The organism is Lactobacillus panisapium, from assembly GCF_019469265.1.
GTDB lineage: Bacteria > Bacillota > Bacilli > Lactobacillales > Lactobacillaceae > Lactobacillus > Lactobacillus panisapium.
Map to the genome: position 1 here is coordinate 1,334,513 of NZ_CP048268.1, position 57,671 is coordinate 1,392,183.

63 protein-coding genes (2 of these 63 running past the window's edge) are annotated in these 57,671 nt (G+C 37.3%); 9 read left to right on the forward strand and 54 right to left on the reverse strand.

Annotated elements, in window-relative coordinates; all coding sequences use genetic code 11:
- The 41 genes from GYM71_RS06320 to GYM71_RS06520 all read right to left on the reverse strand — a co-directional run.
- On the reverse strand, window positions 1-2,560 hold the 5' portion of the coding sequence (locus GYM71_RS06320) for a phage tail spike protein (RefSeq protein ID WP_220219853.1). The gene continues 719 nt to the left of window position 1, outside the view; 2,560 of the gene's 3,279 nt are visible here — the first part of the coding sequence; it begins with the start codon at window positions 2,558-2,560; its stop codon lies beyond the left edge, outside the window.
- Entirely contained in the window at window positions 2,560-3,330 is a 771-nt protein-coding gene (locus GYM71_RS06325; protein ID WP_220219854.1) for a phage tail protein, read from the reverse strand. The genes GYM71_RS06320 and GYM71_RS06325 overlap by 1 nt, the downstream gene beginning before the upstream one ends.
- Window positions 3,320-9,709 (reverse strand): phage tail tape measure protein, encoded by a 6,390-nt coding sequence (locus tag GYM71_RS06330; RefSeq protein ID WP_220219855.1) that lies wholly within the window; start codon window positions 9,707-9,709, stop codon window positions 3,320-3,322. The genes GYM71_RS06325 and GYM71_RS06330 overlap by 11 nt, the downstream gene beginning before the upstream one ends.
- Window positions 9,710-9,892: a hypothetical protein gene (locus GYM71_RS06335; protein ID WP_220219856.1), complete on the reverse strand. Its 183-nt coding sequence runs from the start codon at window positions 9,890-9,892 to the stop codon at window positions 9,710-9,712.
- Between the two features lie 28 nt (window positions 9,893-9,920).
- Complete coding sequence (locus GYM71_RS06340) at window positions 9,921-10,274, reverse strand: phage tail assembly chaperone (protein WP_220219857.1); 354 nt, start codon at window positions 10,272-10,274, stop codon at window positions 9,921-9,923.
- 84 nt (window positions 10,275-10,358) lie between these two features.
- A complete protein-coding gene (locus GYM71_RS06345) occupies window positions 10,359-11,066 on the reverse strand; it encodes a phage tail protein (RefSeq protein WP_220219858.1) in 708 nt (235 codons plus the stop codon).
- A complete protein-coding gene (locus tag GYM71_RS06350) occupies window positions 11,067-11,429 on the reverse strand; it encodes a DUF806 family protein (protein ID WP_220219859.1) in 363 nt (120 codons plus the stop codon).
- A complete protein-coding gene (locus tag GYM71_RS06355) occupies window positions 11,426-11,890 on the reverse strand; it encodes an HK97-gp10 family putative phage morphogenesis protein (RefSeq protein ID WP_220219860.1) in 465 nt (154 codons plus the stop codon). The genes GYM71_RS06350 and GYM71_RS06355 overlap by 4 nt, the downstream gene beginning before the upstream one ends.
- Window positions 11,883-12,233, reverse strand: coding sequence for a head-tail adaptor protein (locus tag GYM71_RS06360; RefSeq protein ID WP_220219861.1), 351 nt, complete (start codon window positions 12,231-12,233; stop codon window positions 11,883-11,885). The genes GYM71_RS06355 and GYM71_RS06360 overlap by 8 nt, the downstream gene beginning before the upstream one ends.
- The gene (locus GYM71_RS06365; protein ID WP_220219862.1) at window positions 12,190-12,552 is read right to left on the reverse strand and encodes a head-tail connector protein; all 363 of its coding nucleotides are present in this window, start codon (window positions 12,550-12,552) and stop codon (window positions 12,190-12,192) included. The genes GYM71_RS06360 and GYM71_RS06365 overlap by 44 nt, the downstream gene beginning before the upstream one ends.
- Window positions 12,553-12,554: 2 nt before the next feature.
- Window positions 12,555-13,805 carry a phage major capsid protein gene (locus GYM71_RS06370; protein WP_220219863.1) on the reverse strand — a complete coding sequence of 417 codons (1,251 nt, stop codon included), beginning with the start codon at window positions 13,803-13,805 and terminating at the stop codon, window positions 12,555-12,557.
- A gap of 4 nt (window positions 13,806-13,809) precedes the next feature.
- A complete protein-coding gene (locus GYM71_RS06375) occupies window positions 13,810-14,550 on the reverse strand; it encodes a head maturation protease, ClpP-related (protein ID WP_220219864.1) in 741 nt (246 codons plus the stop codon).
- Window positions 14,516-15,688: a phage portal protein gene (locus GYM71_RS06380; protein ID WP_244986806.1), complete on the reverse strand. Its 1,173-nt coding sequence runs from the start codon at window positions 15,686-15,688 to the stop codon at window positions 14,516-14,518. The genes GYM71_RS06375 and GYM71_RS06380 overlap by 35 nt, the downstream gene beginning before the upstream one ends.
- The gene (locus GYM71_RS06385; protein ID WP_220219865.1) at window positions 15,688-15,879 is read right to left on the reverse strand and encodes a DUF1056 family protein; all 192 of its coding nucleotides are present in this window, start codon (window positions 15,877-15,879) and stop codon (window positions 15,688-15,690) included. The genes GYM71_RS06380 and GYM71_RS06385 overlap by 1 nt, the downstream gene beginning before the upstream one ends.
- Window positions 15,866-17,773 (reverse strand): terminase large subunit, encoded by a 1,908-nt coding sequence (locus tag GYM71_RS06390; protein WP_220219866.1) that lies wholly within the window; start codon window positions 17,771-17,773, stop codon window positions 15,866-15,868. The genes GYM71_RS06385 and GYM71_RS06390 overlap by 14 nt, the downstream gene beginning before the upstream one ends.
- Entirely contained in the window at window positions 17,773-18,225 is a 453-nt protein-coding gene (locus GYM71_RS06395) for a phage terminase small subunit P27 family (protein WP_220221191.1), read from the reverse strand. Before GYM71_RS06395 ends, GYM71_RS06390 begins: the two co-directional genes overlap by 1 nt.
- A gap of 103 nt (window positions 18,226-18,328) precedes the next feature.
- Window positions 18,329-18,865 carry an HNH endonuclease gene (locus GYM71_RS06400; protein WP_220219867.1) on the reverse strand — a complete coding sequence of 179 codons (537 nt, stop codon included), beginning with the start codon at window positions 18,863-18,865 and terminating at the stop codon, window positions 18,329-18,331.
- Between the two features lie 92 nt (window positions 18,866-18,957).
- Window positions 18,958-19,098 carry a hypothetical protein gene (locus GYM71_RS06405; protein WP_220219868.1) on the reverse strand — a complete coding sequence of 47 codons (141 nt, stop codon included), beginning with the start codon at window positions 19,096-19,098 and terminating at the stop codon, window positions 18,958-18,960.
- A 282-nt stretch (window positions 19,099-19,380) separates the two neighbouring features.
- On the reverse strand, window positions 19,381-19,875 hold the full coding sequence (locus tag GYM71_RS06410) for an ArpU family phage packaging/lysis transcriptional regulator (RefSeq protein WP_220219869.1): 495 nt from the start codon (window positions 19,873-19,875) through the stop codon (window positions 19,381-19,383).
- 15 nt (window positions 19,876-19,890) lie between these two features.
- On the reverse strand, window positions 19,891-20,391 hold the full coding sequence (locus tag GYM71_RS06415) for a hypothetical protein (protein ID WP_220219870.1): 501 nt from the start codon (window positions 20,389-20,391) through the stop codon (window positions 19,891-19,893).
- Window positions 20,375-20,716 carry a VRR-NUC domain-containing protein gene (locus GYM71_RS06420; RefSeq protein WP_220219871.1) on the reverse strand — a complete coding sequence of 114 codons (342 nt, stop codon included), beginning with the start codon at window positions 20,714-20,716 and terminating at the stop codon, window positions 20,375-20,377. Before GYM71_RS06420 ends, GYM71_RS06415 begins: the two co-directional genes overlap by 17 nt.
- On the reverse strand, window positions 20,709-20,972 hold the full coding sequence (locus GYM71_RS06425; protein WP_220219872.1) for a hypothetical protein: 264 nt from the start codon (window positions 20,970-20,972) through the stop codon (window positions 20,709-20,711). Before GYM71_RS06425 ends, GYM71_RS06420 begins: the two co-directional genes overlap by 8 nt.
- Window positions 20,973-20,975: 3 nt before the next feature.
- Window positions 20,976-21,176 carry a hypothetical protein gene (locus GYM71_RS06430; protein ID WP_220219873.1) on the reverse strand — a complete coding sequence of 67 codons (201 nt, stop codon included), beginning with the start codon at window positions 21,174-21,176 and terminating at the stop codon, window positions 20,976-20,978.
- Window position 21,177: 1 nt separating this feature from the next.
- Window positions 21,178-21,453, reverse strand: coding sequence for a hypothetical protein (locus GYM71_RS06435; RefSeq protein WP_220219874.1), 276 nt, complete (start codon window positions 21,451-21,453; stop codon window positions 21,178-21,180).
- Window positions 21,454-22,015: 562 nt separating this feature from the next.
- The gene (locus GYM71_RS06440; protein WP_220219875.1) at window positions 22,016-22,264 is read right to left on the reverse strand and encodes a hypothetical protein; all 249 of its coding nucleotides are present in this window, start codon (window positions 22,262-22,264) and stop codon (window positions 22,016-22,018) included.
- A gap of 249 nt (window positions 22,265-22,513) precedes the next feature.
- Window positions 22,514-23,806, reverse strand: a complete 1,293-nt coding sequence (locus GYM71_RS06445; protein ID WP_220219876.1) for a virulence-associated E family protein — start codon at window positions 23,804-23,806, stop codon at window positions 22,514-22,516.
- Window positions 23,803-24,594 carry a bifunctional DNA primase/polymerase gene (locus GYM71_RS06450; RefSeq protein ID WP_220219877.1) on the reverse strand — a complete coding sequence of 264 codons (792 nt, stop codon included), beginning with the start codon at window positions 24,592-24,594 and terminating at the stop codon, window positions 23,803-23,805. Before GYM71_RS06450 ends, GYM71_RS06445 begins: the two co-directional genes overlap by 4 nt.
- A 2-nt stretch (window positions 24,595-24,596) precedes the next feature.
- Entirely contained in the window at window positions 24,597-24,974 is a 378-nt protein-coding gene (locus GYM71_RS06455) for a hypothetical protein (RefSeq protein WP_220219878.1), read from the reverse strand.
- A gap of 20 nt (window positions 24,975-24,994) precedes the next feature.
- A complete protein-coding gene (locus GYM71_RS06460) occupies window positions 24,995-25,141 on the reverse strand; it encodes a hypothetical protein (RefSeq protein WP_220219879.1) in 147 nt (48 codons plus the stop codon).
- Between the two features lie 18 nt (window positions 25,142-25,159).
- Window positions 25,160-25,729, reverse strand: a complete 570-nt coding sequence (locus GYM71_RS06465; RefSeq protein WP_220219880.1) for a single-stranded DNA-binding protein — start codon at window positions 25,727-25,729, stop codon at window positions 25,160-25,162.
- Complete coding sequence (locus GYM71_RS06470) at window positions 25,729-25,947, reverse strand: hypothetical protein (RefSeq protein ID WP_220219881.1); 219 nt, start codon at window positions 25,945-25,947, stop codon at window positions 25,729-25,731. The genes GYM71_RS06465 and GYM71_RS06470 overlap by 1 nt, the downstream gene beginning before the upstream one ends.
- Complete coding sequence (locus GYM71_RS06475) at window positions 25,931-26,482, reverse strand: hypothetical protein (RefSeq protein WP_220219882.1); 552 nt, start codon at window positions 26,480-26,482, stop codon at window positions 25,931-25,933. The genes GYM71_RS06470 and GYM71_RS06475 overlap by 17 nt, the downstream gene beginning before the upstream one ends.
- The gene (locus GYM71_RS06480) at window positions 26,479-27,213 is read right to left on the reverse strand and encodes an AAA family ATPase (RefSeq protein WP_220219883.1); all 735 of its coding nucleotides are present in this window, start codon (window positions 27,211-27,213) and stop codon (window positions 26,479-26,481) included. The genes GYM71_RS06475 and GYM71_RS06480 overlap by 4 nt, the downstream gene beginning before the upstream one ends.
- Entirely contained in the window at window positions 27,210-28,598 is a 1,389-nt protein-coding gene (locus tag GYM71_RS06485; RefSeq protein WP_336511382.1) for a DEAD/DEAH box helicase, read from the reverse strand. Before GYM71_RS06485 ends, GYM71_RS06480 begins: the two co-directional genes overlap by 4 nt.
- Window positions 28,595-29,098, reverse strand: a complete 504-nt coding sequence (locus tag GYM71_RS06490) for a helix-turn-helix domain-containing protein (RefSeq protein ID WP_220219884.1) — start codon at window positions 29,096-29,098, stop codon at window positions 28,595-28,597. Before GYM71_RS06490 ends, GYM71_RS06485 begins: the two co-directional genes overlap by 4 nt.
- 13 nt (window positions 29,099-29,111) lie before the next feature.
- Complete coding sequence (locus tag GYM71_RS06495; RefSeq protein WP_220219885.1) at window positions 29,112-29,852, reverse strand: helix-turn-helix domain-containing protein; 741 nt, start codon at window positions 29,850-29,852, stop codon at window positions 29,112-29,114.
- 10 nt (window positions 29,853-29,862) lie between these two features.
- A complete protein-coding gene (locus GYM71_RS06500; RefSeq protein ID WP_220219886.1) occupies window positions 29,863-30,342 on the reverse strand; it encodes a siphovirus Gp157 family protein in 480 nt (159 codons plus the stop codon).
- Window positions 30,329-30,685 carry a hypothetical protein gene (locus tag GYM71_RS06505; protein ID WP_220219887.1) on the reverse strand — a complete coding sequence of 119 codons (357 nt, stop codon included), beginning with the start codon at window positions 30,683-30,685 and terminating at the stop codon, window positions 30,329-30,331. Before GYM71_RS06505 ends, GYM71_RS06500 begins: the two co-directional genes overlap by 14 nt.
- Before the next feature lie 220 nt (window positions 30,686-30,905).
- Window positions 30,906-31,244, reverse strand: coding sequence for a DUF771 domain-containing protein (locus GYM71_RS06510; RefSeq protein ID WP_220219888.1), 339 nt, complete (start codon window positions 31,242-31,244; stop codon window positions 30,906-30,908).
- 21 nt (window positions 31,245-31,265) lie between these two features.
- On the reverse strand, window positions 31,266-31,511 hold the full coding sequence (locus tag GYM71_RS06515) for a hypothetical protein (RefSeq protein ID WP_220219889.1): 246 nt from the start codon (window positions 31,509-31,511) through the stop codon (window positions 31,266-31,268).
- Window positions 31,512-31,616: 105 nt separating this feature from the next.
- A complete protein-coding gene (locus tag GYM71_RS06520; protein ID WP_220219890.1) occupies window positions 31,617-31,826 on the reverse strand; it encodes a transcriptional regulator in 210 nt (69 codons plus the stop codon).
- Between the two features lie 300 nt (window positions 31,827-32,126).
- Between GYM71_RS06520 and GYM71_RS06525 the strand changes: the two genes are divergently transcribed.
- The 3 genes from GYM71_RS06525 (at window position 32,127) to GYM71_RS06535 (ending at window position 34,805) form a co-directional block, all read left to right on the forward strand.
- A complete protein-coding gene (locus GYM71_RS06525; RefSeq protein ID WP_220219891.1) occupies window positions 32,127-32,870 on the forward strand; it encodes a helix-turn-helix domain-containing protein in 744 nt (247 codons plus the stop codon).
- A 63-nt stretch (window positions 32,871-32,933) separates the two neighbouring features.
- On the forward strand, window positions 32,934-33,560 hold the full coding sequence (locus GYM71_RS06530) for an SLAP domain-containing protein (RefSeq protein ID WP_220219892.1): 627 nt from the start codon (window positions 32,934-32,936) through the stop codon (window positions 33,558-33,560).
- Window positions 33,561-33,677: 117 nt separating this feature from the next.
- Complete coding sequence (locus GYM71_RS06535) at window positions 33,678-34,805, forward strand: tyrosine-type recombinase/integrase (RefSeq protein ID WP_220219893.1); 1,128 nt, start codon at window positions 33,678-33,680, stop codon at window positions 34,803-34,805.
- Between the two features lie 244 nt (window positions 34,806-35,049).
- Here GYM71_RS06535 and GYM71_RS06540 read toward each other — a convergent pair whose 3' ends face one another.
- Both GYM71_RS06540 and GYM71_RS06545 read right to left on the reverse strand, forming a co-directional pair.
- The gene (locus tag GYM71_RS06540) at window positions 35,050-35,370 is read right to left on the reverse strand and encodes a hypothetical protein (protein WP_220219894.1); all 321 of its coding nucleotides are present in this window, start codon (window positions 35,368-35,370) and stop codon (window positions 35,050-35,052) included.
- Between the two features lie 429 nt (window positions 35,371-35,799).
- Window positions 35,800-36,300 carry a hypothetical protein gene (locus GYM71_RS06545; RefSeq protein WP_103751828.1) on the reverse strand — a complete coding sequence of 167 codons (501 nt, stop codon included), beginning with the start codon at window positions 36,298-36,300 and terminating at the stop codon, window positions 35,800-35,802.
- A gap of 746 nt (window positions 36,301-37,046) precedes the next feature.
- Here GYM71_RS06545 and GYM71_RS06550 point away from each other — a divergent pair.
- Window positions 37,047-38,084: a PTS sugar transporter subunit IIC gene (locus GYM71_RS06550; protein WP_220219895.1), complete on the forward strand. Its 1,038-nt coding sequence runs from the start codon at window positions 37,047-37,049 to the stop codon at window positions 38,082-38,084.
- A 103-nt stretch (window positions 38,085-38,187) separates the two neighbouring features.
- Here the strand turns inward: GYM71_RS06550 and GYM71_RS06555 are convergent, their stop codons facing one another.
- From GYM71_RS06555 to GYM71_RS06565, 3 genes are all read right to left on the reverse strand, one after another.
- Complete coding sequence (locus GYM71_RS06555) at window positions 38,188-39,810, reverse strand: amidohydrolase (protein WP_220219896.1); 1,623 nt, start codon at window positions 39,808-39,810, stop codon at window positions 38,188-38,190.
- Window positions 39,811-39,825: 15 nt separating this feature from the next.
- A complete protein-coding gene (locus GYM71_RS06560; protein ID WP_103751831.1) occupies window positions 39,826-41,013 on the reverse strand; it encodes an MFS transporter in 1,188 nt (395 codons plus the stop codon).
- Between the two features lie 201 nt (window positions 41,014-41,214).
- Complete coding sequence (locus tag GYM71_RS06565) at window positions 41,215-42,216, reverse strand: response regulator transcription factor (protein ID WP_220219897.1); 1,002 nt, start codon at window positions 42,214-42,216, stop codon at window positions 41,215-41,217.
- A gap of 202 nt (window positions 42,217-42,418) precedes the next feature.
- Here GYM71_RS06565 and GYM71_RS06570 point away from each other — a divergent pair, with 202 nt between their 5' ends.
- From GYM71_RS06570 to GYM71_RS06580, 3 genes are all read left to right on the forward strand, one after another.
- A complete protein-coding gene (locus GYM71_RS06570) occupies window positions 42,419-42,775 on the forward strand; it encodes an arsenate reductase family protein (protein ID WP_103751833.1) in 357 nt (118 codons plus the stop codon).
- Window positions 42,776-42,876: 101 nt separating this feature from the next.
- On the forward strand, window positions 42,877-45,279 hold the full coding sequence (locus tag GYM71_RS06575; RefSeq protein WP_220219898.1) for a Xaa-Pro dipeptidyl-peptidase: 2,403 nt from the start codon (window positions 42,877-42,879) through the stop codon (window positions 45,277-45,279).
- 95 nt (window positions 45,280-45,374) lie between these two features.
- Window positions 45,375-46,757 carry an IS3 family transposase gene (locus GYM71_RS06580; protein ID WP_336511383.1) on the forward strand — a complete coding sequence of 461 codons (1,383 nt, stop codon included), beginning with the start codon at window positions 45,375-45,377 and terminating at the stop codon, window positions 46,755-46,757.
- 88 nt (window positions 46,758-46,845) lie between these two features.
- Here the strand turns inward: GYM71_RS06580 and carB are convergent, their stop codons facing one another.
- The 8 genes from carB to GYM71_RS06620 all read right to left on the reverse strand — a co-directional run bounded on the left by carB (window position 46,846) and on the right by GYM71_RS06620 (window position 56,231).
- On the reverse strand, window positions 46,846-50,028 hold the full coding sequence (gene carB / locus GYM71_RS06585) for a carbamoyl-phosphate synthase large subunit (RefSeq protein WP_220219899.1): 3,183 nt from the start codon (window positions 50,026-50,028) through the stop codon (window positions 46,846-46,848).
- Window positions 50,021-51,106: a glutamine-hydrolyzing carbamoyl-phosphate synthase small subunit gene (carA, locus tag GYM71_RS06590; RefSeq protein WP_220219900.1), complete on the reverse strand. Its 1,086-nt coding sequence runs from the start codon at window positions 51,104-51,106 to the stop codon at window positions 50,021-50,023. Before carA ends, carB begins: the two co-directional genes overlap by 8 nt.
- A complete protein-coding gene (locus GYM71_RS06595; RefSeq protein ID WP_220219901.1) occupies window positions 51,107-52,381 on the reverse strand; it encodes a dihydroorotase in 1,275 nt (424 codons plus the stop codon). It lies immediately after the preceding gene.
- On the reverse strand, window positions 52,381-53,337 hold the full coding sequence (locus GYM71_RS06600) for an aspartate carbamoyltransferase catalytic subunit (protein ID WP_220219902.1): 957 nt from the start codon (window positions 53,335-53,337) through the stop codon (window positions 52,381-52,383). The genes GYM71_RS06595 and GYM71_RS06600 overlap by 1 nt, the downstream gene beginning before the upstream one ends.
- 167 nt (window positions 53,338-53,504) lie before the next feature.
- Window positions 53,505-54,044: a bifunctional pyr operon transcriptional regulator/uracil phosphoribosyltransferase PyrR gene (pyrR, locus tag GYM71_RS06605; protein ID WP_103751839.1), complete on the reverse strand. Its 540-nt coding sequence runs from the start codon at window positions 54,042-54,044 to the stop codon at window positions 53,505-53,507.
- Between the two features lie 294 nt (window positions 54,045-54,338).
- Window positions 54,339-54,695: a hypothetical protein gene (locus GYM71_RS06610; RefSeq protein ID WP_220219903.1), complete on the reverse strand. Its 357-nt coding sequence runs from the start codon at window positions 54,693-54,695 to the stop codon at window positions 54,339-54,341.
- Window positions 54,696-54,785: 90 nt separating this feature from the next.
- The gene (locus tag GYM71_RS06615; protein ID WP_220219904.1) at window positions 54,786-55,154 is read right to left on the reverse strand and encodes a hypothetical protein; all 369 of its coding nucleotides are present in this window, start codon (window positions 55,152-55,154) and stop codon (window positions 54,786-54,788) included.
- A 153-nt stretch (window positions 55,155-55,307) separates the two neighbouring features.
- Entirely contained in the window at window positions 55,308-56,231 is a 924-nt protein-coding gene (locus GYM71_RS06620; protein ID WP_220219905.1) for a dihydroorotate dehydrogenase, read from the reverse strand.
- A 242-nt stretch (window positions 56,232-56,473) separates the two neighbouring features.
- On the opposite strand from GYM71_RS06620, the gene pyrF reads away from it, so the two are divergent.
- The gene (pyrF, locus tag GYM71_RS06625; RefSeq protein ID WP_220219906.1) at window positions 56,474-57,181 is read left to right on the forward strand and encodes an orotidine-5'-phosphate decarboxylase; all 708 of its coding nucleotides are present in this window, start codon (window positions 56,474-56,476) and stop codon (window positions 57,179-57,181) included.
- Window positions 57,182-57,671, forward strand: the 5' portion of a protein-coding gene (gene pyrE, locus GYM71_RS06630; protein ID WP_220219907.1) for an orotate phosphoribosyltransferase. 149 nt of this gene lie beyond the right edge of the window; only the first 490 of its 639 coding nucleotides appear in the window; the start codon lies at window positions 57,182-57,184; the stop codon falls past the right edge of the window.

Sequence of the window (57,671 nt, forward strand, 5' to 3'; positions counted from 1 at the left end):
TTTCGGCTTCTAGCCGTTGTTTGCCTTCTAATTTTAAAGCCTTAGCGACTGAATCGGTTAAACCATAGGCTTTTTTAATCGATTGATTGGTCTTTTTAAAACGCTCATTCGATTTACTATCGATTGCAGTTTCCATTAAATGCTGCCACGTTTCAGGTGGTTGTCCGAGCTGGATCTGTTGATAGTGGTGAGACAAGCAATCAAATACAGTACCAGTAATTTCAGCTATTTCCTGGATATCGTACTGTTTAAAACGAACATAGAGCTTATCGTATAGACTTAACTGCGTCATATCAGCGTTAATGCCAGACATCTCTTTATATGTTAATGTGGTTGATACGTTGATATGGCCGTATTTGTGTTCAATCAGATAGTTCTGCCCCAACTGAGTAAGCTGGTCAATGTCAGCTTGCGTTGCTACAAAAGTACCATCAGGTTGTTGACCAGATAAGTCTTGATCGTCATGCTGGAAATTCCCACTTAAATCAACTGTGTTAACTTTATCAACGTTGATATCAATGCCGAAACCATCTGCATACATTGGGCCAACTTTGACTGTGACCTCTTTTTGTGATTCATCAACATTAGCATCGTAATCATCACTGCCACTGTTTTCGTCATCATCTGGTGAATGTAGAGTGGAATTATCCAAATTGTCTTCTGGAATCCAACCTACATGCCCTTTATAGATAACTTCAATATATGTTTTGCCATCGCCACCTTTTGCTTCATGACCACCAATAGTAAAGTCGCCATTTTCTGAACTAGCTCCCGTTGGAATTGACCAGTTAGATGCATTTCGGCTGTCGGGCGTATCATAGATTTCAACCTTCGAGTGATCTTTCAGTTTCTGCTTTAATATTTCATCCCACGATTTCGGTTTAACCATCCCGTTCTTATGATAGTCAATCGAGCTTGAGCTCACCCAACCATACTTCGTATGGTGGTAGGTTTTACCATTTTGCACAATAGTTTTATCAATTGTAGCTTTGCCGGCATGGGCTTTTACCTTAGTTTTCTTCTCTTTTTCTTTCCAGTAAGATTTGTTGGGTATTTTCTTGCCTTTAACATACCGGTAGGGCTTTTTGCTTTTGCCATGAGTTACAACAGTAGTTTCAGTTGGAACCATTTCATGCTTTTTAGCATCCCAATGATACTTGACAGCACCATCCTTAATCGTACCGTAGCCAGAGTTGTTATATTCTTTATAGGCACCCTCCTGACTCAGTGACAAATGTGGACCATATAGCCATTCATGATCGCGAATTCTGTACCAAATATCACCGTTCTGGTTACGCTCGGCCATATCGTAGTGTACAACTGTACCATTTTTATAAGTTGTTCCTGTACGATAATGACTAGGTCCGATATCTGGTGCGTAGTAGCCGTGGATAATGCCACCTTCTTTGTAGGCAACGACCGCTGTCCCTGACATGCTAATTCTAGTGCCTGCACCAGATTCATCGTTAATATCGTCACCCTTAATAACGGCATCACCGGTTACATTGTTAACCAGGTAATCACCACTCTTATCAAAATTAAGCCAGTTGGCATCAATCCAGCCGCCACCTTTGATTGGGTACCAATCATCACCGTTTACAGTGTTAATTTGATATTTTCCATCTGGTGTAAAATCGCCATCGTGAACAACTGTACCTAGGTTAACCTTGTCATTATTGTTTAACGAGCCAATCAACCTTTGCCCTTCAACTGGTGAGTCATAAATGTTAACTGAACCACCTGCCATATAAACACTGGCCACGCTTGAATAATCAGATTCCCAATTGTTCCAATCAGTATTATCTTCGGTGGCAATCGCTTGACCTGGTGTATAGGTTACGACAAATACGGCACCAGTCCACATGTTTTCGATGTTTCTGTCCTGACTAATAGATTGAATGTTTTTACCATAGTCGACAATAATACCTGTATCGGTACCGGCTTGTTTTGAATGATGAATATCAAAATTGTCAAACTCTAATTCTCCGCCGAATAGCCCTAAAACAGATTGAACAGCTGTATCGCCTTCGGCATCGGGATCTATTAGGATTGAGCCTGCCTGCTGACCTTTCTCAACATTAATATTGCTAACAGTGTTTATATCACTGTCAAAGGTAAAGTCCTTAGCTGGCTGCATTGTGTTAAGTACCTGGTTCATCAAATCTTGCGCAGTTCCTGAAACAATCTGGATTCCATCCGGAACAGTTGCATCATTAAGTGTAGAAGAAATGTGGTTAGCAGTAACTATCATTTGTTTATCTTCAGGTTGTGTATGCACAATTTTAAATATCTGATGAACGAATTTGGCATTAATATCAGCCATAATATAGGTATTTTCTTTCAACTTTTTGGCGTGAATGCCATCACGTGGATAAGTAAGTTGCAGCGTTGGATATTGGTTATCATTCCATGTTGTCAAACAACTAACTGCATCACTTAGTGTTAAGCCGGGCGTAGAAAAATCACTATTAACGCTTTGATACCAGTGAGGATAATCTAAAAAATAATCATAAACACTGTAATCAGTTTCTGGAATCTTACCTACAGTTATTAATGCCATTAGATCAATCGCCTCCATCTTGGCATATATTCAGCTCTCGTAATTACGCCATCATCTGCCGTAATTGAAATTTTATTTTCGCCGCTTGGTAATTCTGGTGGTAATAAATTCGGAAAATGTGTCTGATTGTTGAATAAGTTATTGTCCTTGTCGTAAGTGTCCCCGGTGTCGCCGTTAAGCCAAAATTCACCGCTCATATTGTCAAACTGATAATTTAGGTCATTAACATTCAAAACAAATGAGCCCTTAGCAACAAAATGCCAGTTGGGTACAGCCACGCGTGATTCTGAATTATACACAATGCCATTATCTGGCAGATTAATGTAATTAATCCCGTCAACACGGTACTGAAATGGCTCGCAATAGAACGACAACTGACCAGTTCCATAATTTAATTGGTTAGGGTCCCAATTAATTGTTGGCGGTGTCTGCATGATCGCGTTATAGGCATATTCAGGGTCAATATCGAATTGCAAGAATTCATATTGTCTCCTGCCTTCAAGTACCGGACTAGCTAGCCAATCAATTAATTCTCTTTCCCAATCAAATTGAGAAATATCAATTGGCCGATTAATTATGCAATTAAAAACGCGTGTCACATTCTGATACGCGTCATTATCTTGTAAAAAGTCACCTGAACGTCCAGTAATATGCGTCACCTCTAAATCAGGCACGGGATAGACTGGATCTAACGGATATTGCACTTTAATACCTAAATCTAAAGAAGATTTATTTTGATAAATCAAACCGGAAAAATCACTAGAAGCCACCGCTTAATCCCCTCCTTTGCTTGATTTGATTTGCACGTTCATTCTCTTTATAAAACGGTTCAACAACAGACCACAACGTTCGGCCTTCTGGAGTTGTTAATGTGATATTTGCTGAATTATCTTTATTAACAAGTCTTTCTAATAGCAATAAAACTGCTTGTCTGAAATCTTTTTCCTCCTTCTTTTCTTTAGAATCAACTATTGGCTGATTACCAAAACCACTCTGGGCGGATAAGATGCCAATCGCTTTACCAATGAGCTCCCATGCGCGCGTAGCTTTTGTTGGAACCAATGGTACAGCCATTTCTGCACCCGCATCGCCAAAGATAGAAGGTCTATTAGCAATACCACCATTGCTAAACTTAGGTATCGAAGAAGCTATCTGCTGAGCACCAGCAACGTGCTGCGCTGTATATCCGCCACGTTCCCACATTTGTGAAAATTTGGCCGCTAATGAAGCAACACTACCATTGCCCTCTAAAACAGATTTGAAAATATTACTATCAGAGCCGTCATGCTTGAGTGCGAATAATAGCTGTGTAGCCGGGTCTTTCCATGATTTTCCATGCTTTTTAGCAAACGCCTTTAAGTTGGTTAGACGTCCGCCTAGCCATTGACCTAGACCACTAGCTCCACCACTAGAATTGACGGCACCAGGGTTAAGTGTTGACTCAAACATCCAGTTACCCAGAATAGCAGTAATACCATTTTTAGTTGCTTTTGGATCTAACTGTTTTAATGCTTTCGCTAAAACCCCAGCTCTGGTTCCAATGTCGCCCGAAATCTTAAATGAACTGATTGCTTCACTCAGATTTTTCTTGATCCATTTAATTGCACTAGCGCCCAACTCCTTTTTTGCCAAATTTAATAAACTTTTACTTGGACCATTGTCCTTTTTACTTTTGGCATCATGCAGACCTTTTACTCGATAGAAGCCATAGCCCATTGAAGCCCCATCTGAAATTCGTGAAACACGTGCACTAGGTGGCGTCTCATTAAACATTGTGCCTTTTTGCGGGTTTTTAATAATACCCACGTGACCTGCAGCTCCGGAACCATGACCAAATATTACTAAGTCGCCTGGCTCAGTCTTGGATAATGATTTTCCTAAATACTGAACGCCGCTTGATTCTTGCATTGCTACCGTGGTACGGCCAATATTAACGCCAAAGTGTTTTAATGCCTGTGATACCATCCCAGAACAGTCACTTGCAAGCTTAGATGCGGCGCCCATTACATATTTGACGCCAGTAAAGTTATCTTCAGCATATTTCAGAAATGCTTCACGAGTACCGCCGTGGCCAATACCATCACCGATTGCATTTTCAATAACTGTCCACATGGCCTGTGACCATTTATTACCATACTCCGTTGATGATCGATTGCCTAAATCTGTAAAGCCTTTTTCGACATTCGTACCTTTTGCATCAACATTTTTAGTAAACATTGATTTGAAACTGTTGGCGTAATTTTTCAAACTCCTTTCAGCTAATTTGCGCAAAGCACTGTGGCGCATACCAGAGCCTTTAGCAAAATGAGGTAAACCAAAACTATTCGCTAATTCTTGTGTCTGCAAACCGTTAAGGACTTGGTCACCCTTTTGTAAAGGTATAATTCTATCTTTACCATGTGGGATTAACAGATTATTTCCACGAACGATAGCTTCTTGTCTTGGGCCATACTGATCATCGTTAACCATTGCTAAAGTATCATGAGCTAATGCGCCATTAACTGTACCTTTTGCAAATTTAACTGGTTTAATTACTGAGCTATTTCCACCAAATTGTTCTAGAACTTTATCAATTCCTTTAATACCACGATTTAAAGCATTAATTGTGCCCTTCATGTCACTTTCAGCGTAGCCGATCATTTTATGAAGTGCGTTTTTAAAACCACTAGCAGTAGACTTAGCTAGCTTAGTGACACCAGAATTGATGTTCTTCATGCTGGATTCAATTTTCTTCTGCATAGTAGAAAACTTTTTATCAGTATCTTTTTGAATGCTGGTAGCTTCCTTGTCAATCGATTTACCCATCGACTTAAATTCTTTGACAGATTTATCAGACATGGAGCTAAAAGCTTTAGCAACATTGTTCTTTTTAGCAGTTTTAGTTAGCGTCTTTAATTCTTTATTAACAGTTTTAATTGCTTTAGATAAAGATTTAAGCGATTTTGCCCCACTAACCTTAACAGTTACCTTTTTCTTGGTATTTTTAATCTTTTTAATTGCTTTAGCTAGCGCATTAACAGATTTTGTACCACTGACTTTTGCTGAAATCTTAACCGATTTCGATTTAATACCAGCAGTTGAAATTGAAGAAGAACCACCTCTTAAGCTGGTAGCTGATGATTTTCTTGTACCCGTTCGTCTGGTGGTTACTGTTCGCCGAGTTGCTTTTTTAGTAGCTTTTGGTGCAGTAGTTAATTGCTTGAATAACTTATCGCTAATCCAAACGGAATGACTAATCCGCCTGTCAGCACCAGTTAATAGTCCCTGGTCAACTAATGTCTTTCCCTTATGTGGGTCGGTCTTTTTAGTCGATTTCTTAAGCGCTGAATATTTTTTACTGATTTTATTGAATTCAGCAGTTAGTTCTTTTGAACGTTGTAAATTGCCATCTTTAATTGTCTTAGAAATCTTATCGCCTAGACGATCTAATTCCTTTTTATAATTCTTTTCTTTTTGCTTGATGGTAACAGTTCCATTAGCGAAATGATTGGCTTTACCAAACATTTTCGCCATGTCACTAGCTTTGATAACATCTTGTCCCGGCAATAACCACCGCTTTACGAAACGGCCATTAACGATTTCCACTGAACCATCAGGATTTAAGATTCCTTCACGATTACCAGTTTGAGGACTGTCATTGCCATCATTAAGGACTGCTGGCACACCATAGCGCTTTTTCCAATCAGTCCCGTTGGCAAAATGAAAATCACCAATTTTTATTTTACTGAGCGAGCCAAGGCCTTTACTAATACCATCAAAAAAGCCATTCCAAGTGTTTTGAATATCATCTATAATTCCAGAAAACCAATTAGTAATTGACGCCCATGGCTTTTTAAAGAAACTAACAGTATTTTTACCAATCTTTCCAAAAAAGCTAGTCATGCCTTGCCAAGACTTTTGGACTTTTTTGCCAATGCCATCAAACCAGCTGGATATCCCTTTCCAAGCAGATTTAATTCCATTAGCCATGTTTTTGCCAAGCTTAGTAAACCATGAAGTCATGCCTTTCCAGGATTTCTGAACTTTCTTGCTAATATCAGAAAACCAATTAGACACATTTTTCCAGGAAGACTTTATCCCTTTGGACATGTTCTTTCCCAGTTTCGTAAACCAGGATGTCATACCCTTCCATGATTTTTGAATGCTCTTTCCTAAATTAGAAAACCACTTTTCGGTACCTTTCCAGCCGTTTTTGAAATCTTTAGCTAAACCATTAGCCCATTTTTTGAATTTTGGATCGTGTTTATACAGCGAATTAATACCACCAGCTATTGGACTAATGAAGTAAACGCCAATTTCTTTCCAGTTTTTCTTGAACCAATTAATAGTTTGACCAACACTTTTAGTGAATCCATTCCACATTGAATGAGATGACCAGCCTAAATTTTCTAAGCTCCAAAAATTCTTAGGTGGCTTTTTAGATTGCCAGCCTTTAGTGAACTTATTGACAGCTTGACCACCCCAGCCACCGACAACTTTACCAATCTCTGAACCAACTGCAGCACCTAACGGACCACCAAACCATAGTCCGATACCGCCACCAATACCTGCACCAATTCCTTTGCCAATATCTTGGCTTCTCTTGTCAGCTGAATGTCTGTCTTTATAAGCATTAAAAAAGTTCGATCCTGCATCAATAGCAACGCCTGCACCTGTTGCAGCAGTACCAATTTTTCCAGCAGTGGTTAAATTGCTAAATCCACCTGCTGAATGTGCTGATTGTAATAAACCTGTTAGTCTACCAGCTCCTTCTCCTTTGCCAAAGAGCCCCTTTCCAAAATTAACCGATTTATTAAAGGCGTTAGAAAAAGTCTTGGCTAACTTTTCTCCTAAAGCAGATAATTTGGGACCTAATTCCTTCAGCCCCTCAACAAGTGATTTTGCACTGCTTTTTATTAAAGCACCAGTTTTACTTAGCACTTTAGAAAATGCACTTCCAAACTTAGATCCTAAAGATGCTAATTTTGATCCAGCATTTTTAAAACCAGAAAGTAGAAGCTTACCAACCTTACTTACCCCAGCTTTTGCCAAAGAGCCAACTTTGCTAAAACCTTTACTAATTATGGTGTTATCAAACAGATCTGCTAAAGATCGTTTTACTTTAGCAATACCACTAATTAATTTATAGCTTGCGAAAGCAGCTAACATCACTTTGCCAAAATTAGTTACTTTTTCAAAGTTATTACTTTTTCCCAACCAGCTAATTAGGTCAGCAATTTTATTTGCAATAGTAGCAATTCCTTCGGCAATTTTTTTAATCCCCTTCATTGTTGAAGGACGATTAAACACTTTAACCATTGATGTTGAAGCTTTAGATAAAGCTGGCATCATTGCAGTACCTATGTCAATTCTAACTGCATCAATTGCTTCATGGAATTGTTTCTCTTGGTTTTTGGTAGCTTTCATATTTTTGTTGGCTAGTTTGCCAACGTAATCATTTTGATAAGCACCTGCAACCTGTTTGTTGACGCGCTCTAGTTCTTTTGTGTTGCTTGCCAAAATGGCGGCTGCGTTTTGTCCAGTTGTACCAAATACATTATGGAAAAAGTTAGACCGATCAGCTTTAGGTACATGATCTGATATTTCTTTAAAAATCGCAGAAATTGGTTTCAGTTTTCCAGCTTTATCTTTAAAGTCAGAAACCGACATGCCATACTTCTCTAGCGCGTTAGCACCCGACTTAGACGGTGTTTGCAAACTAATCAAAATTTTTCGCAAACCAGTACCCGCCTGTTGTGCCTCTAATCCAGCGTTAGAAAGAACACCCATTGCACTGGCTGTATCAGTTAGTGACCTACCAGCTGTCTTTGCAGAAGTACCGACATAGTTCATACCAATACCCAGGGATTTGAAATCAGTCGCTGTTGCGTCTGCTGCCATTGCCAATTTATTTGCAACAATCCGTGTGTTACGCAACATACCAGCGGTTGAACTGGTTCTCATACCAAAGGCTTCAAGTACAGAAGTAGTAACTTGCATCGTATCAGCGAAACTGTCTCCTGATGCTTTTGAAGCCTGAAGAATGGACTTCATTGCCCCTAACGATTGCCGACCATCATAACCACGCTTGATTAGCTCTTGATAACCTTCAGCAATGTTCTGCTGAGATTCCGCATACTGAATTGAATATTTACGACCATCTTTTTGCATCTCTGCAACTTCTTTAGTCACATCTTTGGTTTTCTCGCCAGATGTTACTAATAAGTTAGTATTTTCAGTTAATGTTTTCTGTAAAGAGCCAGCTTCTTTTGCACCCTTAATTGCAAATGCACCGACTCCTGCAATACCAGTTGCCAGAGCGGCACTAGCGACTTTGGCTTTTTCAAACGAAGATTTTAATGATTGACCTAATTTACTTGAATTAATCTTAAGCTTACTAATCGCTTTATCAGCAACTGCAATACCAGTTGGATGAAATTTATTGAATTCAGCTCTTACATTTTTTTGCTTATTCTTTAATTCAGCTAGCGACAGTCCGGTTTTGTTTACACGATTTTCTTGCTTCCGATAAGCATCACTAGTTTTACCTGACTCTGCTCCAACTCGTTTTAATTCGGCTTCTTGCTTTTTTAATTGCTCAGTTAAATTGCTAATACCTGAGCGATAAGAATTCATTTTTGCTTGACTAGATTGAAAAAGATTGTGTTCTTCTTTTAATCTAGAAATATATATTCGAGATGATTCTGATGAATTTCTATAATCATTTTGAAGTTTAGCCAATCCTGATTCGTAATACCTTAATGAATCCTTGGCTTTAGTTTGTTGACTAGTTAAAGAAGTTAACCTGGTCTCCGCACGCTTAATTTGACCTTCGCTTTTTGCAATCTGCTCACCATATTTTGCATACTGCTGTTTCCCTGCTTCAGTTGAACGATCAACATTCTTCTGAGCATCAACCAGATTTTTTTGCTCCCTAGTTAAGCCGGAAATGTATTCTTTCTGCTTATCAATCGTGGTCTTTAAGCCTTCAAACTTAGCCTTGGCAGCTTCAGTCGACTTTCCTACAGAACTTAATTCGGCTCTCTGTGCTTTCCAAGCAGATGTAGCATTAGTAACCGCTTGGCGTAACTCCTTAAGAGTCCTAACTGGCTGTGTACCATTAAGAGTAATATCGGTCTCCATACCGCCAACCGGAATATTACCTGCCATCTAATTACCTCCTTTCCTGTCAATTTCTTCAGCAAATTCCCACAGAGTCTTAGGCCGCTTATCACGTGGTTTCGCATTCATAACTTCAATTAGTCGATAATAATCCGTTTCTTCGAATTCCTTGAGCGACATATGAGCAAATACGATCATCTGCTGTTCTGAATAATCGAAGTCTTCAATCATCTGTTCATATGCATGAACCGGATCATCATCACTTAGACTCTGATTCCTTGCTTTTGTCAGAATCGAAACCTAAAACCTTTTCAATTACCTCATTTGCAAAATCTACTACATCTGAAAAATCTGAATCTTCAACTTTCTTAACCTGATCATTAGAAAGCTTAAGAATTGGTTTTAAAAAGTCTGTATAAGTATCAATTAACTTAATCTGAGCGTCCAACGAATTAATGATCGATTCATCATTTTCTAAATCCACGTTGCTAATCGTTTGATTCACTTTCGCGAAGTCGCGTTGAGCAACTAGACACTTTCTAATATTTGCCCCGGTGGTCGGAACTTCAAACGTTGTTAAATGTAATTTTTTACCATTAACTTTTACTGACATTTTATTTTCCTTTCGAAAGAAAAAAGAACGGCTGTCAACCGTTCTTTAATAACAATATTACCTCCTCACCCACCCATCTACTAATTACTTATCGGATAGTGGATTACCTTTAGTATCAGTGGGCGTTTTATTACCAGCTGTACTATCTGTGATTGTCTGATTAGTAAGGTACTTAATCATGTTCGTAAAATTGAAATCTTTTTCATTTGAATAGAACTTTTCATAAAGAAGTAAGTCTGTACCACGGGCTTGTGCATTAAGTGTTAATGCATCGTGTACCACACTTGGATTTTCTGTATCGGTTTGCATGTTTAATTCCCCTGGTACGAAAACGCCCATCGGAAAGCCAAAGTATAGATCAATCTTAGAACGAGTATTCTGGGAGTGAGCAATAACACCGCCGGTAATTGGATTCGACTTACCACTACGCGCGTATCCACCGAACTTGTCTTTTTGTAAACCGGTTAGTAAATCATAAATCTCGTGTGGAATATCGTTTGCTGCTAAAGCAATTGTTGGCTGCTCTGTACCAGTATTAACTTCAGCTACCGCATTTGAGCCATATACACGTGATACTGTTGGGGCTAATCCAGAAATATTAGCTTGCGTTGCACCACGTGAAGAAAGTAAATCAATCTTAAATAATCCCTTTAACTCTTCCCCGGTAACCGGATCAAAAACCTTCCCTTTATCACCATTGTAAGTAAAACCTCCATTGTCTGGGTCCGTCTTTAGTTTTTCGTCAGCATCACACATCCAAACAATGATGTCATCTAAACCTGTAATTTCCATTTAATTTCTCCTTGTAAAAAACAAATCGATCTCTATCCGGCTCTGCTCGTCAAGATAGTGACCGTTATCTGGCTGTCTAAGCCAATCTTTTTGCGTAAAAAAAGACGCGATTGATTTTTCAAAATCCTCTGCATCTATATGACAGTTTTTCGGATAACAGATTTTGACCTGTATCCTAGTTTCTAATTGATTGTAAGTGTTACTACCGTGTTCTGCCGGCAATTGCATAACTTCAGAAACGGCAATTAATGCTTTTGTTTCCGAATTTAATGAACTGGCCGGAATTAAGAATGAATAAGCTTTACCTAAGCCATCAATTCCAGCTGAATTAAGCTCATCAACCACCTGTTTTGCTACGGTCATTTAATCACTTCCTTAAATGCCTTAGCTTCTGCCATTAGAACAGCATTTTTAGATTCTAACTGTGATTTTTCAATGAAGTGCATATTCTTGACTTCTTTAGGACTCATGCCTGCCGTGCCATTGTTAACATACCTAGCCACCATTGCTTGATACTTACTATCAAAACCAACGGTAGTATTGCCTGAGTGAACTTTACCGCTAGTAAAGCCTGGCTTGAAGGTAATTGAATCCCTTAAGTGCTTAGTTTTACGTGGACGCTCATTATGCTTCCAATTTGTGTGACCAACAGATCGTCCCGAGCTGTAATGCTCCGAGCTAACTGGCGTGTTCTTTTTCAGCGCTTCAGCGAATACAGCTGCGCCAGCACCCGTAATCTTGCTTTTCTGTTCAGCAGTTAGATCGTACTTTTTCTCAACTAACTTAAACCAATTATCAAGCTTATCATCAAGGTCATTAGCCATTCGCATCACTCACTTTCGTTAATGTGATTAAATCGTAAGCCGTTGGATTGCGATATGGATCTTGGTTAATATTAGAAACCTGATATAACTCATTGCTGAACTTTGCATGAGTAATACCTGACCAGTTTTCTCTATGATGAACAACAACGATAAAACTTTGAGTTTGATCTAGCCCTGCCATTTGAATTGCTTGATTAGTGGTTAGGCTCCATCGTCCACACAATGTAGGCTTGCCAATCTGCGAAAAATCTCTAGTTGGGACGCCATTAATATCTTCACTATCTTCGATAGTGCCGAATTTAATCGTCTGTGTTAGTCTGTCTGGATTCTGAAGTTGAACCATTTTCTTGCTCCTCTCTAAACACAGCGTAGGCACCACGCATCTGACCAATGATTGCCATAGCGGTAGTGCTTGATGTGGCAGAGCTCGGATGATTAAACAGATTAGCCGCGATTGCAAAACATGCAATCTTATAAAGCGGGGCCACATCCTTTTTCTGATAGAACTTATCACCTTGACCAATTGCATTTTGTACGTAAATTTCTGCCGCAGTTAATGCTGTTTCAATCCTTTTCAGAGATTGCTCATCCAGTAATTCATCATCCGGCAGAAAACCAAGTGTTCTTTTTAGCTCATCATCTACTTTCAAAAAAGTAGTCATGATTACTTACCAGCTGCTGGATTATTAGCAATCACATTTGATGCTTGGTCCTTAATTGTTTTAAACGTACCAATTGCGTAGGCACCATCATCAATTAATTCAACATCAAAACGATCAATTACCCGAATTTTAGTTAAATCACGCTCAAAGGCACCAGCACCTTCTTTAGTTGTCATCAAGGTCATTCTTTGATAATCGAAAAGCGTAATTGCCATCTTAAAATCGCCGTAATAGAGTGGATGAGCACCATTAATATCAGGTAAAAATCTATCAGTAATTACCGTAACGGTATGGCCTTCGATCCTTTTAATATCAGGATTAGTTGGATCTGGTTGGATCAGGTACCGACCTTCAGCATCTTTAACTTTAGATAATACATTAAAGCCAGATTGATTAGTGATAAAGCTTGAAGTTGCTTCAACTAATGGATCAAGTGTATTGTTCTCTAAATCCTTAATGCCATCAAAATCAGTAATTGATACCTTTTTAGGAATCCGCTTAGCAACACCATTATTTAGAACTTCAAGAATCTGACCATTGCGTGTGATTACATCTTTCTTGGCGATCCAGTTTTCGATCCACGCTAAAATATTTTCCGCCGAATCTTTAAGTAAAGTATTAGTAATAGTAGAAATTCCTGCATAGCGGTGAATTACATATTTGACGATAGTCAATTTTGGATCATCATTGTCACCAATTTCAGCTGTTTCGTCGTCCAAATTATCAAATGGTGTGACATCACTTAACTTTTCATAAACACGACTGCCACTTGAAACACTAACGTTTTCAACATTAACCAAACCTTCTAATGAAGTGAACGATCTCTTGAGTGTATTAATTGCAGTTTGAACATCAACAGGAATGGTTAATCCCGCATTTGGACCTTCAGTTTCTGAGCCTTCTGGTAAAACTTTTGAAGTTACCATGTTTTTGAAATCTGAAACAAACTGATTAGTAATTTTCTTAGCTTTTTCAAACGCAACTGCCTTTTCAGATTTTCCAGGATTGTCACCACCTACTGGAGAAGGTGTTTTGAGATTAGTACGTTCTTCATCTAATGCTTTCTGTGCAAAATCTCTAACCTTTATAGCTTGTGTTAATTCGTTTGAAATCTTATTAATCTCTTCATCAGAAAAAGCATCTGGATCTGCCACCATTTTGACAGCCATCTCATTGCGCTTGTTTTGCAATTCTTCAACTTTGCTACCTGCTTCATCTCGAGCGGTAGCTAATGTATTAATATTATTTTCCATTAAATTATTTACCTCCAAACAAAAGACCAAGCTTGTAATTTACAAGTTTGGTCTTATCATCTTTCTTAGTTTCTTCAACTTTTGGTTTTTGATTTTTCCGCTTCTGGCTTTCACCAATAAGCTTTTCAATCTCCAATATTTTTTCTGCCTTAAAATGTGGAATCATCATAGTTGCGTTAAGCATCGGCTTTGCAATGTAGTTTTGCTTAACATTATCATTTTCAAATTCCATAATGCCATCAGCAAAGCCTTCTTGAACCGCTGTTTTGGCATTCATCCAGGTTGTTTTTGCCATTAAATTAAAAATGTCTTGCTCATCTTTGCCCGTTTTGGTTGCATAAGCATTGACAATGTTTTGGTCTAACTCATCAAGTGCCTGCTTACCACTAGCCAAATCATCGGCATTACCAGAAGCATCAGTTGATGCTCGATGAATCATCATCATGGCCATTGGTGACATTAATACATTGTCACCTGCCATCGCAATAATAGATGCAGCTGAATCGGCCTCTCCAACTACATGAACTTCAACGTTACCTTGGTATTGCTTTAAAATCGTATAAATTTCTGCAGCCGAAGAAGTATAACCACCTCTACTATTGATTTCAATAACAACATCATCATTAGTATCATCTAGTTCTTTTTTAATTTTAGCCGGATACACAAAACTAGAATCACCTAGAAAAGATACAAACTCGCCATACATATCATCAATTATTGGCCCTTTGATTTCTATCTTTTTCATTCAATTCACCTCCTTCCTTATCAGCTTTAGGTAGATTGGTTGGTAAATAACCGGTCTGTTTAAGCACAAATGCAGCCTGGTTGCCAGATAATGCATAATTTTTAGATAATCCTGCAATCGTATCAGCAAATGCATCTCCAGTAGCGTCAATAGCTGGTCTAATATCGGCTGTAATAGTAGCGTTCAGCTTCCTGTTTAACTCACTAACTATTGGTTTAACGTAACGATTAAGTGCCTGTGCATATTGACTGCCCATCATTTGGAGGCTTGATTGCTGATCGCCCTGGCCATTCAAATAACTGTCTGGAATACCGTAAACTTTAGCCACCTGCTTGCCGGTCCAATCAACCTGACTCAATAATTGAGCAATATTGGACTTGATTTCCAAAGGCTTGTAATCTTCAAGGTCATCAATAACAATTGGTCCACCATCACTATGATCCAACTGCTTTTTAAATCTTCGGGAACGCGCGGCTCTCATGCGTTCATCAATCTTACCGCCATGTGTAATTGACAAAACGCCATTAGCAGTTACTGACTGCTTTAACGCAGACTTTGTTAAATCGTTAGATGCATCCTTAATGTCCAATTCATTAGCTAATGCTGTAAGTGGCGATACTCCAGTCATACCGCCGTTTTTTGACATCAATCGAATATGAATAACGTCAACTTGCGGTACGTTGCTAAAGGTTCCATAGACCGGTTCATCAAAATTAATGTTGTAGACCAAACCAGAGCCATCTTCTAATAGCATTGGCTGAACTTGTGACGGTCTTAAATATTCCCAGCGCAAATCTACACCATTCTTGTTTCGCCATCGGTAGGCATAAGCATTACCGTCTAAAAGTAACTGTGCAAACATCGATTGCCAAAAAGAAAAACCGTCAGCTGTTTGACTGGGGCTTTTAAGTAATGATTGTGTTCTATCGCTATTAGCATTTAACTGAACAGATGCTAAATCACCTGACAACTGCATAATCAATGAAAAAATATCAGAATTTCTTAACGCTTTATCAGCTGAAACGTAACCATTAGATTTAGCAATTAAAAAATTAACTGCATCCCCGTCTTCACTTAACGAAAATGCTGGTTGTGGAGCAGCTCTCACGTTTTTGGCCGCCCAATTAAAGATTGGCACTAATTATCACTTCCTTTCTTGGGCACAAGCTCGGTCAAATAAGCTGAAATTAATAAGACTAAGCCCAATACAATAAAGCCTGCTATTTGATTAAATAAAAAAGCGCCATACGTAAAGCAGACACACGCAGCCAAATATAAAATGACATCAATTATTTTCCAAATTGATTTAAATAATTTACCAATCATCATCTTCATCTCCTAATAATCCTGAATCAGGATCTTTAAACCACTCTAACACCTGATCTTCAGTCATTCGATCGACTTCAGTAGATTTATCATTAATCAAACCATATTCTTCAAAATGGTTCATCCCTTGATACATCGCATCAATCAGCGCGTCAACCACATCAATTTTAAAAGTAGCCTTATCTTTAACAACTTGAATACCAACTTTATCTTCTTTAATAGAAGCATTGATTAATGCTTTTTCAAGAATTGGATCATTGAAACGAGTTATTTTCCCAGTAATAAAATTTTCTTGTAAAAATTTAGTAGGATTAGTCAATTTAGTTGTAACTTGAGCAACGTCTTGTATTAGCCATCCTGTATTAGAATTTAAACTTTCTATAACGTTTTGTACTTGATAGCTTCCCCAACGATCATATCCCAAAAAAATAACCTTTAAATTATGTTGTTCAACGTAATTTAAAAGCCATCGATAAACTTGTTCGGGATTAATAACCCCCTTTGGATGAGCTGTTATTGAACAATATTCTGGAAACTCACGATAAGCAATGCCGTCTTGCCTTTCTTTAGCTTCAAGTGATCCAGCTTGTTGCCATGGTATAAAACTATGCTGTGCCACATGCCACCGTGGTTGACCTTCGCTGTTTTGATAAGGATAAACAAATCCAATTGCTGTATTATCAGAAAACATCGAATAATCCAATCCGATGTAGACTTGGCGATCGTCAATATTAAAATCATCATCAATGGCGTTTTCGATATCTTTTAAATTTAGAAAGCTGGCAGTTGATTGTTTAGTCCAAACATTCATTGATTTATTTTGATATTTAACCAAGTCGCCCGACATTAAGGCATCATCACGTTCATTTTGCAAATCAAGCCTAAGCTTTTCTCGCTTTTCTGGCATTCCTAATAAGGGATTGCTCTTTTCCCATGTTTCAGGGGAATATATTTCATTCTCATCATCTTGCGACCAATTTAAAACTAAATAAGTATCACCATTTCTTTCAAAATCCTTCTCCATTGCGTGAATGATATTTTTTTCATCTTTTCTAAACGGTACTGTTGGATTTTCATACGCTGTAGAAATTTGGATAAATTGCTTATTGGAAACATCAACTTGCCCAGAGGTAATTCTTGAAATTTTGTCAGTAGTATCAACTTTCGGATCAGCAAACTCATCACCAATAGCTGTCTTATAATGGTTAGTATCATATTGGCCAGATTCATAAGTCACAGCAACAATCTTATTAAAAGTTTTGGGCGAAACCACAATTTCTGATTGAGATGCTAATGATTTTTGATTTATCCCTAAATCTTCAATTAAGCTTTGAAAAGGTGGTTTAGTTGATAAATTGATAAGCATCTGTTTTACATAGCTCATCAATTTACTAGTTTGCTTTGCATTTATTGAACTAACTAAAAAATCCTGGCTTGATTCGCCAAGACTCTCTATTAGATAACTGTAAATTGTAATTATAGACATTAGATAGGTTTTACCATTGTGACGAGCTACCGATACAATAGCTCTAGTAAATCTCTTATCATCAATTTGATTTCTCCACCCTATGAGCATTGATAAAACAAATTTCTGCCACGCCATTAATTTAACAGGCTTCTTTGTTTTAACTTCTGGACAAACAGAAGCAAATTTTAAAATTTTTTGAACTTCTTCAATCGAATAATGATAAGGAAAGTCTTGTTTTTTTTGTCTTTGCAAATCTCTAAGGTGCCTAAAACAAGCTAACTTAATATCATAGCCTGCTTGTATTTTTTTATCTAAAACATCAAAGCAATATTTGGTTCCGGGATCAGTATAATCATTTTTTATCTCTGTCCAGTCAATAGACTGATAAGCCCCATCTACATCATGAGTCTGTGTTAAATCGATTTTCATTACTTAAAAAACTCCTTTAATTGATCGTCGACAGATTCCTCATTCTTATCATTCGGAGAATTAAGTTCCATCATTTGCGACCTGGCCTTAGGGCTTAATCCTAGCTCTCTACCAATTTGATTCATTTTCGAAAGAGAGTCCGACATCATCTGATAAGCCGGATTTTTACGGTAGCCTGAAAAATCTCTGCTGACCACACTACCATCTAATGGACTAACGGCGGTTTTGTAAACCGCTTGTTGAATTCCGTGTTCTTGAATGTCAGCGTATGCAATTCGATAAATATCGTATGCAGAGCAGTATTCTTGGACTAAATATTCATCTGCCCGGATTATTTTAGAATTTTTATTTAAATAAGCTGCTATTTTCGGATATAAAACTTTGCCATATTTTCCAAGCCACTTTGGCGATGTTTCAGGCACTTTCGATACTGTTAAATCAACCTTTGTCAGTTTGACCCCCCCTTTCAAAAAATATTAAAAAAGTGTCCGTCTCATAAGCGAACACCACTTGTTGCGGCTCCTCGCCAACCGTTGATGGGGGCGGGGATGAAAATTATTTTTGCGTTTTTATTCTGTCACTTAGCTCGGCAATTAATTTCAAATCAGTTAGTGGTGGATTATTTGTTGCCTTAGCATGCAACCCAGTGCCATAGTATTTTTCTTCAAATCTTGTTTTCCAATAGTGACAGTTAGAACAACACGTAACCAGATTGTCGATGTCTTTCATTTGATTAGGAAATAATTCAACCGGCAAAACGTGGTCAACGATATTTCCTTCTCTAATTACACCACGTGCTTTACAATACTGACACATGTGATAATCTCTTTCGAATACTATCTTACGAAACCTTTGCCATTGCCTAGTGTGATAGAACTTATTCTGTTTAGCCTTAGTTTCATTGCGATAGCGTGTAACATGGTTGTATTTCCAACGTGACTCTTTTGATTGTGGAGTTGAATATCGATGCTCGAACTTTGCCCGTTCTTGTCGATACTCTTCTTCTTTAGCAATATGCTTTGCACAATAATGATTCGGAACAAATGCTGGAGCTTTGCATCCAAAAACACGACAGTTTCTAATCCTTGGCACCTTTGATCACCCCAACGATAAAAGTAATCACGAACCATATTGCTTTGCCAAATGCCCACAGATTAAGTATTGCAACCGTGAATGGCCAGATGTTACTGCTCAATGCATTCCAAATATTGTTGAACATACTTAATTAACCTCCACATGTCTTTATTAACTTTACGCCAGTCATTTTCAATCTTGCGTTTATCTTTTCTATATCTATTGATCATTGCTTTTTCATTCGAGTTCATTGCTTTCTCCTAACAAAAAATATCCCACAGCATTCTTGCCGTGAGATATTTAAGAACGTGTCAGGAATCGCACCTGATGCCAATAGGTCTAGTCCTTTCATTAATATAACTTGACTGCCGTATCAGTAACTATTCACGCTCATATTCTGGCACCAGGATTCGAACCTAGTTTCAACCATTGCCAGAACTCTTTTAAGAAGGATTAAAAATTTAAAAACTGTTAATAGCTATCAAGAATTATTTTTTTCTTGATGATACTAATATAGCACTCGCAATCCCCGATCAGTCACCGACTTTTCCCCGACTTTCATCCGATTTTTTAAAAACCTTGAGTTCAGGGAAATTAACATCATAGTATATCTTGAATGTGTCTATTGTATCGGCAAATTGACATAATGCGTAACGTTTTAAGTCATCATATCTAGAGTCACTATATTGAACCTTATCAGCAACCTTCCAGTTTTCTAGTTCATCTATATATAATGATTTTAATATCGTTCTAAAAGGTTGCCGTGAACTATCAAAGCAAGCATCGATTGCGTGATAGATAGCTTTGCATTTATCTTGTGCTTCAAAAATTGAAGCCATCTTATGTTCAGCACTGTTACCTCCATGCGCTGAGATACCAGTGATATCAAGCTGCGGACTGCTAAGATCAGTACGATGATAACCAGCTCTTACCAGATATTGCGGAAAATTATATTTAAAAAACTTTCGCACTTTTTCAGCTGTTTGGTATTGATCTATATCAATCATGTAGAAATCAACATTGCCCACAGTCCACAGTCCCTTCTATTGCTTGGTGTAAATATTTCTGTCAATGATATAATGATCATCTTTTTTTAAGTTACACCAATGAAAATATCCTTTGGCTTCTTTTAACTCATAACCCATAGCTCTTAATGCTTTTTGAGTATTAGTAAAATTACTGCAACAAGATAAACTCATTATTTTGAATTTACTTAAACCCAAACTATATACTTTAAATTCATTTCCAATAGCTACATATTTAAATCTTGGCAATGTTTTTAACTTATAATTAGATTTAATTTTTCTAACCTTAGCATAAGAAGATTGAGTTAATTGAGCTGTTTCATAAATGCTATAACCCTTTTTTAAATACTCGATTATTTTTTCTTCTTTAAAATCATTGTAAGTAAAATTGGTTCGTTTAGCGTGCTTAATATGTAACTTTAATCTTATTGATTTTAAAATTGCATTATTTTCAGAAACATTGCTCATTGATCCATATTCGTCTTCTAGTTTATGGATTAAATTATACGGGATATCCATAACCTACTAACCCCCCATCTACTATCATTAATGCATCTTTCGTACTGCGTGCTATACCATGTATCACATTGTGACTGTTCAAAAAATTATGAAAAATAATCTGCTCCGGTCGCGGTTTCCCAGTTGCTGATTTAACTTCGATATAGAATACTTGATCATCAACCCAACGAAAACCATATAGATCGGGATGTCCCTTTGGTAATCCGGTATCAAACCACCTGCCATTTTCCATTAACACTTTCCCGACATTAGTACGGAAAACAGTACATCTGTGCATTGATAATTCACGCATTATTTGTTTTTGAATTTCGTGTTCACTAGGCATTTCTATCACCCAGAATTAATTTGATTTCGTCCGAATTATAAATACGGTTAAAGGGATAATTCCATAAAAATTCTGTTAGCTCGGAACCAGTAAATTTACACTGCTTAATTACACCTTTAGCTAAATCAACTAGGGCATATGTTCCGTCTTGATTATCAACAATCATTAAATATTCCGAATCTTTTCCGATTAATTGATTAGTCCTAATTATTGAGCCGGCTTTAATTTTAGGATTATCTTTTGTTATAATTTTCATCTTTTACCAACCCCAGCTAGTCCACCACATGAAATGTTCAATAGCACCTGCACCAATAACTGCTATAAAGCCAATGGCAATTAACGTAATTGCGATAATTTGCTTAATCTTTGTATACTCTCCAAAAAAAATATCTAAAATTAATACGCCTAAAACACCTGTTATTAAGCCAATAATTGGTAATACAATAATTGCTATTTTCATTTTAGGCATTACCTTTTAAGATTAGTTTTGCACTATTACCAGAATAGACATGTCCTTCGTCCATTCTGACCAGATCGTTTATTTTGCTTAAAGACGGGTAAGTATTCATGAATATCTCGCCAGTTTCTATATTTACTAGATAATAGCGGTAATTATTGTGGCTTACGAGATAGTATTCTGTTATACCAGTCCAATTGTTAAAATGATTACTTTCCAAAGCTACTATATCACCGGGCTTAACTTTGATTTTTTTATTATTTTCAGCTTCAATCTCCATTATTTACACCTTCATTGATTCCTAATCACTTCTACCCAATCTTCATTGGGTAACCCGAACCGCTCTCCATCTTTCAATTGATAACTGTCTGGCACGTGACCTACATAGGTTCGCTTGCCGTTCTTGTCAATTTTCCACACTGCTTTTGCCATAACTTTTGTCTCACATTCTATCTTCTACAAACATGATTGCTATTTCCGTCAGTAAATTTCGATATTCTTCAATAGATTTGCACTGTTTACGTTTGTCGAAAATCCTATTGCAATTAGGACATGATCTGTTATTTTCCATTGCTGCACCTCACGGCATTTCTGTCTAAACTCTTTATCATTGATCATCTTCATCATCCCAAACAACATCACGTTCTTCTTCCATGTATTTCTGCAATGCTTCATAGTCTGCTTCTGAAACGATTAAAGTATCATATCCTTCAATATCAATAAAATATTCAACTAAAGCTTACTGTACATTTATTCTTTGACCAAAATATTCCAATTTTGTATCGTCAAAGGAGTAAATTTTTCCATCTTCTAAATCCTTAACAGTAATTGTTTTCTTATTTCTAATTTTCATCGTCATTTGCTCCTAATTTATCCATTAAATACTCGTATTTTTCTTTGCTTATCAGAATGTTTACATCTTCATCTGATAAAACCGTTTTAATCATTGCTGAATATTTATATTCATCACTTTCAAAAGGGTTAAAACACAGCTGTCTAATATTTTTTACAAAAAAGGGAACCTCCTGTTCGCCACAAAAACTTCCAAATGCTTTTCCAATAACAATTTCTTTATCATTTTTAATTTTCATTGTTTTTACCTCTTAAAGTTACGCTTAGGTAACAGTAACTGTTACCTATTTTTTTCTTACTCTCACAATGGATTAGAATATTTTTATTTGTAGGTAACAGTAAAATCGTCAAAAACTTTAAAAGGCATAATAATATAAATAAAAAGTTTTACTAATATTTACTGTTATACTGTTACCAAAGCTTGTATTTACTACTCTCCCAGGGCTCTAGATCGGTAACAGTTACTGTTACCTTACTGTTACCTACTGTTACTTTTCAAATCCTCTTGTTACTTTTCCATTTATCTTTTTCAATGCACTCGTATTAAAGCCCAAATGCTCCATGTAGTATCTGATGTCACGTGTTTGCTTACTGTTTTTAGATAACGCATCATAATCTTTGAATAGTGCAAAAGATAAATCCCTGTTTGAAATAAAATCTTGGTCCTTAAATTTATTTTCTAAGACATCCATTAAGTTATCTTCCAAGCCAGATGTATATCTGAATTCTTCACGGTTTGCTTTTAGCAATGCTTCTTGCTTAGGAGTAAATCTGAATGGATCTTTAGCATTTTTACAGAGCCATACAGCTTCGCCCCACAACTGCTGCACCACCTCGGGCGTTAATTCGCTCACGGGGTTTTTAGTCTGTTTTTCGGGATGCGCATAGATTGATAGGAAACGCCGATCGCCTGAGCGGTCTTTCAGGTGACGCACTTCATTGGTTGTCCGCGTGATAACGAATTTTTTCTTGAAGTGAACAGGCTTATGACCGTACGGTTTGCGGTATTCGAAATCTTGCATCGTGATGAATTTTTTAATTTCTTCAAAGCTCGCATCATTACTGGCAGTCATTTCATCATCATTCACAATCAAGGCATTTTTCATAACTTCGAAATCATCTTTCTTCGTGAAGGTATTGAATTGGTCCGTATACAATCCTAGCGGTGCAATATTTTTCAAAATTGAAGTCTTACCGACACCTTGGCCACCTACCAGGTCTAGCACGTAATCGAATTTAGTGTCTGCGTTATAAACTTTTGCTACAGCACCCATAAAGAAAACGCGAGTAATTAATGTGGTGGTTTCATTTTTATCTGCTCCCAGAAATTCAACAAAGAATTTATCTAGCCGGCGTTTTTTATCCCATTTTTTGTAAGCGTCATTCATATAATCAATCAAAGGATTGTAAGAATGCATGTATGCCACATTGTCGACTGCTTGTTCAATGATGGCATTTTTGAAATTTGCATTACCATATTTAGATTGTGATTCAATGTATAATTCGATTGAATTAGTGACCTGATCAGTGTATTGCCCTTTTGGAATTATTGTTTTACCAATTTCAGGAAGTTTGATTTCTGCTGTTTCTACCACATCTACTTCGGTAGTAAATTCATTTAAGCGAAAAAGATTTTTCAGATTAGGGTCTTTGAGTAAGATTAAGACAACATTTTTGACACTAGTCGTTTTGATTGAACCGTTGTTTTGATGGTCTAAATCAATCGTGTTGTCGCGTAATTTATCAGCGTTTTTCTCGTTAATATCAATAACGTCACTCATTCAATCCCCCTTCTTGCTATTTCTTTATCTATCATTGAATTTACTGTTCGTTCAACTTCATTTAACGGCAAGCTATCTGTCGTATTTGTGTTTGCAATTACCGCAAGCTTAGCTGCTACATCTGGATCAACTCCGCGGTACAAAAGGCCGCCTACAAAACTTGCTAAAGCCTTATTTCTCTGACCATCATCACCGAGACCATTGGCAACAGTTTCGAACAGGTGTGTTGTCTGTGTCTTGCTCGCAATTTTGTAACTTAATATTTTTCGCTTTTCTGGTTTGGCTTTCTCTTTGATTAACGCCAGCAACCCTTCTGGTGCTGGTCGGATAATGTCATGATTAAGCCATTTATAATGCTTGCCGTTAATCTGGCTAGGTGCCACCACCACGTAATTGTTTTCGTGGGCTTTCAGGTCAACCCCTGGTAAGAAACCGATGTTTTGCGCAATGGTTTCATTTTTTGGCTTTTGAAAAAAGAAGTGAAAGCCATCATGTGCAGTTTTTTCAGTTAACGTGTTTTTGAACCACTCGTTATGACCTAATTGCTTGATTGCATCCATGCCGTCAACATCACCGTGCCGGTCAACGTCAATCACGAAAAACTTATCTGTTTTAAGAGCTATGTTAGCGAGTGGATAGCGTTGCCAGACCCGTTTGATTTCATCTTCAGTAAGTGGTGGTCGATTGGCAAACTTAATTAATGGTCGTTTGGTCGCGCCGATTGGTATTACAGAAAATCCATGTGAAGCATAACTAATTGCGTAATTTACTAGATTTTCTAGTGTCATGATTAATCATCAGAATTATCATCTAGAAACGGTTCTTCTGGCATCTCAGCTTCCAATTTGTTAAGTAAGTCTTCGCTAATACTGTAAACATTGCCATTTTTAGTAATTACGCGACATTGTGTTATCTTACTTCCATCAGATTGCTTATGTTCGGCTTTGTAAATGTCCAAAATGTCATTAACCGTAAATTCGTCATTTAATTCATCAATTAATTCCATCTGGCTTGATTCAAGGTAAACTCTAATCGCACCTTCTGATACTTTACTTAGACTATCTAACGATAGATTACTGCTTGTTGTTTTAATCTGGATGGTAGTTTCATTATTTTTGGTTTTAAAGTTATCAACATTACCATCAAATTCAATCTGTTTTCCGTTCATTTTAGTTACCTCACTATTTATTAGTACCAAACGTCATGGCTTGTTCCTATTGTATAAATAGGCTGTCCATTGTAATCACTACAGATTTCTAATCCGCCTTCATCTCTAGCAACAGCTTCCCAATACTTTTTGTTTTCTAAATAAGCTGATTCCAAAATTTGATTCATTTTAATTACCTCCTAAATTTAAAATGGTAAGTCATCATCATTAATATCAACGGTGTCGCCGGTTCCATTAAATGGGTCTTTCGCATCGGCTACTTTTGGTTGTTCGTGTTTCGCAAATTCATAATTCCTGAACGGATACTGTGGATTTTTCTTATTTGGCGCTGAAGTAATAGTCATTTCTAATACTCTTCCAAGCGCAGGCTGGAATGCTTTAGCTAAAGCTTCATAAGCATCTGATTCGTTTTCAAAGTCAAAGCAACTATTAGGAATTGGATTGTTTACCATTTCGCCAATAATCTGTAGCATTGAAATGTTTCGTGCAATAACCGAATCTGGCATTTTCTTCCCGTCAGATTTTGTCTGTGCGAGTGATGGAAAAATTGTTTCGCGCTTACCTTCTTGTTCACCTTCTACTACTGAAAAACCAAGCACTAAGTAATCACGATCACCTTTAACGCTGTGCGTTGCACCGTCTAATGACATGGTATAAGTGCCATCGGGTATTTTGGCAAAGGCGTTGAATTCCTTGCCTTCCTTGGGATCGAAACCGTTCTTCTTTAATTCATTTACTGCATCTCTTAAACTCATTATTTAACCTCCATTAATTTTCCGTTTTCATAAAATGCGAATTCATCAAAACTGAAATTAGTTAATTTTTTAACCTTTTCAATTGCTTCATTTAAATCATCAAATTCAAGTGCAGCTTTTTTATTGTCTGTAAAAATAGGCTCGAATGCTCCGCTTGTGCTTTTATAAGTTCCAACTATCCATCCACGGTTAATCTTGTTTTTAATTGTTACTGTCATTGCTATACCTATCCTTTTTGGTATTTAAACAGTCTATTTGATCAACTAGCTGCATTAGTTCGCTTTTAACAAACCACATATCTTTATATGTGATGTCTTTACATGTGCTATAATCTGAACTCCCAAACAATGCAACATCAGATCCGGGTACAACGTCATCATAATGTGCACAATCAAAGCCAATCTGCCATTTTCCTTCTTTGGTAGGCTCTGCAAAGGTGATTCCGCCATGAACTTCTAAGTTTTGAATTTCTTTTTCAAACCATTCTTTGCCATAAAGCTTGTTATCCCTTTCAAGCGTTATATAGCCGCAAAGATGCAATAAGGACAATGATGGTCTTTTAATTTCGCATAGGTAATTTTTATATTTGAATTTTAAATAATCCGGTTCATCGCCAGGGTTATTAACATTTTTCCATTTGTCTTTTGGAAAGGTACCGTAGAACTCGTTTTCCTGTAATTGATAGTCATCAGACACATAATTTACAAAAGATGGTCGGCCGACTTCATTAATTTTCCATAATGCTTTACTCATTTTTTTGGCTCCTCCTTGAATATTCCGCTACATGTTTCTAGCAATTTCAAAATTCTATGATCTGTAATGTTCTTGGGGTCGTATTGTGTTCTTAGGCTCTTAACTTCGCGGTAATATGTGGCATTAACACCATCACCAACCTTTTTAGCTCTGATTTCAACATCGCAGTTACCGTTAACTACGTTGAAATACTTGGTTTTTAATGAAGGGTGGTAAGTAGTTACACCAGTGTTATCATCTGTAATTGCAATTTCGCGACTGATGTAGATAATGTTCATTGGTAATGCTTTAAGATCCATGACTAACTGTTGTAATGCTGTGTTAAATAGTGCATAGCCTTTGCCGTAAGCAATATCTCCTAATGACTTCACACCATTTTCCCAACAAATTGCTTGTTCAAGCATGACGATGATATCGTCAATTACGTCAACAACGACTGTTTTGAATTGCTCTTCCGGCTTTCGTTGCTCATTTTCGGTTTGTAAAGCAAGGATAATCTCATCCAATTGGTCAGTAACCAATTGGGTAGGCTTGCCATTCTTGTCGCGTAAATTTCTAATCTGGAAAGCTGGTGCAGTCCCTTGATCACTGTTTCCGTCAGTATTTAGAATAATTGGTTTTGGGAAGAAGCTAGCAAAGTAGCTCTTACCAACCATTGGAGCACCCCATACGAAGAAATAGTGTGGTTGTGCCTTTGGTACTAATTTTTGCGGTTTTGGTAAAACGATCATTTTTTAATCATTCCTTTCATTTTCATTTGATAATAAATCCAGCCGGATTTATATCCATGCAGCTCTGCATAAGCACTGAATTCAGCTGGTGAATTAAGTTCACTAACTTTTTTATTGGCGACTTTTTTAAGTAAGTCACTATGTATAATTTTTGATATTAATTTCTTGCGATTTTTAGCTTCTACTAAATCAATGTCAGTAACTTCTTTTTCTTGATGGATTTTAATTTCATTGCCACATAATGGGCACTTACCATCTTTAACTTCACTAGTCTTAACTACCGCGAAACAGTAGTCGCATGTGATGATTGCCATTGTCGGCTCGTCACTAGTTTTCGGCACCGACTTGGTGCCACTGATAACGGCTTGTTTCCAATCGCGATCATCGTCTGGATAACCGAACTTTTGAACATTGTTAGCGTGGTCAATGATGATTGCAGTCTTGCCAGGTCTTGGATTTAAACACCTCATTGAAAACTGTAAAAACAGTGCTAATGATGTGGTTGGTCTAGCCATGATTACGCAATCAACATTGGGTAAGTCGACACCTTCAGTGAAAAGATTAACGTTAACTAGTATCTTTAGCTTCTGGTTTCTGAAATCGGAAACTACTGCATCCCTTTCGACTGTTGGCGTATTACCATCAACTTCTTTTGCAGTAATTCCTGCCTCATTAAATTCTTTAGCAACTCGTATAGCAGAGTCTATTGAATAGGTGTAGACAACTGCTTGCATGCCATTGGCGATACGTTTGTACTGCTTAACGATGTGACCGTATATTTTGGACGACATAGCTTCATCCATTGACTTATTAGAATAATCTCCTGTAGAATTTCGTTTAAGCAATTTTGCATTAAAATCATTAGGCGGTTGAAAATATCTGAATGGAGCTAGAAAGCCCTTATCCGTTAATTCGTGAATTGATTGACCAATAATGATATCGTCAGCAACTTCATCCAACTGGCGTTGACCCGTTCTTCTTGGCGTTGCAGTAAAAAACAATACATAAGCACTTTCAAACTTATTTAATATTTTTTGATAACTAGTGGCTAAAGCGTGGTGTCCTTCATCAATTAGGATTAATTGCGGTTCAGGTAACTTATCCACTCGTCGGCAAATCGTTTGCACTAAACCCATCGTTGCTAATTCAGGATTAACATTTTGCTTTTTAAATGTTGCTTTAGCTTGGTCTAGAACTTCTTTTCGGTGAATGATAAACATCACTCGGTTATTCTTAGCAGTTGTCCGTCTAGCAATCTCTGCCATAACCACTGTCTTACCAGTTCGTGGCGGTGACTGTACGATTATATGATGGTGGCCAGTCTGCATTGAGTTGGTAATTCGCTTAATTAGATCGTTTTGATATGGTCGTAGTTCGTACATCATATTTCGTCGTATATATTGGCCAGCTTTAAACCAGCTTCAGTTAATCCTTCAACATCATCGTTATTGATCATACTTGCAAAATCTGATCCCTCCATTTTTAAACTAAGCTCTTTAATTATGTCTTCCGTATTTAAGCCCAGCTGGTTTATTAGGGCAATTAATAAAAGTCCTATACAACCTTTTTTGCCTTTTTCGGGTAAAGCTTTTTCTCCTAATTCCACGTTTAATGATGGTTCTAATAAACAGAATGCCATCTTAGCAATTTTTGCTATTCGCTCTGTATCAATCTCACCGCGAATGTATGGTACTGAAACATTAAAGTAATCAGCGAGATATTTCCACATAATCTCAGTTGGATTGCTTATTGAATTCTCCCATCTTGAAAACGTTGCAGCAGTGATTCCTTTGATATTATTTTTGGCTAAGTAATTATTTAATGATGAAACCAATTTATTCTGTGATAAACCCGCCTTGTTTCTTAATTCTTTAAGTCTGTTCATGTTCATGCCTTCTTTATAAATTGTCATAAAAATCAATTAACTTTTTGGCATCTTCAATGTCTTTTTCAAAGTTGTTCTCTGGACAGCCATCAGTAACATCAGACAAGTACTGCTTAGTTTTAAAACGATTTACTGCAGGATCTGAATCAGATTTACCTAATATTTTTTCGGTTTTGTCGACAATTTTTTCATATTCTTCACTAATGTTTAGATTTAATTGTTGAAGTAAAAGTAGCATTAGCTTACAAGCTATAGTCGTGTCATCTTCATCGTATCCAGTGAACAGATCATTCTTGTTTAAATAAACATCGAAAGAAGCAGCATGAGTTAGAAAAATCATCTTAGCGATTTTTGCTATTAGTTCTGTATCAATCTCGCCACGCGCATAAGGAACAGATACATTGAAGTAATCAGCTAACTTTTCCCAAATTTCTTTGTTTGGAGTTCTTTCATTATTTTCATAATTACTAATCGCCTGGCGAGTAAGACCTGTTACTTTTGCTAAATCATCTTGGCTAAGACCATGCTTGATTCTTAATTCCTTAATTCTATTTCCAAAACTATTACTATTAAGTCCCATTAAGTAGCTAGTGGAAACATTGAAATAGTCTGCCAATTTTTGCCATGTTTCAATCTTTGGTTGTCTCTTTCCATTTTCATAAAAGCTTACGGCTTGATTACTAATGCCGGTTTCTCCCGCAAGTTCAGTCTGACTGAGTCCATGGCTTTTTCTCAGTTCTTTTATCCTATTCATACTGACCACCTCAACTAATTACAGTCTTACGATTAGGTTCGAGATGCGCTCCCGGAATATTGACACCGTCTTTTAAATCGCTATATAGCTTGCGCTTGTCGATTGATAAGACTTCTTTTTTAACGTGATAGTCATCTGGCAATTTACTTTCATCAGAAATGATTGTTTTCTGCCGATAGTTACGTGGCTTTAAGATGTAATGTTCAGTTTTGACCTGCTTAAGCCCTGCATCGTCAATTACTTCAGTCATGTAATTAAGCAGATTGGTTTTTTGATTTTCAAAATGTCGTTTCTGTTCAGTCAATTGCTTGATTTTATTAGTTAAAAAATCAATATCCGCTGAATCACGTTCAATTAATCCGGCTAAGCCATCAAGTTTTGCATCCCTAGTTAATGCTAGAGAGTCTAGTGTGTCTTTTAACATTTCAGGATCAAGATCATCCTTATCTGCAATCTGTTTGATTGCATCATTTATTTCAAACAGTTTCATTATATAAATCACCTAGACTTTCTCCGTCGTATGCTTCAATAACTAGCTCATCAAGTTCATCATCTTCAATTCCAAGAAGCAAACTTTCAAAAAAATCGCACGTATCAAAATCGAGTTCTTTGCATAGCTTGTTCAATGATCCATTCAGAACTTTTAGTCGATGAACTAGAAAATCTTCGCTACTTTTATAGCAACTATTACCACAGACCAAAGTAATTACCGATCCTTCTGGATCGTGTAACAGAATTGCATTCGGATCTTCTCGAGCTATCTTACGAAGCTCTTCATCATCATTAATCTGTTTAATAGCTTCATTTCGCTCTTTTCCTTCTTTAACTTTCATGTGTTATAATTCTCCTTAGATATGTTTTATTTTTGAGTCCGACTGCAATCGGGCTCTTTTTATGTTCCGGGCAGAAATTCCGGCTGTGAGAGAACATAGATCGCTCCGACTAGCCCAGCAATCACTGCTAGCAATGAGATTGTTAATGACCTTCTGGTGGTCAGATGCACGTCTGTGTATTCGTTTAAAAAATGCTGCCATGTGCTTAATATCCTTTCTATTAAGGTAGTTTTGCGTTCCAATCTATTTCACCTCGATGTGTTTCCATCCATTCCGCAGCTGGCTTTTCAAAAATAAAAGTTTTGCTCCCTTCATCACTTTTCCTTGGATTTACTACCCAGCCGCCATTTTTAAAATCCACTTCGGGAAACTCGTCAAAAATGAATAGCCGAATCCATGGCATTGCTTTACCACCACAATATTTCTGAGCGAATTCTTTCATTTTGATAGTTTTTCCCTCGGTGCTTTTTGCTGGAGCGTAGCCACGTTTCTTCATGATTTCATCAACAGCTGTGGTAAGTATGTTTAGTGGAATTGGTAATTCAATAGTGTCAGTCATTGTTTATTCACCTCCTTTCGGTTAAATATCTCCAGATTCTTTAACCAGTTCTTCCAGACCCTCTAGCTTATGGAACAGGTTCTGTTCAATTTGCTTTTTATAGAGTTCAATCATTTTTGACTTGAAAGCTGACCACTCTTCAGTTTGTTTAACTTTCGAGAATAATTGATTGGCTCCACTGTCATCGGTGGATAGACTTTCAAAGTCCTTTGCAAAGCATTGCTCTGCTTCTTCATTAATCTGGTCGATTAACCAATCTTTATCCATTGTGTTTTCCTTTCTAGCTGTTCAGTAAATTAATAATTGAAATTATTAACGCGACAACTGCAATTGCTAACGCAAATTCGTGCATTGCTTTCTCCTTAAATGAAATTATTTGATATCCAAAAAATTGTAAATTTTTCTTCGAATTCTAATAAACCTTTTTCCTGGATATCCATTAATTGCTTGACTTACCTGAGCTTCATTTTCGCGAATTTTTTTCGACAATTCTGCTTGAGTCATATTTCTTTTAAAAAGTGCAATTTTTATTTGCTGTTCAATTTCACCAGTAATAGATTGCAACTTTTCTTCTGTAGGCATAAGTTCCGCCACCTTTCTAAACGTATAAAGATATATGTAAATTAATATGTAAATATTTCTATAAACAATTGACAAAACTGCGTAAGAATGCGAATATATAGGTACAACAAATAAGGCAAAAAATGTTTCCCCAAACTTTTTATAGTCTTTTTTTGCAAGCACCGTAGTATTACGGCTTATTTTTCTTACAAATTTTTTTATTTGTTTTGTTAATTGTTTACAGCTTTAATATACGTAAGTTTACATAAAAAGTCAAGCGTAAACTTACATATTTTTAAATGCGCTTTTAGGAGTATTGATATGACAGCGTTTGATAACATAAAAAAGATTGCTAATGAACATGGATTATCATTAATTGAAGTTAATGATAAAGCTGGCTTAGGTACAAGAACTATTTATAGATGGAAATATAACGAGCCAACTTTAGAAAATCTAAAAAAAGTTGCCAAAGTTTTACATGTTACAGTTAATGATTTGTTAACAGACCATACAAATAAAATTAACTCAACAATTAATTCAGCACACAAAGCTAAGTTCCATTTTGACCAAGCTCGGGATAAAAGTACTCAAATTGTCCATCAATATCCTCAAGGCGGTAGTCCTCTGCAACCTCTAAATGATGATGATATTGAAAAAATTAAAAAGTTAGAACCTCACAACTATCAAATTAGGGTACCAATATTAGGAAAGATAGCATGTGGTGAACCTATATTTGCTGAAGAAAATATTGTAGGTTATAGGGATCTAACTTTTGATCACGAGCCAGACGGTACCCTGTTTCTTTTAAAATGCCAAGGTCATAGTATGGAACCATTAATTCCAGATGGCTCATTGGTTACAATTAGACGGCAACTGATGGTTGAAAATGGAGAATTAGCTGCCGTCTTAATAGGTGATGAAGCTACGATCAAAAGAGTTAAGTTTAATAAAGGTAATATTATTTTAATTCCGGAAAATAAAGATTATGAACCGATAATTCTTGACGAGAAAAATCCTGGTACAATTATTGGTAAAGTAATCCATGTCGATTATGATATCAGTTAGATAGTATTGTCCATAACACCAGCGACATTAAACCTATGGCAGATTTTTGAAAGGTAAACTGTTATGAAATTTAAAAAGTTAATGGCAGCAGGAGTTGCTACACTAACATTATTAGCCACCAGTGCGAACGTGGTTAGTGCTCATGCTGTAGGTACAGTAGTTTTATTAAATGCTAATATGCCAGCATATAATGCTAAGGGCAAAAAAATCAAAAAAGCACGTCCTTTTGCTAAGGGCGATTTATACAAAATTCTTGGTACAAAAAAAATAAAAGGAAAAAAATTTTATCGCTTAACAAAGAAGAAATATATAATTGCTAAGGATTCTAAGTTGATAGATGACCGTACTATTCCACCTGAGAGACCTGCAAAAGAGCCTTGGCAGTCCAAACACCTAGTTGATACTCTGCCAAGTTTAAGCGATCAAGTAAAGAAAGCTTTATCACTACAAGGTGAAGATAGACTCGAAGCAGATAAGGAAATAGCAAGTCAGCTTGGTATGTTGAATAAAAATGGTGATATTGAAATAGATCAAGCCACTTTTGAAAAAGGAATACAGAAATATACGCAATCTGACGACTCAGCAAAGAATTGGATCGAAAATCCTTCACAGCAATCTATAAAAGATCATGATCAACAAATGAAGGATGAAGCCAATAAATTTGGAGATTTTATAAATAATAAACAGTAACGCAAAAAAGCCTTTAAGAACTCGTCTGGAAAACTAATTCTTAAAGGCTTAATGAAAGTGACTTCGGGCTCACGCCTTTCGTCTACCCTATTTTAGCATATAATAAGGAGTTTAAAAATGGCTGTATACAAGCGTGGTAATAGCTGGACTGTGCAAGTTTCTTGGTATATTACTGACCCTGATACTAAATCCGGGAAAAAGAAAAAATATAAAACCAAAGGTGGCTTTAAAACTAAAGCCCAAGCTAAAAAATGGGAAAATGAACAGATTTTAGCAAAAAATAAAAATAATATTACAAATGAAAATCCAGTTTTTGCTGATTATTTTTGGAAATGGGCAATGACGTATCGCATCCCTGGCAAAACAGATGGTACCAAAAGAAGATATACTTATATTAGCAATGTGGTTAAAAAATATTTTGGTACTATTAGAATAAATGATATTAATCGCTCTGTATATCAAAATTTCATCAATGAATATGGTAAAAATCATTCTAAAGTAACCATTAAAAAGTTAAATGGTATTCTAAAATCATGCGTTTCAGATGCACATGAAGAAGGTATTATTCCACAAAATTTTACTAATCGAATTAACGAAGTCTGGAATGAAACAAGGGCACGACACATTGAATATTTGTCAATTAAAGAAATTCAGTCTTTACTTAAGGCTACCCAAAGTAGTCTAAATCGAAAGCATACGACTCCTTATGCGATTTTAACTGCAATAGAGACAGGTATGAGGGCAGGCGAAATTTTGGCTCTTAAATGGTCCGATATTGACGAGAAAAAGCAAACTATTAAAATTAGCAAGTCATATGATTACATATCTAAAAAAATTAAGCCGCCTAAAAATGAAAGCTCTAAGAGAGTAATCTATGTTTCAAAATCTTTATTAAATACCTTAAACGAACTTAAAGAAAATAACCAAGAATTTATTTTCGCAAAATTAAATGGTGAACTACCTACTGACAACGCTCTAAATAAGGCTCTGAGATATCGTTTGAAAGAAGCAAATATTTCTAAGAAAGGTTTTCATTTTCACAGCTTGCGACATTGCCACGTTGCTTATTTAGTTGCTCACCACGTGGATTGGTATGAAATTAGTAAACGGTTAGGTCATTCTAATATTGGAATTACCATGGATACTTATTCATACATGATTGACGAAATGAAGGCTACACAGCAAAAAATACTCGCAAATGCGCTTGATTCAATGAATGAGTCACAGAAATTACACTTAGCGTAGTTTGGCTAACATTTGGCTAACATAAACGTCTGAGAATACTGATATAATTGTATTTTTACGGATTATTAAATGATCACCCGGATCATTATTTTTAGTTAAGACAAGTTTTACTAGATAGTGAAACTTGTCTTTTTCTTTGCTTAGCTTAATAGTCTGTCCAAATTTATTTCGATAAAAAGTAGCTATAGCAAAAAAACAGCTGTCATTATTAAGATAACAGCTGCTTTAATTACTGGAAGTTCGGTTACTCATCTTTTTGAAATTTAGCCAGAATAGCCTTTTGGCGATGAGAACTAACCCGGTAATAAGCCGAAAATAATCCAGCAAATGTAAATACAATAACGGAGCCAATAAGCCACCAGCCAAAATGAACTAAATGAAATTCCTCCAAGAATTCATCAAGTGAGCAGATCATTTTAAACCAACCGCCAAGACCAACAAAATACCATGCTGTTGCTTTATTAGTAAAGCTAATTGCAGTCTGAAAATCATTATCATCTTTGATGATTGTTTTCAAAACTTTTTGGGCACGACTTTTTTCAAAATGAATTTTTAAATTTGGCATTATCCAATACCACGGAGATATTTTGGCAATGGATTTACTAGAGTTATCGAAATCCTTAACGAAACGCTTATAATCGGAAAGCTCCATTAACCCCTGGTTTAACGGGAATGAAAATAACAGCCAATCACCAATTAGGCTGATACAGTTAATAAACAAAGAAAAAATAATCACCCTTCTTTAAAATTTATTGTGCTAAAAATAACATGAAATTAGTATTTTGAATCAATTTTACTCTTTCAAAATTACTAAAGTTTATTATAGCCAAACAAATTAGGTGACGGGTAAAAATCATTTTTATTCTAGCAAGTGGTAGTTAGTAATAACTTATTTAAAAGCAAAAAAGCTGTCTCAACTAAATTTGAAAACACATAATATTTTAGTTGAGACAACTTTTATTAAGCACGTAATAATTGATCCACAATCAGTCAATTATTGTTTGCCATTATATTCATTTTTAAACTTCTTTAACATCGCTTTTTGCCGCTTTTGGCTCACCCGGTAATAACCTGAAAACAATCCGGTAAAGGTTAAAAGAATTGTGCCACCAATTAACCACCATACACTGTATAAATGTACTTCATTGAAGAAATCATACAAAGATGAAATCATCTTAAACCAACCACCGAGAGATACAAAGTACCACGCAGTCGTCTTGTCAATGAAGCTCATTGCTGTCCGAAAGTCTTCGTCATCTTTTACAAACTCACGTAAAATCTTTACCGCACGTTTTTTCTCAAGGTGAATCTTCCAGATCGGCGCAAACCAATAAATAGGTGAAATTTTGGCTTCAGTCTTACTAGACTGGTCAAATTCTTTTAAGAAACGATCATAATCATAGAGCTCCATCAGCCCTTGATATAAAGGAAACGCAAAAAGTAACCAGTCACCTAATAAACTTAGAAAATTAATAAATTCAGAAATTTTAATCACTTCTTTGGAAAAACTTGAGTACTTTGGAAGATCCCAAATACCTCCTAATTACGTTAAAACAAATTTTAGATTATTTTTCAATATCTATGTCTGATCAATATTCAGTACTTAATTTACTCAAATTAAAACATTGCGGCGTTTTCAATGATATAAATATTCGATTAATGAAAAAGATAATAAAATACTTCCATGATAAAATAACAAAATAGCTATTTTACTTTTCCCTATTTCAACATGATTCATCTTTAGTCTACTTCTACACCAGACTTTTAGCAATTGACGAATAACCTAAGTTAATGCACTATAATTAATAATTTGTTTTGATTATCATCCCCTTTAAATATTTTACAATTATAACATGAATACTGCCTAATCAAATCTTTTTTAATATATAATTAAGATATAAATTTTTAATAATTAGCTTGAATTATCGAAAGTTTCAAGCCTTTTTTAATAATTTTTCTCTTCAAACTTGCTTTTTTATTTTTTCTTTAGTATGATATTGCTTAAATATTTATGAGAGGTTTACTATTATGACGACATTGAAGAAATTCACTCAACCGCAAGTTAAATATTATTTTTGGTACTTTAGCTATTTGATCTGAGTGCCTATTCGTTGTTATCTTAGCACACAGTTCAATTAAGAATGACAATTGTGTGATGAGATGCTTTTAAAATAATGCCTTCTTTTAAAAATCGCACAGTTGTCGTCGTCTGTGCGATTTTTTATTGGAGAAATAGAGAGAATGAAAACTTTTAAAAAAATTGGATTAGATACCTTAAACGGGCTTTCAACAGGAATTGTCGTGGCCTTGATTCCGGGAGCATTAGTTGGTCAATTGGTTAAAATGCTATTACCGCTTTGGCCTGAACTAAATTTTATTTTAGTCTTAACTTCCTTTGCCTCTGCCCTTCTACCTGCTATTAGTGCCGTTTGCGTTGGCATGACTGGAAAACTATCGCCAATTCAAACTTCATCAATGGCACTGGCAGCAACTGCTGCAGCGGGCAATTTCAACATGATTAACGGCAAAATAGTTGTTATCGGCAACGGCGATGTCATTAATACCGCAATTACGATTATGATTGCATACGGCCTAGTTTTATTCCTAGGTAAAAAACTTAGAGCTTACACTATTTTACTTGTACCACTAATTGTTCTGCTTGTAGCTGGTGGTATCGGCTGCCTAACTCGCATTCCAGTTAGTCAAGCGACCAAGTTAATTGGACTTGGTGTAGAGAATCTGACTAAACTACAACCTATTCTAATGGGCTTTTTTATGGGTATTGTCTTTGCCCTGCTTGTGGTTTCACCAATTTCGTCAGTCGGAATTGCAACCGCAATCAATATTTCCGGTATTGCCGCTGGTTCCGCTAACCTCGGTATTACGGCAGCTGCTTTTGCCTTAGCTATTTTTGGTTGGAAGTCAAACTCTTTCGGTACTTCTATTGCACATTTTCTTGGTTCACCCAAAATGCAAATGGCTAACTTACTGACCAAACCTAAGTTATTGATTCCGTTAATGGTTAATGCTGGCATCATGGGAGTATTAGGTGCAATTTTTAACATTCAAGGTAATCCGATGAGTGCCGGCTTTGGTTTTTCAGGTTTAATTGGGCCTGTGGCTGCAATGGCAAACCGTCCAACTAATTTTAGCAATATTGCATTAATGACGATCTTATTCTTTATCTTACCGATCCTGTTAGGCTTAGTTGCTAACTACCTTCTAAGTAATAAGCTAAACTTCTTTAGTAGTAAAGACTTTGAATTGGATTTTAACTAGTAAGAGTGACATTAAAATAAAAAGGCCCATTAAAGCCAGCAATACATTAACTTGTGTTTGAAACTCAGTTAAACATTTGCTAGCAATAATGGACCTTTTTTAATTAGCGCTTATAAACAATTTTACCATCCGCCATCGTTAAAGTGACTTTAGCAAAGCGAATTTCGTCAGTTGGAACTTTAAATAAATTACGATCAAGGACAACAACATCGGCCAATTTGCCCGGTTCTAATGTACCTAAATCTTGTTCAAATGATTCTGCATATGCCGACCATTTGGTGTATGCACGCAAAGCTTCCGCCAAGGTAACCGCATGCTCTCGGAAATATCCACCCTTGGGCTTTCCTTCAGTTGGTTCACAGCGTGAAACGGCTGCATAAATTGTCCAAATAGGTTTAATCGAATAAACTGCCGGAAAATCTGAACCAAAGGCCAAGTGGGCCTTTGCATCTAAAATTTCCCGATAAGGCCAAGCACGTGAAAGCCGCTGTTGTCCAATACAAGGTAAATAACCCCCACTCATGTAATCACCGATGCAATGTTGCGGTTGGACAGCACACATCACATTTAATTTTTGGAGGCGATTAATATCATCTTTTTTAATAGTATCGATGTGCTCTAAGGAATTATGCAAGGTAAGCTTTCCCAATTTAGACTGTGCATTCTCAAATGCATTTAGAGCCATTGTGCTGGCTTTGTCACCAATAGTATGAATCTTAACCGGATAACCCTTCTTTTGTGCATCTAAAACATATTGGTTTAGCTGGACTTGGGTTAAAGAAGTATCGCCAAAAACTCCTGGATCATTGTCATATTCTTTACTTAATAAGGCTGTATGTGCCTCAATTACACCATCTAAAACTTGCTTGAGACCAGCAACTCGGTGCTTATCGGTATGATACTTTTGCTTTAATTTAATAGCTCCCTCCAAGTCGGTCAATGAAGGAAAAGAAGAGATCCTAGTCGTTAGCTCGTTTTCTTGCTCAAGTTCTGCGAAGATTTCGGGAATATCATGGTTAATTAAGCCAGAGGGATAAACATCGGCAACGGAAGTGATTCCTAATTTACGGAAGTGCTTTAAACACTTCAATAAAGATTGCTTTAATGTTGGTACATCTAAAACTGCATCCATCATTGCTTTAGATGCAGGTGGTTCATATAAAATACCATTTAACTCACCATTTTTATCATGCCCATATATTCCTCCCTGAGGATTTGGCGTATCCTTGGTAATCCCCACTTTTTTCAAGGCGATATCATTACACCAAACTGAGTGCAAATCAAAGGAATTAAGGCAAACGGGTCTATTGAGATGCAACTTATCAAGTGAATCTTTCGTCGGCATATGAGGATGATCCCAAACTTCTGAATACCAACCGGTTCCATAAATCCACGGATTATGAGGATGTGATTTAGCAAAATCATTTACCCTCTGAACACATTCCTCTTCACTTTTGCAGTCCATCATCTGAATACAAAAATCTGGATCATTTTGAACTGCTCCTAGTGATAAATGCAAATGAGAATCATTAAATCCAGGCATAATTAAATGGTCACCACAATTGATAATAGTTGTTTTTTCACCAATATAGCCTGTCATCCGATCAACGGGAACAATCTTCATTATGCGATTATTTTTGATTAGTAGACACCCCGTAATTGGTAGGTCATTATTACCAGTAAAAATGGCCGTTCCCTTTAAAATATAGTCAGCTTTTTGCATCATGATTCAATCTCCCCTCTATTTTTTAGCTTTTTGACCAATTTCTGGTAACGCTAAAATACAAATAACTGAAAGTCCAAATACCAAGGATTCTATTCCTAAATTTTTAGCATAGTCATTGCCCGCAATCTTGGAGACAAGAATGGGAATAATATAGGAAATTAACATTGAGACTGTTCCAACAATGCCTCCAGCACTACCTGCGTATTTTTCACCAATCTCTGGAAATTGGATTGGCATTGCTTGAACAATTGGTCCACTAATAGCTGTAAAGAAGCCATTAATTACTAGCATTGCCCATAAGAAAAAACCTGCTGGTGTATACCAAGTAAAGTACATAACAATTGCTCCAATCAGCGTTGTTACGGTTAAAAACATTTTGTAGCGACCAAGCTTATTGCACCAAGCTGGACCAATTAAAGAGCCAAAGAAACTACCGACGGTTACAACCGCTGACATCACGCCAGCAGTTTTGTTAGTAATTCCTTGTCCCAATGTGAGAGCTTGCGGCAAAAAACCAGCATAAGCAGTTGTTGAAGCAATTCCTAATCCAGCACAAATCGAAACAATCCATGTGTTCTTACTCTTAATTGCCACTTTAAGATATTTAGCGGTTGGTTCAGCAGGAGGCAAAGACTCTCCTTTCGGAGTATCCCGAACAAACATCATCCAGCAAATGGTAAGTATTAACAAAGAAACTGACGAAAATAGATAAGCAGCATTAACTGACGGAAACCATGAACTTGTTATCTGTGCGAGCGTAATTCCAAGACAGGAAGCAGCGTAAAACACTCCCATAGCTGAATCAGTATCCTGCTTAAACCATGTCCCAAGAACTTTAATCAAATTTGCATTTAATAGTGAAATGAAAATTCCGCATAAAAGCAACATAATCATCATCATCCAGAAATTAGCTGCAATAAATCGACCAAAAGCGCCAATTACGGATAATACACATCCCACAGAAATTACCTTTTTCGATCCAAATTTATCTCCTAAAGATCCTGCAGGAATACTGAGGACAACAGCAACCAACATTGGAGCCATTAACAAGCTTGAAAATTCTGCCGTAGTAATATGAAGTTGCGGCATTATTTCAGTCGCTAGAGCTGAAACCTGAAATTGAATATAGTTTGCAATAAAACATAACAAACTAACGATAGTAAGAATTACCCATCGATAGCTTGGTAATTTTTCTTTTGCCATAGTTTTTCTCCTTTTCTATTAAATCCACTTACGGAAAGTGAATTATCTTTTCGGAAAGCTATTTAAACTGCAAGCAAGAAACTTAACAATCAACTTTGGTGACATTTTGGGTAAAATATAACCTTAGTTTGGGTGACTAAACTATCGTGATAGAAGTTAAAAAAAGACCTTCAAAGTAATACTTTGAAGGTCTTTTCCTGATTATTTTCCTTGATATTCCATAAAAATATGCATTAACTGACTTCGTCGATCAACCTCTAATTTTTTATAAATACTGTAAATATGTGATTTAACTGTTCCGACTGAAATAAAAAGTTCATCTGCTATTTCCTGATTTTTCTTTCCTTTTAAGACTAATCGCAAAATTTCCGATTCTCGTTTAGTCATTTTATAATATTTACAAAAATCAATAACTTGGTTCTCTTCATTAGCATTTTCCTTTTCATGAATCATTGCCTGATATTGGTTCATTTTTTGCTGAACAAGGTTTTCTAATTGATTCTTATTAGCTATTTCTTCCTCTTTTTTAGCAAACCAAATGATTAATAAGGAAATGATAATTGAAAATAAATCTTCATTAAAACCAATAATTTTCATGTAAGACAACAATTCACTAAAGGCTGGGATGTCCAATCCATGAATAATAAAAAAGACCACTCCTTCAATTACTGAAAGAATCATCAGAACAGCAGTTAATCCTACCGCTTTATCATAATTCTGTTTATAATGGATGGCTCTGTTTAATTTTTTAGAATAAATGGCATAAATTAGGCACAAAAATAAGATTCCGGTATCTTGCACACTTCTTTGCAAAATAGACGTATCAAAATTATTGTAAAAGCCTAAAACTGCCACCATGTCTACTAACGTAACACCAATAATTGGTAGATAAAAGAAAAAGCGCGGTTTTTGCAAGAGCATGCTAGACATTAACTTGACATAACAGCAACCACCAATTAAATAAATAAGAATCCTAATTAAGCAGTAGGCTCGATTATTAATCTGTAGCCATGAATTACTCATTTTTAATATATCAAATGAAAAAGCGGTCGTACTATCAATAATTAGAATGACGTATAGCAAGACTGCATAATAAAAAAAGTTGTTTCCGGTAGCTTTATATGCGTAACCAGCAACATTAATAACCCATAGATATAAAATGATAAACAAAATGTTATAAATATAGACAAATATTTCTTGCAAGTAACTCACCCCTAGATTCTGCAAATAAAATATAATAAAGATACTTGAATCATGTAAAAGTATATGAGTTCATCATAATCCTTTTTAGCAAGTTATTTTTCGTTATAATCAAACTATTTTTTCAATTGTACTTTCCTAAAAGTTTAAATTATTAAATACTGCTATAATTACAGATGACTTAACAAGAAAGGAAAACTAAGAAATGATAAAGTTTTATGGTTACAAGCGTTGTTCAACTTCTAGAAGCGCACAAAAATGGCTTAAAGACCACGATGTAGACTTTGAACTACAAGACTTAGTCGAAGAACCACCAAAAAAAGAGGATTTGGTTAAATGGATGAGTGAGCACCAAGACCGCGGCTTAAAGTATTTCTTTAATACCCATGGTCAAGACTACCGCAAACTTCATCTTAAGGATAAAGTTGACCAAATGACAATTGATGAAGCGGCAGAGCTAATGTCCCAAAATGGTAAACTGATCAAAAGACCATTAGTTGTGGATGGTAAAAAATTAACTTGTGGTTTTAACGAGGAGCTATACCAAAATACTTGGTTATAGTTTTTAGCCCAAACGAGTCTAACGACTCGTTTTTTACTTTAGACCAACTTTCTTATTTTAATCATAACAGGTAAAATAAGTAGTTAAAAAAGGAGCTTAGCATGAAATACAATCAATATGCCTACGTTGAAACTGACTTTAATACTCAGGTTAAAGAACTAATTAATATCAAATTCTTACCTAGCAACTATCAAACTCTATCATTTACGGATCTTTTAAAAGTAATGTCTGAAAACGCCATAGCTGAAGTTGCTCCAGATGCTGAAGATGCACGTCAAGCAAAACTAACCGAATTTGCTGTTTCTTCCGAGCAAACTTTAGCGGATTTCTTAGCGCAGCAGCCTGAACAAGAAACTGCCACGCAGTTTTATAATGTTGCTTTGCAGCTTTTGGGCTATCATGTTCATTATGATTATGACTTAGATGATCCCCTGAAATTGATGAAAAAGCAGGCACTGCCGTTTTTAACTAAGTTTGAAAACAAGGATGATTTGATTCAAGGTTTTTACCGCCTACTTAATACTCGTGCCAAAAATGGTCAATTACTAATTGACGTCATGGCAGGCAAAGGTTACTTTTATAACCGGCGTCAGCTATTTGACAGTAATAAGTTTGTTTTCTTAAATGGTAAAAGCCTGCCAGTTTTTGCCACTAGTAAAGTAATCAGAGAAGTTGTTTACGTTGAAAGCGACTTAGATACTAATAATGATGGGCACTCAGACCTTCTCCAAGTTACTATTTTTAGACCATTTGAGAGCCAGAAAATGCCGGTACCGGCATTGTATACAGCCAGTCCGTATTTTGGCGGTATCATTGCTAATGAAAAGCGTAACCACAATGTCGACGAGAATTTAAGCGATGCTACTGAATGGACTAATCCGCAATATGTACCTTCTAATCAGGTAACTGCCAAAAAACCAACGGGTACAAATTCACCTGCCAATCAGGCGATTGAAAATGCCGTAGGTAAATCATCTTACGGTCTTAATGAGTACATGTTAGCCCGCGGGTTTGCCAGTGTTTTTGCCGGTGCAATCGGTACACGCGGAAGTGATGGCTTGCGCATCACGGGAGCACCAGAGGAAACAGAAAGTGCAAAAGAAATTATTGAGTGGCTTCATGGTGATCGAATTGCCTACACCGATCGCTCACGCAAACACGAAACAACCGCTTTTTGGTGCAACGGCAATATCGGCATGACTGGTCGTTCTTATTTAGGAACTTTGCAAATTGCAATTGCAACCACTGGTGTTGCCGGTTTAAAGACCGTGGTTTCTGAAGCAGCCATTTCGTCTTGGTACGACTATTATCGTGAGCACGGCTTAGTCATTGCCCCGGAAGATTGTCAGGGAGAAGATCTTGATTTACTCGCTGAAACTTGCCAGTCAAATCTTTGGGATGCAGGTGATTATCTCAAGATTAAGCCCAAGTATGACGCGATGCAAAAAGATTTATTGACAAAAAGCGATCGAACAACGGGACAGTATTCAGATTTCTGGGAAAAGAGAAATTACCGGCATCAGACAGATGGCATTAAGTGTTCTTGGATTAGCGTTCACGGTTTGAATGATTGGAATGTTAAACCTAAAAATGTCTATAAGATTTGGCAAAAGGTTAAGAACTTGCCAATTAAACAGCACCTCTTTTTGCATCAGGGACCACATTACAACATGAACAACCTAGTTTCAATTGACTTCACTGATTTGATGAACTTATGGTTTGTCCATGAATTACTTGAAATTGACAATCATGCCTACGAGCAATGGCCAACCGTAATGATTCAGGATAACCTAGAAGCAGATAACTGGCATGAAGAAGCTGATTGGAGCAACGATCTTGGGCAAAAGACGGTTTACTATCCGACTGATGACAGCGAATTGCAAAAGGATGGCAACGGCAAACAGCACCTAAGTTTTACTGACCTTGGCGGCAAAGAATTTAAGAAAGCTAAAATTACGGAAAGTGACTGGCAGTACAAATTTATTTGCGGTGATGAAAAATGGGCTAAACCAAGTTTGCGGTTTACCACTGACGAGTTCATCCATCCCGTAACTATTGCTGGTCGACCTCAAGTCAAGGTTCGTGTATCTTCAAGTCTTAATAAAGGCCAACTTTCCGTCGCATTAGTAGAACTGGGTGACCGTAAACGCTTGACTCCTACCCCTAAATTCATCATGCCTGGCGGACAAGAGCTAGGCTTTCGGTTTGGTCAAGATACATTACAAGAATTCCAACCTGATAAGCTGACACATGCTAAGTTAATTACGAAAGCTCACATGAATTTACAAAATTATGCCGATTTAAAACGGCCTGCCGCTATTAAACCAGGAGAATTCTATGATCTGACTTTTATGCTGCAACCAACATATTACCGGATTCCGGTTGGCAGCAAGCTCTGTCTGATTATTTATTCAACTGATCAAGGAATGACTAAGAGACCACTAGAAGAAACTACCTATACAATTGACTTAGCTGGAACTGAAATCAATTTTAGTCAAAAATAGGAATTAGATTTAAGAAATAAATTTTGCACTAAAAAAGAGCTAGATCTTAATCTTGATATGAACCCCGAAGTTAGGACAACTTCGAGGTTTTTATTATGGCTAAATTATCCAAACAAGATAAAATTGAAATCTTCAATCTTTGGCGGAATTATAACATTAGACCTAGTGAATTGGGTCGACGTTATGGCATTAATCCTGCTAACATTAAGTATTTGCTTGCTCTTATTCAACGTCACGGCCTAGCTATTTTAGACCAGCCCTATACTGAATATTCACTTGAGTTTAAAAAGCAGGCTATTATACGAGTACTAGTCAAGCATGAACCAGCTTATCAGGTGGCAATTGATCTTGGCCTAAAAAGTAACGGTATGCTAGCTAATTGGCTTCGCAGCTATCGTGAAAACGGGTATAATGTCGTTATCAAACAGAAAGGACGATTGCCCCATGCCCAAACAAGATCCAGAAATCAAACGTCTGAAGCAAGAAAACGAGCACTTACGCCAGCAGAACTTGAAGCTGACCATCGAGAACGAATTTATAAAAAAATTGACCGCCTTAGTCGACCAGCGGACCAAGAACCGCAAGCCGCGGAAATAGTCCGGGCAGTTACCCAACTGAGGCGTGAACTCAAGGTCAGCGTAACTTTTATTCTTGCGGTTATTAATGCTAATCCCAATCTCCCGCATCTATCCCGCAGTAATTATTACTACAATTTGCAGAAAAAGGATAAGGATCGTGGCAACCAGCAGGTGATGGCTGAAATCAAAGCCATTTATGAAGAACACCGACACCGCTATGGCTATCGGCGCATTACTCTGGAACTTAGGCGACGTGGTTGGCTAGTCAATCACAAAAAAGTACAACGCTTGATGAACAAGCTGAAACTCTTTGGTATCGTCAGTAAACGCTGGCATAAGTATAATAGCTATCGCGGCAACCAGGGTCCAATTAAGAACGACTTGATTAAACGTAATTTTAGCGCAGTTTACCCGGAACACAAGTGGTATTCAGACGTGACCGAGTTCAAACTCAACGGTCAGAAGACCTACCTGTCACCCATTGTTGATGGCTGCACGCAAGAGGTGATTGCCTACTCCATTTCCCGCAGTCCTAACCTTAAACAGATTATGGACATGCTAAAACAGGCTTGGCGCAAGCATCCAGCATTAAATGGTCTGATTTTTCATACAGATCAAGGCTGGCAGTACCAGCATCCTAAATTCCAAGCCTGGCTAAAAGACCATGGAATCGAACAGTCTATGTCGCGTAAGGGCAATTCCTTAGATGACGGATTAATGGAAGGGTTCTTTGGCATACTCAAACGGGAAATGTTCTATGGCTTCGAAACCCAGTTTAAGAATTTAAACGAACTGGAAGAAGCAATCCAAAAATATATCAGTTACTATAACCAGCAAAGAATCAAAGTAAAACTAAAAGGACTAAGTCCGCTTGAATATCGGGCATTAGTCCTTAGTTAAAATTTATTAAACTGTCCTAATTTTGGGGTTCATATCATCTAGTTCTTTTTTGTTTGGTAAATTAAGTTGTAATTTTATGCTAAACAGCCTAGTTTAAACTAGTTGTTGAAAATGACCGGTTCTCTAAAGCGGTTAAGAGGGCCCTAGCGGTGTCCAAACTAGTTAAAAGTGGAATATTTTGCTGAATTGCAGCTTGCCTAATGATAAAACCATCTGAATTTTTGGCAATGTCGTGCCCCATAGTATTAATGACTAAATCAATTTGTCCGGTCCGAAATTCTGCTAAAATATTATTTTCTTTCTGTTCGTGAATTTTGCTTACTTCAGTAACATATAGACCATTTTCTTTAAGAAAAGCTGCCGTACCACTAGTTGCAAATATTCGGTAGCCAATTTGGGCAAATCTTTTAGCGATTGGCAAAATTTCTTGCTTATCCCTATCCTCAATTGTTAATAACACATTACCACTGTCAGGAATTTGCATATTAGCACCGGAAAAGGCCTTATACAGAGCTTTAGGGAAACTTAGGTCACTTCCCATTACTTCACCGGTTGATTTCATTTCGGGCCCCAGATAACTGTCAACATCGGACAGCTTACTAAACGAAAAGACTGGTGCTTTAACACTAATCATTTTTGGCTCTGGAGCTAACCCGTCTTCAAATCCTTGTTCACGTAAACTCTCACCCATAATTACTTTAGTGGCAACCTGGGCCATTTCAATACCAGTAATTTTACTTAAGAAAGGAACGGTCCGACTAGCTCGTGGATTCACTTCAATGATATAAATCTCGCCGTCACGCTCAATTAACTGTAAGTTCATAATGCCATGGCAATTTAGTTTCAACGCTAATTTCTTAGTGACCGTGACTATTTTTTGTTTGATTTCAGGAGTAAAAGTTTGCGCTGGATAAACAGCCATTGAGTCACCGGAGTGCACGCCCGCATGTTCAATATGTTCCATAATTCCAGGAATTAAAACCGTTTCACCATCACAGATAGCGTCGACGTCACATTCTTTGCCATCAAGGTAATCGTCAACTAAAATTGGGTGACTAGCTGCTATATCCACGTGATTTTGTAAATAATCTTCTAGTTCGCTTTCAGTATAAACAATTTCCATTGCTTTACCACCAAGCACATAACTTGGTCTAACTAAAACAGGATATCCTAATTCTTTGGCGGCTTTAATAACGCCATCATGAGTGGTGGTAGTGATGCCTTGCGGTTGCTTAAGGTTTAGCTCTTTAACCACTTGATCAAACAGTTCCCGATCCTCTGCTCGATTCAGATCAGCTACCGTTGTTCCCAAAATCTTAATACCGTGATCTTCAAGCCCAGCCGCCAGATTGATGGAGGTTTGACCACCAAACTGGATAATTACCCCTTCGGGTTGCTCAAGATCACAAACATTTAAGACATCTTCTAGTGTTAGAGGTTCAAAATAAAGTTTGTCAGAAATTGAAAAATCGGTTGAAACTGTCTCAGGATTTGAATTAATTACAATCGCTTCATAACCCATTTTTTGAAGAGCTTTAACACAATGAACGGTTGCATAATCAAATTCTACACCCTGACCAATCCTGATTGGACCGGATCCAACAACTAAAACAGACTTCTTGCCGGTTTTTTCACTTTCATTTTCACCATCATAAGTTGAATAAAAGTATGGCGTTGTTGACTCAAATTCAGCCGCACAAGTATCAACCATTTTGTACACCGGAATAAGGTGATGTTTTTTACGCAAATTGCGGACATCATCTTCTGTTTGCCGCCATAATTTGGCAATCATTGCATCACTAAAGCCGTATCGCTTAGCATTTTCTAACGTAGCAAAATCGCTCGGCTTAGCTGTGATTTCTTTTTCTAGCTCAACTATATGTTTAACAATATCTAAGAAATAGTAATTGATCTTGGTAAGTTCATGAACGTCCGACATTGTATAGCCTCTTCTAAACGCCTCAGCAAGGTAGAAAAGACGGTCATCCTGGACCTTTACCAGCTTGTTTTCAAGATCTTCATCCCTAGCATGATGGGCCTGGGACGAATAAAAATCTTTTTGATCAATTTCTAATGACCGAACCGCTTTTTGAAACGCTTCTTCGGCCGTGCGCCCAATCGCCATTACCTCACCGGTTGCCTTCATTTGAGTACCTAATTCACGGTCTGCCTTAGTAAATTTATCAAACGGAAAGCGTGGTATTTTGCATACTACGTAGTCAAGAGCAGGCTCAAATTCCGCAAAGGTAGTCCCAGTGACGGGGTTTTTAATTTCATCCAGAGTTAAGCCAACAGCAATTTTGGCAGCCATTTTAGCAATCGGATAACCAGTGGCTTTTGAAGCTAGGGCTGACGAACGAGAAACACGGGGATTAACTTCGATAACATCATAATTAAAACTGTTGGGATCAAGAGCGAGTTGGACATTGCATCCCCCTTCAATTTTCAGCGCCCTAATCAAGCGTAAGGAGCAGTCCCGCAACATTTGATACTCTTTATCAGATAAGGTTTGCGATGGGGAAAAAACAATCGAGTCACCAGTATGCACGCCAACAGGATCAAAGTTTTCCATACAGCAAACAATCATGGCATTATCATCATGGTCACGCATTACTTCAAACTCAATTTCTTTATAACCAGCAATTGAGCGCTCGATTAAGCACTCTGTCACCGGCGAAAGCTCTAAACCATTTTTGGCAACACTGGCTAATTCTTCGCGGTCGTTACAAATACCGCCACCCGTTCCGCCCATTGTAAAAGCGGGACGAACAATAATTGGGTAACCAATTTCATCACCAAACTCTAAGGCTTCCTGAACCGTCTTTACACTTTTAGATGGCGGTACTGGCTCACCCAGTTTTTGACAAAGCTCTTTAAATTTTTCCCTGTCTTCTGCTTGCTCAATTGACTCAAGTTTAGTTCCTAATAATTCAATATTGAGTTCAGTCAAAATACCGCTTTTAGCTAAGGACAAGGCCATATTTAACCCCACTTGCCCGCCTAAAGTTGGCAGAATTGCATCGGGGTATTCTTGACGAATGATGCGGGAAACTGAATCAACTGTCAAAGGCTCTAAATAAACCTTATCGGCAATTGTTGTATCAGTCATGATCGTGGCAGGATTCGAATTGACCAAAACCACTTCATACCCCTCTTCACGCAATGCTAAGCAAGCTTGCGTTCCTGAATAATCAAATTCGGCAGCCTGGCCAATAATAATCGGGCCAGACCCAATTACCATAATTTTTTTAATATCAGTTCGTTTAGGCATGATTTTCAGTTTCCTTTCTTTGATCAATCATCTGCATAAAGTAGTCAAAAATACCTTCCTCATCGTGTGGTCCAGGTGTACTGTCTGGGTGAAATTGTACTGAAAAGGCTGGATACTTTTTATGGCGCAAACCTTCAACGGTGCCGTCATTAACTTCAACATGCGTAATCATCAGGTTATCAGGATCAATTGATTCGCGCGCAACAGCATAGCCATGATTTTGGGAAGTAAAGCCAATATTACCGGTTGCGATTTCCCTTACTGGATGGTTAAAACCACGGTGACCGAATTTCATTTTATAAGTTTTAGCACCATTGGCTAAAGCAAAGACTTGGTGACCCATACAAATGCCCATCAAAGGAATTTGTTTTTCCACCTTGCGAACCATTTCAGCCGCAGCGCTCATTTCTAAGGGGTCGCCCGGTCCATTCGATAGTAAAACACCGTCTGGCTTTAATGCTAGAATCTTTTCTGCCGAAACAGTATAAGGCAAAACAACGCAGTTACAATCACGTTTTCCTAATTCACGTAAAATACTATTTTTTAGTCCAAAATCGACCACCACAATGTTGCGCTTTGATCCTGGTACGGGATAAGATTTTGAAGTTGAAACGCGGTCAATCACTCCTTTAGTGACATTTAATTGCTGCAACTGTTCAGCAATCTCTTTTGCTTCAGCTTTATCAGAGCAAATTTGACCACGCATGGTGCCGTACATTCGCAGCTTTTTAACTAAAGCACGCGTATCAATTCCCTGAATTCCAGGAGTATCCAAGCTTTTCAGAAATTTAGGCAAAGTTGTTTGCATCCGCCAATTATCGGGATGACGTGCTACTTGGTGACAGATGACCCCCTTAATTCCGGGCTCCAATGATTCGTAATCTGCTAAGGTAATACCATAATTACCAATTAGCGGATTAGTAAAAACCAGAATTTGATCTGCATATGACTGGTCCGTAATCGCTTCTTGGTAGCCAGTCATTCCAGTTGTAAAAACAACTTCACCTTTGGTTTCACGCGCACTGCCAAAACCTTCACCCTCATAAATACTGCCATCTTCTAAAATTAAATACCTCATTTAATTTCCTTTCTTTTGGAAGACAATTTCACCTGCCACCATTGTCAGCTCAGTTTGTCCGTATACTGAGTCACCAGTAAAAGGTGTATTTTTACCCTTTGATAAATAATCCTGTTCCTTTATTTGCTCTTCATGCGCTAAGTCAAAAATTGCTAGATCAGCTGGCTGACCAAGCGCTATTTTACCCGCGTGTTGTAAGTTGAAAGCGGCTGCAGGTTTAGTAGTAAGCCAACTCAGTAATTGCGTTAAAGTAAAAATCCCGGGTTTAACAAAATGTGTGTACAGTTCGCTAAAGGCAGTTTCACTTCCCGTAATACCAAAAGCCGCTTTTGCAAATCCGCCTTGTTTATCTTTTGCTGTGTGTGGTGCATGGTCAGTAGCAATCATGTCAATTGTGCCATCAAGTAAACCCGTAATTAAGGCCTGTTGGTCAGTCTTAGATCTTAGTGGTGGATTCATCTTATATTGTCCTTGGTTAGCGATAATATCTTGGTCAGCTAATAACAAATGATGCGGTGTTACTTCACAAGTCACATGAATACCCTTTTGCTTAGCAATTCTGACCAGTTCAACACTAGTTGCGGTTGAAACATGACAAATGTGGTAGTGGACACCCGTTTTTTGCGCTAGTAATAAATCACGGGCAATTTGAGTGGTCTCAGCTAATTCAGTGACTGGTCGCAATTCAAACTCATCCGCTTTGGTTCCTTCATTGATCACACCAAAGTTAAACAAAGAATCATCTTGAGCATGTTCTGCAATAACCAGATCATTTTCTTGCGCTTTTTGCATTGCCAAATACATTGTCTGGGCTTCTTGAACACCTTTACCATCATTGCTAAGAGCAAAACAACCTGCTTGTTTCAAACTATGATAATCGGGTAGTTCAGTTCCTTGCTCATCGACTGTAATTGGGCCGTATTGCAAGATATTTACTTGACCATTTTCCTGATTATTTTTGACCATTTTACTCATTAATTCGGCAGTGTTGGGAACCGGTACAACATTAGGCATTGCTCCCACCGTAGTAAAACCACCTCGAGCAGCCGCTAGCGACCCAGTTTGCACATTTTCCTTAGCGGTTTGTCCTGGATCACGATAATGAACATGCATATCCACCAAGCCCGGACTTACTAACTTGGCACTGGCATTTATTTCATGATCGGCTTGCAAATTAGTACCGATCGCACTAATTACACCATTTTCAATTAATAAATCTCCTCGCTCAATCTGATCCCCTAAAAATAGCTGACCGTTTTTAATTACCGTCGCCATTATGAAAGTCCTCCTAATTTGCGTCCACGAAGAACTGCCTCAATCATCGCCATTCGCATAAACACACCATTTTCCATTTGACGAACAAAGCGTGACTTGGGGGCCTCAACCAAGTCCCCTGCAAGTTCAACATCATGATTAATTGGACCCGGGTGCATAATGATGGCGTCATCCTTCATGGCCTGATAGCGCTCTTGATTAATGCCATATTCTGCATGATACTTTTTAGCATCAAATTGCGACTCATTAGGGTCACCCGCATGGCGTTCATGTTGAACACGCAAAAGCATCATGACATCCATCTCTCTAACCAAATCATCAAGTTTCTTAAATTGACCATACCGATCATATTCTTTGTCATACCAGTATTCAGGGCCGGAAAAGTAAACTTTAGCTCCTAGCTTAGTAAGAAGTTCCATGTCACTTTTAGCAACCCGAGAATTAGTAATGTCACCGACAATTGCGACCTTTAAATCTTTAAAGTGGCCAAATTGTTCATAAATCGTCATCATGTCCAGCATGCATTGTGATGGGTGCTGACCGCTGCCATCACCAGCATTAATTACCCCAATAGCCAAATGGTGACCTTGACCTGGATTAATCAGCTTTTCATAATATTCATTTTCAGAATGTCTGATTACTTCAATATCAATCCCGAGAGCCTGCATGATCAGCGAAGTATCATATAATGTTTCGCCTTTTTTAGTAGAACTGTGAGATGGGTCAAAGGGAATTACGGTTAGGCCCAAACGTCTTTCTGCCATTTCAAAACTGGTATGAGTTCGACTAGAATTTTCGAAAAACATGTTAGTAACATAAACTGGTTTAGTAAGGTGCGGGCTCGCTCCACCATTTTTAAAGTATTGTGCACGTGCAATTAAGGCCTCTACTTCTTCGACACTTAAATTTTCCACACTGACAAATGAAGGTAAGGTAACTAAGTTAGTTGTTTTCATTGTTTAAAACTCTTTCTTTTGTAAAAAAATAAACCTGAAGCATTAATCTCGCTCCAGGCTTATCAAAAGGATTTTTTCGGTGCAACAATGTGCATGACGAAAGAAACTCAAACCCTTCTGACCCTCTCTGGAGCCAATTAAATGGTTGAATTAATTAAAAGTATTAATCATGATAACGGTTTTAATTCGACGCTATCTTTTTGGTCGATTTCTTCAACGTGAACAGCAACTTGCTCATGCGATGACGTTGGGATATTTTTGCCAACAAAGTCAGCACGAATCGGCAATTCACGGTGACCACGATCAACCAAAACTGCGACTGCAATTGAACTTGGCCGGCCAGCATCCATGATGGCGTCCATCGCAGCCCGAATAGTGCGGCCAGTAAAGAGCACATCGTCAACTAACACAACATGCTTGTTAGAAACATCAACGCCCAAGTCCGCGTTATTGACAACTGGATCTTGCTTAAGCGAAGCATCATGACGATCATCACGGTAAAGCGTAATATCAAGTTGGCCAATTGGGACATCTACACCTTCAAGCTTTTGAATGCGATCATGAATTCTTTGTGCCAGATAAACACCACGCGTTTTGATGCCGACTAAAACTAAATCCTCAGTTCCCTTATTATGTTCAATAATTTCATAAGTAATTCGCGTTAAGGCCCGCTTCATTGCGAGTGCATCCCAAATTTCTTTTGCCATTTTCTTCTCCTCTTACTTCTTCGCCCATGAAAAAAGCACCTAATCTGCTTGAGACTAGGTGCTTCCTAAAAAGTCAATACTTAATTGAGCTTGCCTTGCTAGCCTCACGGGACTAATTTTAAAGACATTAATCTAGTTAAATATACGAGATGTTGGGCAAGTTGTCAACCGCTAAATTGTTTATTTGAAAAATAACTTCCTAAATCCGGTCACAATAGTTTATTTGGGCAAAATTGTTTTACACTTCTTAGGTAGCTACCGTCACAAGCTTATTTAATTTCAATTGACTTCTAACTAAAGTATTTCAAAAAAATATATGCCTAAAACTAATATCGGCCAATCAATGTCAGGAATTATTTTTTTCAGAAACAAGAGGTCAAGCGCGGCAAAGATAATCATAATAAGCCCAATAACTCTTTCCCATTTCTGCAAAGAAGATAGGCGTGCGCCGACTTCATGAGGATAAAATTTTTTAACCACTTTTTGGCTAAAAGACAGAGCGAAGAAAATTACTCCAAGCCCAACCCAAAAAAGCAGGTAAAATAGCCCTTGTTTTGAGTTAAAATCAGAATAATTAACTATTCCAACAAAAACTGCAAAAAAAGCGGTAATTCTCAATATCTGCTTGCCCGTAAACTTAGAAGTCAACATCTCTTTTTACCTTAAACCGTTTTAACCCTTTTTGCCGTTAACAATAATTTGTTTGAAAAAGTCGATTACTTTAAAATGCCAAGTAAAAAATCATTTCCAAAGAGCAAAGGCAGGCTCAGCAGGAAAAAGTGCAAATAGCAACCCAGTATCAAGTGTTATTAACAGAACTGTCTCATTATCTAGCATAAAACAAAATAATGATATTGCGACCAGCACTAACCCCATGCCACGCTCGAATTTTTGATTAGCGGATAATTGCGCATTTTTTTCGGGTATTTTTGCAACAATCTTGGGAATAAATGAACCCGCCAAGATTAAAAGCCCAATAATTAAAAATGTTATCAGGTATGTTGAACGGAAATTAGAACTTGCATGATAATATCCAAATAAACCTAGCAAAAATTGGACAGCTGCCATTAGCCACATTCTGACTTTACTGGCTAATTTTAACTCAAACATGATTATTTTGCGCCACCTTTAATTCCAATTACTAAAAACAAAAATTAAATAGTATTTTTTATTATTTAATAATATTATAATAAAGCTAGAAAGTAAAGCTGCTTATTAAATAAAAAACGCAAGCCCCCGTATCAGTTTTTGCGTTTTCCTGAACTAATTAAATTCTACTTGACCAACTAAGTCATTAATATCAGTAACACCTAATTTTTCAAGTATTGCAGGCAAATCTTGCGCAATGTGCGGACAGATAAGGGCATCCTTAAAGTGTGCACTGCCAACAGCTACTGCATTTGCTCCAGCTAGCATAAACTCAACTACATCTTGAGCACTTTCAATTCCACCCATGCCAATAATCGGCAAGTCCGTTACTTGGCGAACCTGATTAATTTGATACAAAGCAATTGGCTTAACACCCGCACCAGAATAGCCGCCAATATTATTACCAAGACGTGGTTTACGGGTTTCAATATTGATCCTCATTCCAGTAACGGTGTTAATCATGGATAAGCCATCTGCACCACCCGCTTCGGCAGCCTTAGCAATTTCGGTCACGCTCGTGACATTAGGCGTCAGTTTAATGTAAATTGGCACATCCACGACTGCTTTAATCGCTGCTGTTAACTCCTCAATTAAAGCTGGTTGAACGCCAAAGGTCATTCCGCCTTCAGCCACATTTGGACAGGAAAAATTAATTTCTAAGGCATTTACTTTGCCCGAATCTGCTAATTTACGGGCAACTTCAATATAGCCTGCCTTACTTTCGCCACCAACACTAGCCATTAATGGCAATTCGGGATATTGCTTTTTAATTGGCGGCAACTTAGCCGTAATTACTTCATCGACTCCAGGATTAGTAAGTCCCACAGAGTTTAGAACACCCTCATCAAGAACCGCTATTTGTGGCTGTGGGTTACCAATTCGTGCTTCAGGTGTTGTGGTTTTAATGACTAACGCACCTAATTCGTTTAAATCAAACTTTTTCGCCGCAGGCACATCACCGAACCCAAAAGTACCACTGGCAGGCATAAGTGGATTTTTCATCGTTAGTCCTGGTAAATTAACGCTAATTTTTGTCATCTTTTCCTCCAAAAAATGAATGCTCTCCGTCATTACAATTATTTTTGGGTCTATTTTACACGTTTTCTCATTTTTTAAAAGCAAAATTTTTGTTGTATTTTGCCTATCCCGGTGGTAAGCTCTTAATTAACGAACTTTAAACGGTACAGAGAGACCGCAAGTTAAACACGACTTAAATAAGAAAAAAGTCTATTTTGATGCACTCTCGTACCAGAATAGGCTTTTTTGCTTGTGGAGGTTTTATGAAAAAAGCAGTATTTGTAGCTTTGGACTATGACAATTTATCTGATGTTCAACAATTGTTAAAACAGTTGGGCGCGCCCAAAGAAACTTATTTAAAAGTGGGAATGGAACTCTTTTATCATTCTGGCTCTGAATTCGTTTCTGAACTAGTTCAGAAGGGTTATCATATTTTTTTAGATTTAAAGTTGCACGACATCCCTAATACCGTATATGGAGCAGCTAAACAATTGGCCCGGCTAGGGATTGATTGCACAACGATTCATGCTCTAGGTGGTAGTGCAATGATTGCAGCAGCAAAGAAAGGCTTAATTGAAGGTACAAAAGCTGGCAAGGAAGTGCCCAAGCTTTTAGCAGTAACTGAATTAACCTCGATTTCAGACCAAATTTTAGCAGACGAGCAAAACTGTTCATTACCAATGACCAAGCAAGTCGTTAGCCTTGCTAAAACCGCAAAAATTTCTGGAGCAGATGGCGTTATCTGCTCACCGCTGGAAGTTAGCAATTTGCGTAGTCAAGTTGGAGAAGACTTTCTCTACGTAACTCCCGGAATCCGGTTAGCAGAAAATCAAAATGGTGACCAAAAACGCGTCGCGACACCCCAAAAAGCTAAAGAATACGGCTCAAGTGCAATTGTGGTTGGCCGTCCGATTACGCAGGCTCAGGAACCAGCTATTGTCTATGAAAGAATTAAGAAGGAGTTTAATTAAATGTTTCAAGAACAAATCATTAATAAACTAGTTGAACAAAAAATCATTACAATTTCCCCAAGCAAACCATATACCTATGCTAGTGGTATGCTTTCACCAATCTATACTGATTTACGGTTAACAGTCTCATACCCTGATTTGCGGGACTGGATTGCTACTGATCTTGCCGACTTAATTAAAAAGAATTATCCAGATGTCACAATTATTGGTGGTGTAGCAACCGCTGGAATCCCTCATGCAGCTTGGGTTGCAGCCAAATTAGCGCTACCAATGATTTATGTACGTCCTGAGCCCAAAGATCATGGTAAGGGTAGACAAATTGAGGGGCGATTTAGTGCCAACGATAAAATTGTTTTAATAGATGATTTAATCACGACTGGTGGTTCCGTCTTAAATGCTGTCAAAGCAACTAAAAATGAAGGCGGCAATGTTATCGGTGTTGCTTCTATTTTTACTTATTATTTAAAAGATACTAAGCAAAACTTTGCCA

What these genes read in the sequence shown, in the direction of transcription:
- GYM71_RS06330 (WP_220219855.1), bottom strand. Translation starts at nt 9,709, where the DNA reads ATGGCAGGTAATATTCCGGTTGGCGGTATGGAGACCGATATTACTCTT.
- GYM71_RS06335 (WP_220219856.1), bottom strand. Translation starts at nt 9,892, where the DNA reads ATGATTGAAGACTTCGATTATTCAGAACAGCAGATGATCGTATTTGCT.
- GYM71_RS06340 (WP_220219857.1), bottom strand. Translation starts at nt 10,274, where the DNA reads ATGTCAGTAAAAGTTAATGGTAAAAAATTACATTTAACAACGTTTGAA.
- GYM71_RS06345 (WP_220219858.1), bottom strand. Translation starts at nt 11,066, where the DNA reads ATGGAAATTACAGGTTTAGATGACATCATTGTTTGGATGTGTGATGCT.
- GYM71_RS06350 (WP_220219859.1), bottom strand. Translation starts at nt 11,429, where the DNA reads ATGACCGTAGCAAAACAGGTGGTTGATGAGCTTAATTCAGCTGGAATT.
- GYM71_RS06355 (WP_220219860.1), bottom strand. Translation starts at nt 11,890, where the DNA reads ATGGCTAATGACCTTGATGATAAGCTTGATAATTGGTTTAAGTTAGTT.
- GYM71_RS06360 (WP_220219861.1), bottom strand. Translation starts at nt 12,233, where the DNA reads ATGGTTCAACTTCAGAATCCAGACAGACTAACACAGACGATTAAATTC.
- GYM71_RS06365 (WP_220219862.1), bottom strand. Translation starts at nt 12,552, where the DNA reads ATGACTACTTTTTTGAAAGTAGATGATGAGCTAAAAAGAACACTTGGT.
- GYM71_RS06370 (WP_220219863.1), bottom strand. Translation starts at nt 13,805, where the DNA reads ATGGAAAATAATATTAATACATTAGCTACCGCTCGAGATGAAGCAGGT.
- GYM71_RS06375 (WP_220219864.1), bottom strand. Translation starts at nt 14,550, where the DNA reads ATGAAAAAGATAGAAATCAAAGGGCCAATAATTGATGATATGTATGGC.
- GYM71_RS06385 (WP_220219865.1), bottom strand. Translation starts at nt 15,879, where the DNA reads ATGATGATTGGTAAATTATTTAAATCAATTTGGAAAATAATTGATGTC.
- GYM71_RS06390 (WP_220219866.1), bottom strand. Translation starts at nt 17,773, where the DNA reads ATGAAAATCGATTTAACACAGACTCATGATGTAGATGGGGCTTATCAG.
- GYM71_RS06405 (WP_220219868.1), bottom strand. Translation starts at nt 19,098, where the DNA reads ATGAACTCGAATGAAAAAGCAATGATCAATAGATATAGAAAAGATAAA.
- GYM71_RS06415 (WP_220219870.1), bottom strand. Translation starts at nt 20,391, where the DNA reads ATGGATATCCCGTATAATTTAATCCATAAACTAGAAGACGAATATGGA.
- GYM71_RS06420 (WP_220219871.1), bottom strand. Translation starts at nt 20,716, where the DNA reads ATGCCTAGTGAACACGAAATTCAAAAACAAATAATGCGTGAATTATCA.
- GYM71_RS06425 (WP_220219872.1), bottom strand. Translation starts at nt 20,972, where the DNA reads ATGAAAATTATAACAAAAGATAATCCTAAAATTAAAGCCGGCTCAATA.
- GYM71_RS06430 (WP_220219873.1), bottom strand. Translation starts at nt 21,176, where the DNA reads ATGAAAATAGCAATTATTGTATTACCAATTATTGGCTTAATAACAGGT.
- GYM71_RS06435 (WP_220219874.1), bottom strand. Translation starts at nt 21,453, where the DNA reads ATGGAGATTGAAGCTGAAAATAATAAAAAAATCAAAGTTAAGCCCGGT.
- GYM71_RS06440 (WP_220219875.1), bottom strand. Translation starts at nt 22,264, where the DNA reads ATGAAAATTAAAAATGATAAAGAAATTGTTATTGGAAAAGCATTTGGA.
- GYM71_RS06445 (WP_220219876.1), bottom strand. Translation starts at nt 23,806, where the DNA reads ATGAGTGACGTTATTGATATTAACGAGAAAAACGCTGATAAATTACGC.
- GYM71_RS06450 (WP_220219877.1), bottom strand. Translation starts at nt 24,594, where the DNA reads ATGACACTAGAAAATCTAGTAAATTACGCAATTAGTTATGCTTCACAT.
- GYM71_RS06455 (WP_220219878.1), bottom strand. Translation starts at nt 24,974, where the DNA reads ATGAACGGAAAACAGATTGAATTTGATGGTAATGTTGATAACTTTAAA.
- GYM71_RS06460 (WP_220219879.1), bottom strand. Translation starts at nt 25,141, where the DNA reads ATGAATCAAATTTTGGAATCAGCTTATTTAGAAAACAAAAAGTATTGG.
- GYM71_RS06465 (WP_220219880.1), bottom strand. Translation starts at nt 25,729, where the DNA reads ATGAGTTTAAGAGATGCAGTAAATGAATTAAAGAAGAACGGTTTCGAT.
- GYM71_RS06470 (WP_220219881.1), bottom strand. Translation starts at nt 25,947, where the DNA reads ATGACAGTAACAATTAAAAACAAGATTAACCGTGGATGGATAGTTGGA.
- GYM71_RS06475 (WP_220219882.1), bottom strand. Translation starts at nt 26,482, where the DNA reads ATGAGTAAAGCATTATGGAAAATTAATGAAGTCGGCCGACCATCTTTT.
- GYM71_RS06480 (WP_220219883.1), bottom strand. Translation starts at nt 27,213, where the DNA reads ATGATCGTTTTACCAAAACCGCAAAAATTAGTACCAAAGGCACAACCA.
- GYM71_RS06485 (WP_336511382.1), bottom strand. Translation starts at nt 28,598, where the DNA reads ATGATGTACGAACTACGACCATATCAAAACGATCTAATTAAGCGAATT.
- GYM71_RS06490 (WP_220219884.1), bottom strand. Translation starts at nt 29,098, where the DNA reads ATGAACAGACTTAAAGAATTAAGAAACAAGGCGGGTTTATCACAGAAT.
- GYM71_RS06495 (WP_220219885.1), bottom strand. Translation starts at nt 29,852, where the DNA reads ATGAATAGGATAAAAGAACTGAGAAAAAGCCATGGACTCAGTCAGACT.
- GYM71_RS06500 (WP_220219886.1), bottom strand. Translation starts at nt 30,342, where the DNA reads ATGAAACTGTTTGAAATAAATGATGCAATCAAACAGATTGCAGATAAG.
- GYM71_RS06505 (WP_220219887.1), bottom strand. Translation starts at nt 30,685, where the DNA reads ATGAAAGTTAAAGAAGGAAAAGAGCGAAATGAAGCTATTAAACAGATT.
- GYM71_RS06510 (WP_220219888.1), bottom strand. Translation starts at nt 31,244, where the DNA reads ATGACTGACACTATTGAATTACCAATTCCACTAAACATACTTACCACA.
- GYM71_RS06515 (WP_220219889.1), bottom strand. Translation starts at nt 31,511, where the DNA reads ATGGATAAAGATTGGTTAATCGACCAGATTAATGAAGAAGCAGAGCAA.
- GYM71_RS06520 (WP_220219890.1), bottom strand. Translation starts at nt 31,826, where the DNA reads ATGCCTACAGAAGAAAAGTTGCAATCTATTACTGGTGAAATTGAACAG.
- GYM71_RS06525 (WP_220219891.1), top strand. Translation starts at nt 32,127, where the DNA reads ATGACAGCGTTTGATAACATAAAAAAGATTGCTAATGAACATGGATTA.
- GYM71_RS06530 (WP_220219892.1), top strand. Translation starts at nt 32,934, where the DNA reads ATGAAATTTAAAAAGTTAATGGCAGCAGGAGTTGCTACACTAACATTA.
- GYM71_RS06535 (WP_220219893.1), top strand. Translation starts at nt 33,678, where the DNA reads ATGGCTGTATACAAGCGTGGTAATAGCTGGACTGTGCAAGTTTCTTGG.
- GYM71_RS06540 (WP_220219894.1), bottom strand. Translation starts at nt 35,370, where the DNA reads ATGCCAAATTTAAAAATTCATTTTGAAAAAAGTCGTGCCCAAAAAGTT.
- GYM71_RS06550 (WP_220219895.1), top strand. Translation starts at nt 37,047, where the DNA reads ATGAAAACTTTTAAAAAAATTGGATTAGATACCTTAAACGGGCTTTCA.
- GYM71_RS06555 (WP_220219896.1), bottom strand. Translation starts at nt 39,810, where the DNA reads ATGATGCAAAAAGCTGACTATATTTTAAAGGGAACGGCCATTTTTACT.
- GYM71_RS06560 (WP_103751831.1), bottom strand. Translation starts at nt 41,013, where the DNA reads ATGGCAAAAGAAAAATTACCAAGCTATCGATGGGTAATTCTTACTATC.
- GYM71_RS06570 (WP_103751833.1), top strand. Translation starts at nt 42,419, where the DNA reads ATGATAAAGTTTTATGGTTACAAGCGTTGTTCAACTTCTAGAAGCGCA.
- GYM71_RS06575 (WP_220219898.1), top strand. Translation starts at nt 42,877, where the DNA reads ATGAAATACAATCAATATGCCTACGTTGAAACTGACTTTAATACTCAG.
- GYM71_RS06580 (WP_336511383.1), top strand. Translation starts at nt 45,375, where the DNA reads ATGGCTAAATTATCCAAACAAGATAAAATTGAAATCTTCAATCTTTGG.
- carB (WP_220219899.1), bottom strand. Translation starts at nt 50,028, where the DNA reads ATGCCTAAACGAACTGATATTAAAAAAATTATGGTAATTGGGTCTGGC.
- carA (WP_220219900.1), bottom strand. Translation starts at nt 51,106, where the DNA reads ATGAGGTATTTAATTTTAGAAGATGGCAGTATTTATGAGGGTGAAGGT.
- GYM71_RS06595 (WP_220219901.1), bottom strand. Translation starts at nt 52,381, where the DNA reads ATGGCGACGGTAATTAAAAACGGTCAGCTATTTTTAGGGGATCAGATT.
- GYM71_RS06600 (WP_220219902.1), bottom strand. Translation starts at nt 53,337, where the DNA reads ATGAAAACAACTAACTTAGTTACCTTACCTTCATTTGTCAGTGTGGAA.
- pyrR (WP_103751839.1), bottom strand. Translation starts at nt 54,044, where the DNA reads ATGGCAAAAGAAATTTGGGATGCACTCGCAATGAAGCGGGCCTTAACG.
- GYM71_RS06610 (WP_220219903.1), bottom strand. Translation starts at nt 54,695, where the DNA reads ATGTTGACTTCTAAGTTTACGGGCAAGCAGATATTGAGAATTACCGCT.
- GYM71_RS06615 (WP_220219904.1), bottom strand. Translation starts at nt 55,154, where the DNA reads ATGTTTGAGTTAAAATTAGCCAGTAAAGTCAGAATGTGGCTAATGGCA.
- GYM71_RS06620 (WP_220219905.1), bottom strand. Translation starts at nt 56,231, where the DNA reads ATGACAAAAATTAGCGTTAATTTACCAGGACTAACGATGAAAAATCCA.
- pyrF (WP_220219906.1), top strand. Translation starts at nt 56,474, where the DNA reads ATGAAAAAAGCAGTATTTGTAGCTTTGGACTATGACAATTTATCTGAT.